51 protein-coding genes, 1 pseudogene and 1 riboswitch (2 of these 53 only partly in view) are annotated in these 56,998 nt (G+C 62.6%); of the genes and pseudogenes, 36 read left to right on the top strand and 16 right to left on the bottom strand.

Features of this window, described 5'->3' with window-relative positions; genetic code table 11:
• The 7 genes from AYK65_RS27305 to AYK65_RS27275 form a co-directional block, all read right to left on the bottom strand.
• Positions 1–1,227 carry the 5' portion of a dihydroxyacetone kinase subunit DhaK gene (locus tag AYK65_RS27305; RefSeq protein WP_081162363.1) on the bottom strand. The gene continues 408 nt to the left of window position 1, outside the view, so 1,227 of the gene's 1,635 nt are visible here — the first part of the coding sequence; its start codon is at positions 1,225–1,227; its stop codon lies beyond the left edge, outside the window.
• 134 nt (positions 1,228–1,361) lie between these two features.
• On the bottom strand, positions 1,362–2,369 hold the full coding sequence (locus tag AYK65_RS27300; protein ID WP_026615005.1) for an ABC transporter ATP-binding protein: 1,008 nt from the start codon (positions 2,367–2,369) through the stop codon (positions 1,362–1,364).
• A complete protein-coding gene (locus AYK65_RS27295) occupies positions 2,362–3,459 on the bottom strand; it encodes an ABC transporter ATP-binding protein (RefSeq protein WP_026615004.1) in 1,098 nt (365 codons plus the stop codon). The genes AYK65_RS27300 and AYK65_RS27295 overlap by 8 nt, the downstream gene beginning before the upstream one ends.
• A 3-nt stretch (positions 3,460–3,462) precedes the next feature.
• A complete protein-coding gene (locus tag AYK65_RS27290) occupies positions 3,463–3,675 on the bottom strand; it encodes a hypothetical protein (RefSeq protein ID WP_026615003.1) in 213 nt (70 codons plus the stop codon).
• Complete coding sequence (locus AYK65_RS27285; protein ID WP_026615002.1) at positions 3,672–4,628, bottom strand: carbohydrate ABC transporter permease; 957 nt, start codon at positions 4,626–4,628, stop codon at positions 3,672–3,674. Before AYK65_RS27285 ends, AYK65_RS27290 begins: the two co-directional genes overlap by 4 nt.
• Complete coding sequence (locus AYK65_RS27280; RefSeq protein WP_026615001.1) at positions 4,625–5,593, bottom strand: carbohydrate ABC transporter permease; 969 nt, start codon at positions 5,591–5,593, stop codon at positions 4,625–4,627. Before AYK65_RS27280 ends, AYK65_RS27285 begins: the two co-directional genes overlap by 4 nt.
• A gap of 83 nt (positions 5,594–5,676) precedes the next feature.
• Entirely contained in the window at positions 5,677–7,002 is a 1,326-nt protein-coding gene (locus tag AYK65_RS27275; protein ID WP_081162284.1) for an ABC transporter substrate-binding protein, read from the bottom strand.
• 390 nt (positions 7,003–7,392) lie between these two features.
• Positions 7,393–7,499: riboswitch (guanidine-I (ykkC/yxkD leader) on the top strand.
• 94 nt (positions 7,500–7,593) lie between these two features.
• On the opposite strand from AYK65_RS27275, the gene AYK65_RS27270 reads away from it, so the two are divergent.
• From AYK65_RS27270 to AYK65_RS27160, 23 genes are all read left to right on the top strand, one after another.
• The gene (locus tag AYK65_RS27270; protein WP_081162281.1) at positions 7,594–8,676 is read left to right on the top strand and encodes a putative urea ABC transporter substrate-binding protein; all 1,083 of its coding nucleotides are present in this window, start codon (positions 7,594–7,596) and stop codon (positions 8,674–8,676) included.
• A gap of 81 nt (positions 8,677–8,757) precedes the next feature.
• Entirely contained in the window at positions 8,758–9,582 is an 825-nt protein-coding gene (locus AYK65_RS27265) for an ABC transporter permease (protein WP_026614998.1), read from the top strand.
• On the top strand, positions 9,579–10,385 hold the full coding sequence (locus AYK65_RS27260; RefSeq protein ID WP_081162279.1) for an ABC transporter ATP-binding protein: 807 nt from the start codon (positions 9,579–9,581) through the stop codon (positions 10,383–10,385). The genes AYK65_RS27265 and AYK65_RS27260 overlap by 4 nt, the downstream gene beginning before the upstream one ends.
• Positions 10,378–11,583, top strand: a complete 1,206-nt coding sequence (locus AYK65_RS27255; RefSeq protein WP_026614996.1) for an agmatinase family protein — start codon at positions 10,378–10,380, stop codon at positions 11,581–11,583. The genes AYK65_RS27260 and AYK65_RS27255 overlap by 8 nt, the downstream gene beginning before the upstream one ends.
• Positions 11,584–11,593: 10 nt before the next feature.
• Positions 11,594–12,127, top strand: a complete 534-nt coding sequence (locus AYK65_RS27250; RefSeq protein ID WP_026614995.1) for a hypothetical protein — start codon at positions 11,594–11,596, stop codon at positions 12,125–12,127.
• 25 nt (positions 12,128–12,152) lie between these two features.
• Positions 12,153–12,740, top strand: a complete 588-nt coding sequence (locus tag AYK65_RS27245) for a HupE/UreJ family protein (RefSeq protein WP_026614994.1) — start codon at positions 12,153–12,155, stop codon at positions 12,738–12,740.
• 337 nt (positions 12,741–13,077) lie between these two features.
• Positions 13,078–13,347, top strand: coding sequence for an acylphosphatase (locus AYK65_RS27240; RefSeq protein ID WP_026614993.1), 270 nt, complete (start codon positions 13,078–13,080; stop codon positions 13,345–13,347).
• 258 nt (positions 13,348–13,605) lie between these two features.
• Positions 13,606–14,256: a Rieske 2Fe-2S domain-containing protein gene (locus AYK65_RS27235; RefSeq protein ID WP_026614992.1), complete on the top strand. Its 651-nt coding sequence runs from the start codon at positions 13,606–13,608 to the stop codon at positions 14,254–14,256.
• Positions 14,253–15,089 (top strand): aromatic ring-hydroxylating oxygenase subunit alpha, encoded by an 837-nt coding sequence (locus tag AYK65_RS27230; protein WP_081162276.1) that lies wholly within the window; start codon positions 14,253–14,255, stop codon positions 15,087–15,089. Before AYK65_RS27235 ends, AYK65_RS27230 begins: the two co-directional genes overlap by 4 nt.
• Entirely contained in the window at positions 15,086–15,745 is a 660-nt protein-coding gene (locus AYK65_RS27225; protein ID WP_081162274.1) for a glutathione S-transferase family protein, read from the top strand. Before AYK65_RS27230 ends, AYK65_RS27225 begins: the two co-directional genes overlap by 4 nt.
• A gap of 1 nt (position 15,746) precedes the next feature.
• A complete protein-coding gene (locus AYK65_RS27220) occupies positions 15,747–17,126 on the top strand; it encodes an amidohydrolase (RefSeq protein WP_026614989.1) in 1,380 nt (459 codons plus the stop codon).
• A gap of 25 nt (positions 17,127–17,151) precedes the next feature.
• Positions 17,152–18,249, top strand: a complete 1,098-nt coding sequence (locus AYK65_RS27215) for a BMP family ABC transporter substrate-binding protein (RefSeq protein ID WP_026614988.1) — start codon at positions 17,152–17,154, stop codon at positions 18,247–18,249.
• A gap of 3 nt (positions 18,250–18,252) precedes the next feature.
• Positions 18,253–19,779, top strand: coding sequence for an ABC transporter ATP-binding protein (locus AYK65_RS27210; protein ID WP_046119277.1), 1,527 nt, complete (start codon positions 18,253–18,255; stop codon positions 19,777–19,779).
• Entirely contained in the window at positions 19,776–20,876 is a 1,101-nt protein-coding gene (locus tag AYK65_RS27205) for an ABC transporter permease (RefSeq protein ID WP_046119276.1), read from the top strand. Before AYK65_RS27210 ends, AYK65_RS27205 begins: the two co-directional genes overlap by 4 nt.
• Positions 20,873–21,784, top strand: a complete 912-nt coding sequence (locus AYK65_RS27200) for an ABC transporter permease (RefSeq protein WP_026614985.1) — start codon at positions 20,873–20,875, stop codon at positions 21,782–21,784. The genes AYK65_RS27205 and AYK65_RS27200 overlap by 4 nt, the downstream gene beginning before the upstream one ends.
• 272 nt (positions 21,785–22,056) lie before the next feature.
• Positions 22,057–23,043, top strand: coding sequence for a BMP family protein (locus tag AYK65_RS27195; protein WP_026614984.1), 987 nt, complete (start codon positions 22,057–22,059; stop codon positions 23,041–23,043).
• 11 nt (positions 23,044–23,054) lie between these two features.
• Complete coding sequence (locus tag AYK65_RS27190; RefSeq protein ID WP_081162271.1) at positions 23,055–24,470, top strand: amidase; 1,416 nt, start codon at positions 23,055–23,057, stop codon at positions 24,468–24,470.
• Entirely contained in the window at positions 24,467–25,993 is a 1,527-nt protein-coding gene (locus tag AYK65_RS27185; protein ID WP_026614982.1) for an ABC transporter ATP-binding protein, read from the top strand. The genes AYK65_RS27190 and AYK65_RS27185 overlap by 4 nt, the downstream gene beginning before the upstream one ends.
• Positions 25,983–27,032 carry an ABC transporter permease gene (locus AYK65_RS27180; protein WP_046119275.1) on the top strand — a complete coding sequence of 350 codons (1,050 nt, stop codon included), beginning with the start codon at positions 25,983–25,985 and terminating at the stop codon, positions 27,030–27,032. The genes AYK65_RS27185 and AYK65_RS27180 overlap by 11 nt, the downstream gene beginning before the upstream one ends.
• On the top strand, positions 27,029–27,973 hold the full coding sequence (locus tag AYK65_RS27175) for an ABC transporter permease (RefSeq protein WP_026614980.1): 945 nt from the start codon (positions 27,029–27,031) through the stop codon (positions 27,971–27,973). The genes AYK65_RS27180 and AYK65_RS27175 overlap by 4 nt, the downstream gene beginning before the upstream one ends.
• Before the next feature lie 24 nt (positions 27,974–27,997).
• The gene (locus AYK65_RS27170) at positions 27,998–29,296 is read left to right on the top strand and encodes an amidohydrolase family protein (protein ID WP_046119274.1); all 1,299 of its coding nucleotides are present in this window, start codon (positions 27,998–28,000) and stop codon (positions 29,294–29,296) included.
• Between the two features lie 161 nt (positions 29,297–29,457).
• A complete protein-coding gene (amrS, locus tag AYK65_RS27165) occupies positions 29,458–30,570 on the top strand; it encodes an AmmeMemoRadiSam system radical SAM enzyme (RefSeq protein WP_081162269.1) in 1,113 nt (370 codons plus the stop codon).
• 165 nt (positions 30,571–30,735) lie between these two features.
• Entirely contained in the window at positions 30,736–31,677 is a 942-nt protein-coding gene (locus AYK65_RS27160; protein ID WP_081162266.1) for a Kelch repeat-containing protein, read from the top strand.
• A 58-nt stretch (positions 31,678–31,735) separates the two neighbouring features.
• Here the strand turns inward: AYK65_RS27160 and AYK65_RS27155 are convergent, their stop codons facing one another.
• Positions 31,736–32,626 carry an alpha/beta fold hydrolase gene (locus AYK65_RS27155; RefSeq protein WP_026614976.1) on the bottom strand — a complete coding sequence of 297 codons (891 nt, stop codon included), beginning with the start codon at positions 32,624–32,626 and terminating at the stop codon, positions 31,736–31,738.
• 126 nt (positions 32,627–32,752) lie between these two features.
• Here AYK65_RS27155 and AYK65_RS27150 point away from each other — a divergent pair, with 126 nt between their 5' ends.
• Complete coding sequence (locus AYK65_RS27150) at positions 32,753–33,325, top strand: CGNR zinc finger domain-containing protein (RefSeq protein WP_077068119.1); 573 nt, start codon at positions 32,753–32,755, stop codon at positions 33,323–33,325.
• A 175-nt stretch (positions 33,326–33,500) separates the two neighbouring features.
• Here AYK65_RS27150 and AYK65_RS27145 read toward each other — a convergent pair whose 3' ends face one another.
• The 4 genes from AYK65_RS27145 to AYK65_RS27130 form a co-directional block, all read right to left on the bottom strand.
• Positions 33,501–34,487 (bottom strand): glycosyltransferase family 2 protein, encoded by a 987-nt coding sequence (locus AYK65_RS27145; RefSeq protein ID WP_081162264.1) that lies wholly within the window; start codon positions 34,485–34,487, stop codon positions 33,501–33,503.
• A 117-nt stretch (positions 34,488–34,604) separates the two neighbouring features.
• Positions 34,605–35,375, bottom strand: a complete 771-nt coding sequence (locus AYK65_RS27140) for a Stf0 family sulfotransferase (protein ID WP_081162261.1) — start codon at positions 35,373–35,375, stop codon at positions 34,605–34,607.
• 91 nt (positions 35,376–35,466) lie between these two features.
• Complete coding sequence (locus tag AYK65_RS27135) at positions 35,467–36,660, bottom strand: CaiB/BaiF CoA transferase family protein (RefSeq protein WP_081162259.1); 1,194 nt, start codon at positions 36,658–36,660, stop codon at positions 35,467–35,469.
• A gap of 11 nt (positions 36,661–36,671) precedes the next feature.
• Positions 36,672–37,859, bottom strand: coding sequence for an acyl-CoA dehydrogenase (locus AYK65_RS27130; protein WP_081162256.1), 1,188 nt, complete (start codon positions 37,857–37,859; stop codon positions 36,672–36,674).
• 273 nt (positions 37,860–38,132) lie between these two features.
• Between AYK65_RS27130 and AYK65_RS27125 the strand changes: the two genes are divergently transcribed.
• A complete protein-coding gene (locus AYK65_RS27125; protein WP_081162253.1) occupies positions 38,133–39,089 on the top strand; it encodes a LysR family transcriptional regulator in 957 nt (318 codons plus the stop codon).
• A gap of 81 nt (positions 39,090–39,170) precedes the next feature.
• Positions 39,171–40,295 (top strand): annotated as a pseudogene (locus AYK65_RS27120) (NAD(P)/FAD-dependent oxidoreductase); the annotation flags it as partial.
• A gap of 44 nt (positions 40,296–40,339) precedes the next feature.
• Here the strand turns inward: AYK65_RS27120 and AYK65_RS27115 are convergent.
• Both AYK65_RS27115 and AYK65_RS27110 read right to left on the bottom strand, forming a co-directional pair.
• Entirely contained in the window at positions 40,340–42,541 is a 2,202-nt protein-coding gene (locus tag AYK65_RS27115) for a PBP1A family penicillin-binding protein (protein ID WP_081162248.1), read from the bottom strand.
• A gap of 418 nt (positions 42,542–42,959) precedes the next feature.
• A complete protein-coding gene (locus AYK65_RS27110; RefSeq protein ID WP_081162246.1) occupies positions 42,960–44,996 on the bottom strand; it encodes an NADH:flavin oxidoreductase in 2,037 nt (678 codons plus the stop codon).
• A 146-nt stretch (positions 44,997–45,142) separates the two neighbouring features.
• On the opposite strand from AYK65_RS27110, the gene AYK65_RS27105 reads away from it, so the two are divergent.
• The 8 genes from AYK65_RS27105 (at position 45,143) to phnN (ending at position 52,898) form a co-directional block, all read left to right on the top strand.
• Positions 45,143–45,769, top strand: a complete 627-nt coding sequence (locus AYK65_RS27105; RefSeq protein WP_026614968.1) for a TetR/AcrR family transcriptional regulator — start codon at positions 45,143–45,145, stop codon at positions 45,767–45,769.
• A gap of 152 nt (positions 45,770–45,921) precedes the next feature.
• Complete coding sequence (gene phnC / locus AYK65_RS27100; protein WP_046119266.1) at positions 45,922–46,761, top strand: phosphonate ABC transporter ATP-binding protein; 840 nt, start codon at positions 45,922–45,924, stop codon at positions 46,759–46,761.
• A gap of 86 nt (positions 46,762–46,847) precedes the next feature.
• Positions 46,848–47,753: a phosphonate ABC transporter substrate-binding protein gene (gene phnD, locus AYK65_RS27095; RefSeq protein ID WP_026614966.1), complete on the top strand. Its 906-nt coding sequence runs from the start codon at positions 46,848–46,850 to the stop codon at positions 47,751–47,753.
• A 103-nt stretch (positions 47,754–47,856) separates the two neighbouring features.
• A complete protein-coding gene (gene phnE / locus AYK65_RS27090; protein ID WP_026614965.1) occupies positions 47,857–48,819 on the top strand; it encodes a phosphonate ABC transporter, permease protein PhnE in 963 nt (320 codons plus the stop codon).
• A gap of 8 nt (positions 48,820–48,827) precedes the next feature.
• Positions 48,828–50,348, top strand: coding sequence for a phosphonate ABC transporter, permease protein PhnE (gene phnE / locus AYK65_RS27085; protein WP_046119264.1), 1,521 nt, complete (start codon positions 48,828–48,830; stop codon positions 50,346–50,348).
• Positions 50,349–50,464: 116 nt separating this feature from the next.
• Positions 50,465–51,172: a DUF1045 domain-containing protein gene (locus tag AYK65_RS27080; RefSeq protein WP_046119344.1), complete on the top strand. Its 708-nt coding sequence runs from the start codon at positions 50,465–50,467 to the stop codon at positions 51,170–51,172.
• 2 nt (positions 51,173–51,174) lie between these two features.
• Positions 51,175–52,314, top strand: coding sequence for an alpha-D-ribose 1-methylphosphonate 5-triphosphate diphosphatase (locus AYK65_RS27075; protein ID WP_026614962.1), 1,140 nt, complete (start codon positions 51,175–51,177; stop codon positions 52,312–52,314).
• Positions 52,311–52,898: a phosphonate metabolism protein/1,5-bisphosphokinase (PRPP-forming) PhnN gene (phnN, locus tag AYK65_RS27070; RefSeq protein WP_046119263.1), complete on the top strand. Its 588-nt coding sequence runs from the start codon at positions 52,311–52,313 to the stop codon at positions 52,896–52,898. Before AYK65_RS27075 ends, phnN begins: the two co-directional genes overlap by 4 nt.
• 162 nt (positions 52,899–53,060) lie before the next feature.
• Here the strand turns inward: phnN and AYK65_RS27065 are convergent, their stop codons facing one another.
• Positions 53,061–53,432, bottom strand: coding sequence for an ArsR/SmtB family transcription factor (locus AYK65_RS27065; protein WP_026614960.1), 372 nt, complete (start codon positions 53,430–53,432; stop codon positions 53,061–53,063).
• Between the two features lie 86 nt (positions 53,433–53,518).
• Between AYK65_RS27065 and AYK65_RS27060 the strand changes: the two genes are divergently transcribed.
• Positions 53,519–54,703 (top strand): MFS transporter, encoded by a 1,185-nt coding sequence (locus tag AYK65_RS27060; protein WP_026614959.1) that lies wholly within the window; start codon positions 53,519–53,521, stop codon positions 54,701–54,703.
• 215 nt (positions 54,704–54,918) lie between these two features.
• Here the strand turns inward: AYK65_RS27060 and AYK65_RS27055 are convergent, their stop codons facing one another.
• Positions 54,919–55,989 (bottom strand): nucleotidyltransferase family protein, encoded by a 1,071-nt coding sequence (locus AYK65_RS27055; RefSeq protein WP_081162360.1) that lies wholly within the window; start codon positions 55,987–55,989, stop codon positions 54,919–54,921.
• Between the two features lie 265 nt (positions 55,990–56,254).
• On the opposite strand from AYK65_RS27055, the gene hutI reads away from it, so the two are divergent.
• A protein-coding gene (gene hutI, locus AYK65_RS27050) for an imidazolonepropionase (protein ID WP_081162243.1) crosses the window boundary here: on the top strand, positions 56,255–56,998 show its 5' portion. 504 nt of this gene lie beyond the right edge of the window; the window shows 744 of its 1,248 coding nt (coding positions 1–744); it begins with the start codon at positions 56,255–56,257; its stop codon lies beyond the right edge, outside the window.

Genomic DNA, 56,998 nt, shown 5'->3' with positions numbered 1-56,998 from the left:
GATGTCCTTCAGCGGCAGCCTTTCGATCTGGGCAAGAACGCTGCGCGAACCCGTCGCCACGGTTGAGCCGGTATCGCCGTCGCCGGCTCGGGCGTCGAGATGGTTGAGTTCCGCTTCGAGCGAGAGCAGATGATCGCAGATCGCCGCGATCAGCCGATCGGCGGCCGGATCGTGACTGGCCGCGACGGACTGAGCGGCAGGCCGAACAATCGCCGGTGCAACGGCGACATCATGCCGCTCGACGGCGGGCATCCACGCATGTGGGCCGACGGGCGACTTCAATGCCGCCTCACGCTCGCCATCAAGCCGGATGAGCGACAGCGAAAAGCCGTTCATGTTGAGCGCCGTCATCATCGGCGCTGGGCCTATCGTCAGTTTCACACGCGTGGCGAGTGACGAGGAAAGGACCGTGTGGGCGATCAATCCCATCTCGATCGGCGGCACGGCGCCGAGATTGTTGATGAGAAGCGCATAGCTGCCGTCTCCCGGAAGCGCTCTGGAAAGCCGCTCGGACATGGTGGCAACAATGCTGCGCGCCTCCTGCAGGGCGATCCGTTCGGCGCCGGGTTCGCCGTGGATGCCGAGCCCCAGTTCCCCCTCGTCCGCCTCGAGCCGTTCCGCATGGGCCTGGCCGGGAATGGAGCAGGAAGAGAGCGACACGCCGAGCGAAACGATGTCGCGCGCGGCCGAGCGGGCGGCAGCGGCAACCGTCTCGAGATCCGCATCCTGCTCGGCCAAGTGCCCCGCAATCTTGTGGACGAAGAGCGTTCCGGCGACGCCGCGCGGCTGAGCGATATCCGGAAGCGCGATGTCGTCGGCAACGATTACCATCTCGACGCGAAAGCCTTCGACGCGCGCCTTTTCCGCCGCGAGCCCAAAATTGAGGCGATCGCCCGTGTAGTTCTTGACGATCAGCAGGCAGCCCTTCGGCCCGGTCACCGCGCGGATTGCGGTCAACACCGCATCGACACTCGGCGAGGCGAAAATCTCGCCGGAAACCGCCGCAGTCAACATGCCTTTCCCGACAAAGCCCGCATGCGACGGTTCATGGCCGGCCCCGCCGCCGGAAACGACCGCAACCTTCGCCTTGTCCCAGTCGCCGCGCAGGACGACCTTGACGTCGGGATAGCTGTCGAGACGCGCGAGGGTGCCGGCTGGCGCAGTCTGCAGCAAGCCATCCAGCGCTTCGGTGACGATGTTTTCCTTGCGGTTGAAAAAGTGCTTCATCGTGCTCATCCAATTACCTGTTGATTGATCGCGCGTCGCTTTCAGCAGACTCATGCGACGTGCTTTAGGTCTTCGTTTTTATGCATGTCGTTGTCCCAATAGCGCTGCACACTTTTGGGCGACATGCATTAGCATCAGCGCAGCCGCTCGCCGGCCGACCCGAAATAAAGGGGCTGTCTCAGCGAAAGGTTGATCCGGTCGCCCGGTTTGATGGAGAGATAGGGATCAGCAAGCGTCACGAGCTTGTGGCCCTTCACCCGGATGTGCAGGTGGTTCTGATCGCCGAGATGCTCGATCCAGTCGACTTCGGCATTGCCCTGAGCGTTGGTCGCGATCTCCAGATGTTCGGTGCGCGCGCCGATCGTCAGCGCGCCGAATGGTGGCGCGGCGCCGGGCAGAAGGTCTATGGGAAGCAGGTTGATGTGCGGCTGGCCGAGGCGCGCGGCGACGTGCAGATTGGCCGGTTCCGTGTAGATCTCCCGCGGCGTGCCGACCTGCACGAGCCTTCCCTCGGACAGAATGCCGATGCGATCCGCCATCGTCATTGCCTCGACCTGGTCGTGAGTGACGTAGAGAAGCGTCGAGCCCAGCTCCTTTTGGATCCGCTTCAGTTCCAGCCGAAGCTCCGCCCTGAGCTTCGCGTCGAGTGACGACAGCGGTTCGTCCATCAAATAGATCGCCGGACGGCGCACCAGCGCGCGGCCGATCGCGACGCGCTGCATCTCGCCGCCGGAAAGCCGCGTCGAGCGGTTTTGGAGCTTGTGCTCGATCCGAACCATGCGTGCGACCTCGCGCACGCGGCGGTCGATCTCCTCGGCGGCGAGCCGCCGTGCCGGCGAGCGCAGCGGAAAGGCGAGGTTGTCGTAGACGCTTAAGTGCGGATAGAGCGAATATTGCTGGAAGACAAAGGCCACGTCCCGCTCGGCCGGCGACTGCCGACCGACGTCGCGGCCGGCAATCGTCACCCGCCCGCAATCCGGTGTTTCGAGCCCTGCGATCAAACGCAGGGTCGTCGTCTTGCCGGCGCCCGTCGGCCCGAGGAGAACCACGAATTCCCCGTCCCGAACGGTCAGCGACAGATCGTCGACGGCGGCCGTATCGCCGAAAGTCTTGCCAATACCGTGAAGAACAACCTCAGCCATGGCGCGCCTCCGCATAGAGGGAGGATGCGATCGCCCTGCCCGAGGCGCAGTCGAAGACGGCGAGCTTTGTCGCATTGAACTCCAGCCCGACAGTCTCGCCGAGCCTGAAGCTGCGGTCGGCCGAAACGCGCGCCTTGACGATGCCGGCGGCGGTCTCCACGGCGACGACCTGGTTGGTGCCCAGATACTCGCTGCCATAGACAGCACCGCGGATGGGGGATCGATCGCTGAGGCGGATATGTTCCGGGCGGACACCGAGCGCCATTTCGCCCGGCGCCACGTCCTCCCCCACCTCCGGCACGGCGACTTCGACACCGTCGAGGAAGATCGATCGAGTCCCTCTCTTGAGCCCCGAATGGAAGCGCATGAAATTCATCGGCGGCGAGCCGATGAAATCGGCGACATACATCGAGGCCGGACGATTGTAGATTTCCTGCGGCGTGCCGAACTGCTCGATCACGCCGTGGTTCATCACCGCGATCTTGTCGGCCATCGCCATGGCTTCGTGCTGGTCATGGGTCACGTAGACCGTGGTCGCATGGATGCGATTGTGAAGCTCGCGCAACTCATGGACCATGACCTCGCGGAACTCCGCGTCGAGCGTGCCGAGCGGCTCGTCCATCAGGAAGCATTTGGGCCGCCGGATGATCGCGCGGCCGAGCGCAACGCGCTGTCGGTCTCCGCCGGCGAGCCCCGAAACCGACCGGTCGAGGATGTGGTCGATCCTCAGGAGCTTCGCGGTCTCCTCGACGCGGGCGCGGATTTCCGCCTTCGGCACGCCCTGCGACAGAAGCGGGAAACCGATGTTCCGGCGCACATTCATGTGCGGATAAAGCGCGAAGAGCTGGAAGACGAAGGCGATGTCGCGGGCGCTCGCCCGGTTGAAGGTAACGTCCTCGCCGTCGAGATAAATCTTGCCGCTGGTCGGCAGCTCGAGCCCGGCGATCATCCTGAGCGTCGTCGTCTTGCCGCAGCCTGACGGCCCGAGCAGCGCCAGAAACTCGCCGTCCTGGACCGTGAAACTCGAATCCTCGACAGCGACGAAATCACCGAACTGCTTGCGCAGGTTTACGACCTTGATTTCGGACATCGCTTACTCCGGAAATTTCGAGACGATGATGAACATGACGGTTCCAGTCAGCAGCATGGCCAGCGAATAGGTGTAAAGCGCCAACAGGAACGGCTGGAACAGCATCACGAAGCCCGCAGCGATCAGCACCGTCGCGATGTTTTCCATCGGTCCGCGCCGCAGGAACAAGGACCGCTTCTGCCGGGCCGTAGGGGTCGTTTTTTGCGGAGTCGTCATTTGCGTACCGCTCCGAAGGTGATGCCGCGCAGCAACTGCTTGCGCAGGATGATGGTGAAGACGAGAATCGGCACCAGGAAGATCGTCGTGCCGGCCGCGACCGCCGGCCAATCCTGCCCGCCTTCGCCGATGATCGTCGGGATGAACGGCGGCGCGGTCTGCGCCGAGCCCGAAGTCAGGAGCACCGCGAAGGCATATTCGTTCCAGGCGAAGATCAGGCAGAAGATCGCGGTCGCGGCAATGCCGGTCGTCGCCTGCGGCAGCACGACCTTCCAGAAGGCCTGCAAGCGGGTATAGCCATCGATCATCGCCGCCTCTTCGTATTCGCGGGGAATCTCGTCGATGAAGCCCTTGAGGAGCCAGACGGCGAGCGAGACGTTGACGGCGGTATAGAGCAGGATCATCCCGAGGGCCGTGTCGGAAAGTCCGAACTGGCGATACATGAGGTAGATCGGGATCGCGACCGCGATCGGCGGCATCATCCGGGTCGAAAGAATGAAGAACAGGAGATCGTCGGCGAGCGGAACGCGGAACCTGGAGAAACCGTAGGCCGCAAACGTTCCGAGAGAGACGGCAAGAAAGGTCGAGCCGAAAGCGATCACGAGCGAATTGCCGAAGCGCGGCCAATAGTTCGAGGGGCCGGCGATGACCATGTTGCGGCTGCGGGTGATCTCGTCGCAGGTGCTGGTCGGGGCGGGGAGCGACTGGATATAGTCCGGCGTCTGCCTTGTCCGCGTCGTGAAAAGATTGCAGAAGCCCTCGAGCGTCGGGGTGAAGACGACCTTCGGCGGATAACTGATCGAATCCGGCGGCGACTTGATGCTCGTCAGAAATATCCAGGCGAGCGGGATCATCGTCACCAGCGCATAGAGGATGACGATCGTGCCGGCGATGCGCTTCACGGTCGGCGTCGGCTCGACCACGGAATGGGCGGTGGTATTGACCGAACTCATCGCTGTTTCACCTTGTTGAGCGCTTTGACGTAGATGTTGGCGAGGCCGAACACCGCGACGAAAAGAATGATTGCGAAGGCCGAAGACCGTCCGGTGAGCCAGCTTTCGAAGGCCTCGCGCTTCAGCGTGATCGATGCGACCTCGGTGGTGGAACCAGGCCCTCCACCGGTCAAAAGCATGACCATGTCGAACATCTTGAAATTCTCGATGCCGCGGAAGAGCACGGCAAGCATGATGAAGGGCAAGGCCATCGGAACGGTGATCGACCAGAATTGCCGCCAGGCGGAGGCGCGGTCGACCTCGGCCGCCTCGTAGATGTAGTCCGGGATGGACCTGAGGCCGGCGAGGCAGATCAGCATGACATAGGGTGTCCACATCCAGGTATCGACGATGATGATCGCCCAGGGCGCCAGGCTCACCGAACCGAGCATCTCGAAGGATGACGGCGGAATGCCCGTGAAGAACGAGACGATATAATTGAAGAGGCCGATCTGCGGCTGGTAGAGAAACCGCCAGAAATTGCCGACGACCGCCGGCGACAGCATCATCGGAATGAGGATGACCGTCGTCCAGAAAGCGTGGCCGCGGAACTTGCGGTCGATCAGATAGGCAAGTGCGAAGCCGATGACCGTCTGTAGGAGGATCGTCCAGAAGACGAAATGCGCCGTCGTCTGCATGGCGATCCAGATGTCCGGATCGTTCAGCACCCGCTGGTAGTTGCGCAAGCCGACGCCATCGACTTCGGCGTTGGGGCGGTTCGCGCGGAAATTCGTGAAGGACAGATAGACCGCCCAGATCAGCGGGAAGATATTGATCGCAAGCAGCAAGGCGATCGTCGGCGTTATGAAGAGCCAGGCGATGGCGCGGTCCGAAAGGCCGCGCACCCGAACCGCGACGTTCGTCGGCGTAGCGCGGGCAAGCACGTCGGCGGATCGCTCCGCAATGGTAGAAGGGGCATCGGTCACTGACGTCACCTGAATTCAAGGAAGGATCGGGTTCGAGGCCGACGGCCCGGACCTTCGCAGCCGGGCCGTGTTGCTGAGGAAGCCTAGAGCTTGCCTTCGTCCTCGAAGATTTCCTTCCAGTCGTTGACGAGAGAGTCGAGTGCCTCTTGCGCCGTGCCCTGGTCGGCAACGACATAGTCGTGCAGGCGCTTCTGCATGGCCTGCAGCAGGATCGCGTAGGACGGCTCCTGCCAGAAGTCCTGCACCTGGTTCATCGCGACGAGGAAGTCGGCCGCGAAGGGCTGGCTGGCCTTGAAGGACGGATCATTCAGGACTGCGTTGTGCACGGCGTAGCCGCCGAGCGCCCACCATTTCTTCTGGACATCGGGCTGAGCGAACCACTTGATGTAGGCGAGCGCGCCGTCCATGTTGTCGGTATTGGCGACGACGGACATCCCCTGCCCGCCGAGCGTCGAGGCGGCGACCTTCTGCTTGGGATTGACGAAGAAGCCGATCTTGTCGCCGCCGACCTTCTCGTCCTTGTGGAGGCCCGGGAAAAAGGCGAACCAGTTCATCGCCATCGCCACCTGGCCGGATTTGAAGGCGTCGAGCCCCTCGCCCATGTAGCTGTCTGTATAGCCAGGCGGCTGACAGCATTTGTAGAGAGCCTTGTACGCTTCGAGGCCCGCCACTGCATCCGCGGAATTGACGGCGCCGTCCATGTCGTATTTGCCGCCGGTCTGCTCGTATTTGAAGCCATAGGGATAGAGCGCCGAGGTCGCGCCCATGGTGATGCCCTCGGAGGCACGCTCGGTGAAGATCGCGGCACCATAGACCTTCTGGCCGTCGATCTCGCGACCGGTGAAGAATTCGGCGACCTGCTTCAATTCATCCCAGGACCGCGGCGGGCCGAGGTCGCGGCCGTATTTCTCCTTGAACTCGGCCTGCAATTCCGGCTTGGCGAACCAATCCTTGCGATAGAACCAGCCGTTGGCGTCACCCATGGCCGGCAGAGCCCAATAGTTCGGTGTGCCTTTCGGCCAGGTGGAATAGGCATTGACCGCGGCTTCGGCGAAGTCGCTCATCTTGATGCCTTCCTTGTCGAAGAAATCGTTGAGCTTGACGTAGTAGCCGTTTTCCGCGGAACCGCCGATCCACTGGCTGTCGCCGATCAGGAGATCGCAGAGCTTGCCGCCCGAATTGAGCTCGTTGAGTATGCGGTCGGCGAAGTTCGGCCACGGCACGAACTCGAACTTCATCGTGGTGCCGGTCGCTGCGGTAAAATCCTTCGAGAGCTCGACCAGCGCATTCGCCGGGTCCCAGGCTGCCCAGCACAGCGTCAATTCATCGGCCTTCGCCATTCCCGGTATCGCCGTCGACAGCACGAGTGCCGACGACATGCCCATCAGGGCCTTCGTCATCTTCCGCATGTATTCCTCCCAGATACAGAGCCGACTGATGCCGGCCTCGGAAAATTCTCCCTTGCTCACATGCCCAAGCCATACTCCCTCATGTTAAGCAATATGTTTAGTGATATACGTTTTACTAAACACATCAAGTGAATTCGTCGCTGCGGCGCAGCATGCGCCGCGTGGAGAGCCAGAGGGGGAGCGTGCAGAGGCTCGAGCGGCCTTGGAACGTGATTCTGGTCGCAAACCATCAACACGTCTCAACGCGCGGAAGACCGTTACGATAAGGTCGCCTCAAGTGTGCCCTAATAATTATTGGTCTACTTGATTAATTTATAAGCATCAAACGCACAAATTATGAGCATAAATTTGAAAAGCTTCTGCTTTACTTTAGAGGACATCAGACTATACTGTCGATGTTTCTAGGGTTCCGATGCGATAAAGCATGACTGGACCGAGAGAAACCTCCGGTGGGGAGACATCCACCGGGTCCACGGCGGGATAAAAGCCCGGGAGGCTCATGCAGCGATGTCGTTGCTTTGGGAATCCCGACCCGTGATTTCCGAGAAATGAGCGCAGCTTGAGCCCCAAGTCGAACAAGGGGAACAGACGATGCGTTTCGGAAATGGCAGATTCGGTTTTCGCGCCCTCTCGGCCGCTCTCGGCATCTCTCTCGCGCTTCTCGCGGGCGGGACGCAGGCGGAACCGAAGAAGGAATTCAATATCGCCTGGACGATCTATGTCGGCTGGATGCCATGGCCCTATGCGGCGGATGCCGGGATCGTGAAGAAATGGGCCGACAAATACGGCATCACCATCAACGTCAAACAGATCAACGATTACGTCGAGTCCATCAACCAGTACACCGCCGGCGGCTTCGACGGCGTGACGGCGACGAACATGGATGGCCTCACCATTCCGGCCGCCGGCGGCGTCGACACCACGATCCTGATCATCGGCGATTTCTCCAACGGCAATGACGGCATCGTCTCCAAGATCGCGAAGACGCCCGCCGATCTCAAGGGTGATAGCATCAATCTCGTCGAACTGTCGGTCTCGCACTACCTGCTTGCGCGCGCTCTCGAAGCGGCGGGGCTTTCCGAAAGGGACGTGACGATCGTCAACACCTCCGATGCCGACATGGTCGCCGCCTTCAAGTCGCCGGAGACCTCGACGGTCGTCACCTGGAACCCGCTGCTCGCCGAGGTCAAGGCCGAACCAGGCTCCGCAGCGCTGTTCGATTCTACGCAGATCCCCGGCGAGATCATCGACACGTTGATGGTCAACACCAAGGTGCTCAAGGACAATCCCGACTTCGGCAAGGCGCTCGCCGGCATCTGGTACGAGACGATGTCGGTCCTGACGGACCCGGGCGAGAAGGGCAAGACCGCACGCGCCGCGATGGGCGCGATGTCCGGCACGGACCTTGCCGGCTTCGAGTCCCAACTTGCGGCGACCAAGCTGTTCGCGACACCTGAGGAGGCGGTCGCCTTCACCGAGAGCGAGGACCTCATCAAGACGATGGACCTCGTCAGAAGCTTCTCCTTCGACCATGGCCTGCTCGGCGACGGCGCTTCCGACAAGGACGCCGTCGGCATCGCGTTTCCGGGCGGGCAGGTTCTCGGCTCGACCGACAACGTGAAGCTGCGCTTCGACGTCGGCTACATGAAGCTCGCTGCCGAAGGCTCCCTCTGACGCCGCTGCAGGGCACAGACTGACGCTGGCCCTGCCCTGCCGGCTTCGGCCCGAGATGTTCTCCAGAAGATGGGAAGACTCATGCGACGTGCCGTCAATATCGTCCCGGGATCGGGAACGCGGGTCCTGCTTGCCCTCCTGCCCTTCCTGCTGATCGCCTGCCTCTATGTCGTCGTCTCGGCGGAACGGCGGGCCGCAAATCCGGGCGACAAGCTGCTGCCGCCGATCACGGAAATGGCGACGAGCATGGACCGGTTGGCGACCGAGCCCGACCGGCGGTCGGGAGACTTGACCCTCTGGTCTGATACCGTGGCGAGCCTCCAGCGACTGTTCATCGGCCTCGGTGCGGCCGCCGCCATCGGCCTGGTGCTCGGGCTGACGCTCGGGCTGCTTCCGGTAGCAAGCGCCGGGCTGTCGCCCCTCGTCGCCGTCGTTTCGATGATCCCGCCGATGGCGATCCTGCCGGTGCTGTTCATCGTCTTCGGCCTCGGCGAACTCTCCAAGGTCGTGCTGATCGTAATCGGCATCGCACCCTTCCTCGTTCGCGACCTCGCGATGACCGTCGCCGCCATCCCGAGCGAGCAGATCGTCAAGGCGCAGACGCTCGGCGCCTCCACCTGGCAACTGATGCTACGAGTTGCACTGCCGCAGGCGATGCCGCGGCTCATCGAAGCGCTCAGGCTATCACTCGGCCCGGCCTTCCTCTTCTTGATCTCGGCAGAAGCGATCGCCGCCGAGAGCGGCCTCGGCTATCGCATCTTCCTCGTCCGGCGCTATCTCGCCATGGACGTGATCCTGCCCTACGTAGCCTGGATCACCCTCATCGCCTATCTTCTCGACTGGCTGCTGGCGCGGCTCGCTCGGCGCGCTTTCCCCTGGGCCTATGTCCAGGAGGCGCGCCGATGAGCGAAATCCGCGTCCACAATGTCTGGATGGAATATGGCGACCAGGTCGTGCTCGAAAGCATCTCGCTCGACATCGCCTCCGGCGCCTTCGTCTCCGTCGTCGGCCCTTCAGGCTGCGGCAAATCCACCTTTCTCCGGATGATCCTCGGCCAGGAGCGGCCGACGCGCGGCATCATCACGCTCGATGGAGCGGCGCTGCCGGACGAGCCGGGTCCAGACCGCGGCGTGGTTTTCCAGCGCTATTCTGTTTTTCCCCACCTGAACGTTCTACAGAACGTCCTGATCGCCTTCGAATTCGCCGAGAGCTCGTTCACGGCCAAGCTGTTTGGAGCGAAGCGACAGGCGGCCAGCGAGAAGGCGGAAGCGCTTCTTGAGGCGGTTGGGCTCAGCGAACATATTCGGAAGTATCCGAGCGCGCTTTCGGGCGGGCAGCAGCAGCGGCTGGCGATCGCCCAGGCGCTCGCCAGGGAACCGAAGGTGCTGCTGCTCGACGAGCCTTTCGGCGCGCTCGACCCCGGCACGCGGGCGCAGATGCACGCGCTCATCAAGCCGCTCTGGCGCGATCGCGGCATGACCGTGATCATGGTGACCCACGATCTCAAGGAGGCCTTCGGTCTAGGGACGCGGCTGCTCGCCTTCGATAGGCCGCGCATCGATCCGCAAGCGCCTGAGCGCTATGGCGCCCGCATCATCTACGACCTCGATTTGAGCCGCGACGGGCCCGTCCCGGTACTCGGCTTTTCGCGGCCGATCGAGGCCAGCCCCACGTCGCAGGAAACGAAAAGGAGCATGCCCCATGCGTGAACCCCCAAGCCGCCAGTCTCGCCGCGCCGGCCCCATAGCGACGCCCGTTCGCGAGCGCCGACACCACCCGGACTTCAACATGCTGGACAGCCAGGGCTGGAAGGCGCTCGAGGCGGAGGGGAAGCTTTCCGGCAAGGGCTGGGGACGGGAAAAGAAATGGGCGCTCGAAATGGGCCTGCCGGGCTCGGAGAGTCTGACGGACAAGTCGATCCCCACCTTCGCGCGGGGCGAGCTGCCGCATTTCGCCGGCATCAACACGTTCCTGAAGGCGCCCTACGTCGAAAACGTCCGCGATGTCGGCAAATACGATGCGGCCGTGCTCGGTATCCCGTTCGACAGCGGGACGACCTATCGGCCGGGCACGCGCTTCGGACCGCAGGGTATCCGCCGCATCTCGGCGCTCTACACGCCTTATAACTATGAAATGGGCGTTGACCTGCGGGAACAGATGACGCTCTGCGATGCCGGCGATGTCTTTACCATCCCGGCCAATCTGGAAAAGAGCTTCGACCAGATCACCCGCGGCGTCGCCCATGTCTTTTCCTCCGGCGCGCTGCCGATCATGCTTGGCGGCGACCACTCGATCGGCTTTCCCTGCGTGCGCGGCATCGCCGAATGCACCTCGAAACGCATTGGCATCATCCATTTCGATCGCCACATCGATATCCAGGAAAAGGATCTCGACGAGCGCATGCACACGACGCCGTGGTTCTGGGCGACCAATCTGCCGAACGTCTCGCCGAAAAATCTCGTCCAGCTCGGTATCGGCGGCTGGCAGGTGCCGCGTGACGGCGTGAAGGTGGCGCGCGAGCGCGGCACCAACGTGCTGACGATCGACGACATTGAAAAGCTCGGTCCGGAGAAGACGGCGGAGATTGCGCTCGAGCTCGCCTGGAAGGACGCCGACGCCGTCTACATCTCTTTCGACGTCGACAGTATCGATTGCGGCTTCGTGCCGGGCACGGGCTGGCCGGAACCGGGCGGCTTCCTGCCGCGCGAAGCGCTGAAGATCCTCGGCTTGGTTGCGGCAGAAGGGCTCTGCGGTCTCGAGGTCGTCGAGGTCAGCCCGCCCTACGACACCTCCGACATCACGGCGCTTTTCGGCGTGCGGGTGGTGGTGGAGGCGCTCGGCTCGCTGGTGGCGCATGGCAAGCTCGGCTCCCACAAGCACCTGATCGACAAGCCGGTGAGCTTCTGAGGAGACGGCCATGCATGGGGGACACCATCACCACCACGGCGCGCAATCGCACCACCATGATCATGATCACGACCATCACCATCACGGCCACCAGCATGCGGGCCCCGGCCACAACCGGCAGCGTGACATCGTACAATGGCAGGTACCGCATCGCCCCGAAAGCAAGGACCTGTCGCCGCCGCACGAGCGTGATCTCGATCTCGTCGAGGCGAGTTTCGCCGAGAACTTCGCCCGGGCGAGTGATCCGACGAGTTTTCTCAGGCTTGCGGGCATTCCCTTCGTCGGCGTCGACGCTTCCGGGAACGTCCTGCATCTGCTTCGTGTCGAGACCGCGGACCGTACGGATATCGGCGCGGTCGTGCCGCTCCTCGGCGGCGGCGGCGTACGCTACGACGTGCTGCCCGCCCGCATGACCTCGCGCTGCCGCGACCTGGGGTTCCTCTATCACGACGGCAAAGCGGTCGTCCGGCTTTCGTTCGCCGAGGCACGCAAGCTCGAGGACCGGACCGACGCCTCGCACTTCAACATCGAATCGACCGAATGAATTCTTCCTTCAGAAAGGCAACGCCATGATTTTTCGGACCATCGCTGCGCTCGCCGCTGCCCTCCTAATCACTCTGCCCGGTCGGGCCCTGGCCCATATCGGCGACCATGTCCGCGGCATCGAAAACGGCTTCCTCCACCCCTTCTCAGGTCTTGATCACCTGCTCGCCATGGTCGCCGTCGGACTGATTGCCGCGCGGCTTGGCGGCCCGGCGCTCTGGCAATTGCCAGTCGCCTTCATCTCGGCCATGGTCGCGGGCGCAGCCGTAGCCGTGACCGGCATGACCGTGCCGCTCGTCGAAGCGGCGATTCTCGCCTCTATGATCATCTGCGGCGCAGCGCTGATCATAGACGCGAACGTGCCCGTCACTCTGGCCGTCACGGGCACCGCCGCCTTCGCCTTCTTTCATGGCTTGGCCCATGGAACCGAGGGGCCGGCTGCCGCCCCCCTCGGCTATATCCTCGGTTTTATCGGGGGCACGGCGATCCTGCACATGGCCGGCGTCGCCGCTTACCGTGGGGTTGCCCGATATGACGTGGCCGCAGCGGCGGCGCTTCGCATCGCCGGCACGGTGATCATGGGCGCCGGTGTCGGGCTCGCTTATGTTGCCTGACGCTTCGCGCGCGAGGAGATGAATATGCGTGCCATAGCCGATATGTTGATTTGCTGGCGACAGGTCATCTCCGCGGGTATGGCTTCCCGCTTTGCTGGTCTGCAGAGCCTGCATCCAGCCTCGCCCCGGCCTACAACCATCGTGCAGAGCGAGGCTGAAAAGGGCACTGCGCAAACGTGATAAAAAGGAAGTGTGAAGGTCGCGTTTGTCCAGGCGGGCCGCACCGCTGACCTCCTTGGCCGGTGCCTTCGCGACACCTCGCTCGTAGAACACGCTTCCGCAAGCGCGTCCAGGCGCTATGTTGTCGTAACTGGAGACTCCAACTACGAGGCCTTTCATGACGGAGCGACATCAGAGCCACCTCCGAGAACGGATGACGATCCGTGGCGATATTGATGCGGCCTCGTTCGTTCCCTGGATCCGGCGCCATGCCGCCAAGCTCGGGCTCTCGGAGGCCGTATCCCATGCCGGTTCAGATCGGATCGAGCTTGAGATCGCCGGACCGGCGGATCTGATCGACATGATGGAGATGGGGTGCTCGCTCGGGCCTATTGACGTCTGGGTCGAAACGATAGATCGCATACGGATCGACGGCGGAAGCGACTAACGCGCGTCGCATTAAATTCGAGCAACCCGCCTTCATGTTTTTATTGCCTATCGTTCAAAATACCGCAGCGGAGTCCTTTTGAGCGATATGCAGGGGCCACGAACCCCTTTTCGCCGCCCAATCATCCACTGCCTTTTATTTAATCAATATTGCCAATGCAGAATAATTATGCAAGCGTGATGACACTGAGCAGCAAGCCGTCCGCGTCCACTTCGGATTGCACCAGTAAAGCATTGGTATCATTCAGAAAGTTGAATTATGCTATCCGATACGGCGGGCTGGACGCCAGTCGCTCTTTCCGCGGATTTGCCAGCAGGAACCGTCATGCCGGCACGGACACCCGCCGGGCCGATTGCCCTCTGGCGAAGTCAGTCCGGGCATGCGGCGGCCTCGGCGGACCGCTGCCCGCATCGCGGCATGCGCCTGTCTCACGGCTTCGTGCGTGGCGAGGCTCTTTCCTGCATCTATCACGGCTGGAGCTATGCCCGGCCCGGAAACTGTCTGCGCATCCCGGCCCATCCAGGTCTTACGCCGCCGGAAACGATCCGCGTAGCAACGCATGAGGTCGAAGAGTCCGGCGGGGTCATATGGGTGGCGGTCGGAGAACCCACCATTCAACCGCCGCGACTTGAAGGCCTTGCTCCGTTGCGCTCGCTGACGGCGCATGCCGGCATCGCCGTGCTTGAGGCTGTGGTGGGCGCGAAGGCCGGTCCTGAGGGACTTGTCTGGCAGGCGCAAAATTCACAAGAGATCCGGCTGCTGCTTGTCCCGCAGGAGGACGACCATACACTGATCCATGTTCTGCTGGACGAGAAAAGCAGTGCGTCCCAGCGCGTCGCCGCCTCCCGTGCCATCGAGAGCTTGCGACGGACGGCCGAATATCTTCAGGCGAAAGGCATCGCGTCATGACTGAGGACGCCATGATCGATGAGTGGTATCCCGTCGGCCTCTTCGGCCAGATCGAGAACGGATGGAAGACGGCCCTGATGGGAGAGCCGATCGAAGTGGCATTCGACCCCGGGCGCGAGGTTAAGGTAACATCTGAAGATGGGCGGACGCTCCCCGTTTGCGTCCGCTACGGTCACGTTTGGTCGTCGCTCGGCAAACCGCGGAAGGACCTTTTTGCGATTCCCGAAGCTGACCAGCCCGGGCGACGATTTGTCGAAGTCGGCGTGGTTCGCGTCCGCTGCTCACCGCTTCGCGCAGTGGAGAACTTTCTCGACATCGCGCATTTCCCTTTCGTGCACACCGATATCCTTGGCGCCGAGCCGCATACGGAGGTTCACGACTACAAGGTCGAAATTCGCCAGGACGAGGTCTGGGCAACCCAGGTGAAATTCTATCAGCCGCAAGCTGCGAAATCGGCAGCCGGCGGCATCACAACCGAGTACATGTACCGTGTGCCAGCACCGACTTGTTCCGTCCTTTACAAGACGTGCCCGCCCCGGCCCGGCGAATGGGACGTCATCGCCCTCTTCGTCCAGCCGCTAGCCGAAGACTTGTGCGACGTTTGGCCCTGGATGGCTCTTTTCGACGATGTCACGCCGATGACCGACCTCATCCACTTTCAGCAGACCATCTTTCTGCAGGACCGGTCGATTCTCGAAAACCAGATCCCCCGGCTCCTGCCGCTCGACCCAGGGATGGAAATCCCCACGAGAGCCGACTTGACGTCCGTCGCCTACCGGCGCTGGCTGAAACGCCACAACTACAAATATGGCGCACAGCTGGTGGCACAATGAAGCTCTACGATTATGTCCTTTCGCCCAGCTGCTACAAGGTGCGCCTGATGGCAGCACTCACCGGCGTGAAGCTGGAAATCCGGCCGGTGGACTTCCATCCCGGCGCCGAGCATCGCAGCCCTGAACTCATGGCGCTCAATCCGGCGGGCTCCATCCCGATCCTCGAAGACGACGATCTTATCCTCACCGAATCCGCCGCCATGCTCGTCTACCTTGCCGCACAGGCGGGACCGGAGTGGCTCGGCAGCGGCACACCGGAGCAAACCGCGCGTGTCCAGCAGTGGCTTTCGTTCTCGCACCGGCTTACAGCGAGCCTCGGAGGCGCGCGGCTTCACGAAATGCTGCTACGTCCGGGGGACATCGCCAAACTTCAAGCGCAGGGCATCGCGGCGCTTCGCGAGCTCGAATCTGGCCTGGTCGAGCAGGGTCTGCGCGGCATGCGGTTCCTCGCGTCTGATCGGCCGACAGTTGCCGACATAGCCTGCTTTCCCTACGTCGCACTCGCGCCCGACGGCGGTGTTCCGCTCGACCCTTATCCCGGCATCAGGCTCTGGTCCCGCGCAATCCGCGGCCTCGAACACTTCATCGAGATGCCTGGGATTCACCGGCTGCATGAGCTCAAGTCTGAACCTGACGCCGAGCCGGGGGAGGCTTGACGTGGGCGGCCATCTGCTACGGAACTGTGCGGCGGTCATCGCGGATGAGGGCAACGGGCCGACCGTCTACCGCAACGTCGATTTGCTGACGGATGGTCCTGCGATAGTGGCAATCCGCGAAGGCCTTCAAAAGGAAGAATTGCCAGCCGGGACGATCACGCACGACGCCACCGGCTGGTTCGTATATCCCGGCCTCGTCAACACGCATCACCATTTCTTCCAGTGCTTCGTGCGCAACCGCGCGGATCTCGATTGGACGAAGCTGTCGGTCATCGAATGGCTCGACCGTATCTATCCGATCTTCTCGCGGCTGACCGAGGACTGCTTCTATCATGCCTCGCTGACAGCAATGGCCGAGTTGATCAAGCACGGCTGCACGACGGCGTTCGATCATCAGTATTGCTTCCCCCGACACGCCGGTAAACGGCTGATCGACCGGCAGTTCGAAGCTGCCGATATTCTCGGCATGCGGTTTCATGCAGGTCGCGGCGGCAACACGCTGCCGAAGTCCGAAGGCTCGACCATCCCGGACGCCATGCTGGAAACGACCGACGAATTCACCGCTGATTGCGCCCGCCTGATCGACACCTATCACGATGCCAGCCCCTTCAGCATGCGCCAGGTCGTGGTTGCGCCCTGCCAGCCGGTCAACTGCTACCGCGAGACCTTCGTGGAGTCGGCGGCGCTGGCGCGCGATCGCGGCGTGCAGTTGCACACGCATGTGGGCGAAGGCGAGAGCCCGGTTATCGAGGCGCGACACGGCATGCGGACGGTGGACTACTGCGCCGAGCTCGGTTTTGCCGGCCCCGATACCTTCTATGCCCATTGCTGGGAACTGACCCACCACGAACTTCAAACGATGGCAGCAAGTGGCACCGGTGTTTCTCACTGCCCCGAACCGGTCTACCTTGTCGGCGCCGAGGTGACCGATATTCCTGCCATGTCGGCCCTCGGTCTCCGAGTGGGTCTCGGCTGCGACGGAACTGCCTCGAACGACAATTCAAACCTGATGCATTGCGTGCACTCCGCCTACATGCTGCAGTGCCTGACGGCATCGACCCGCGCGCATCCCGTTCCGCCCCCGGTCGATTTCCTCGGCTATGCCACGACCGGCGGTGCCGCCCTCCTCGGCCGCCGCGACGTCGGCCGGCTTGCCCCCGGCATGGCCGCCGACCTTTTCGCGATCGACACACGGCGAATGGACTACGTCGGCACACGGCACGATCCGCTGAGCCTGATCGCCAAAGTAGGCGTCGGCATGCCGACCGACATGACCATGATCAACGGCCGCATCGTCTGGACGAAGGGCGAGTTCATCGGACTCGATGAGGCGCGGCTCTTCGCCGAGGCCGAGGCTGCTCTCGCGGCAGTGGAATTCTAAGACACAAAACAGGGGAACTGACATGCTGACAAATCTCACCCGCAGGACATTGATGAAGGGAATCGCCGCAACCGGCCTCGCCGGCGCGTTCGGTAGCCGAGCCGCCTTTGCCACCGACGAACCGCTCGGAATTACCCTTGTGATCCCTTCGCCGATCGGCGACGTCGGCTGGGGCCGCGCGCTTGCCGCGGGCCTCGAGCCGGTCAAGGCCGCCTATGGAGACAAGGTGAAGGTGACCGTCATCGAGAACATCGCCGAAGGGCCGGACGCCGACCGCATCATGAACAAGACAGTTGCAGACGGAAACAAGTTCCTGATCGCCGGCTCCTTCGGGTATCAGAACGGCGCACTGCAGATCGCCCGTCGCGATCCGAGCGTGACCGTGCTGCATGCGTCCGGCTTCCAGGTGGCGCCGAACTTCTCGCCCTTCGCGGCGAAATACTTCCAGGGGACATACCTGCTCGGTATGGCGGCCGCGACCCTCTCCAAAACCGGCAAGCTTGGCTCGGTCTCCGCCTTTGCGATTCCGGAGCTGATCACCTCCATCAACGCCTTCACGCTCGGCGCGCAAGCCGTGAGACCCGATATCGAGGTCTCGGTCGTCTGGGTGAACTCGTGGTTCGATCCGGCCAAGGAGCAGGAGGCCGCAAAGGCTCTGATGGCCCAGAAATGCGACGTGATCTTTTCCAACGCGCAGGACACGCCTTCCGTCATCTCGGCCTGCGAGGAGGCCGGCATCTACGCGTTTAATCTCAACTCGTCGATGAAGAGCTACGCTCCAAAGACCTATCTCGGCTGTGTCGCGACGGACTGGTCGCCGTTCTTCAAGGCCTCGGTTGACGCCCACGTTGCGGGCACCTTCGAAGGTGCGAATGCCTTCCTCGGCGTCACCGATAAAGTCGTAAAGGTCGTTGATTGGAGCCCGGACGTACCCGCTGAGGTCATGACGAAGATAAAGGAGATCGAAGCGAAGATCGCCGACGGCAGCTTCTCGCCCTTCGCCGGGCCGATCGCCAAGGCCGACGGCAGCGAAGGCGTCGCCTCCGGTGCAACGCTCAGCGATGGGGAGATCGTCGCGATGGACTGGCACGTGAAAGGTGTCACCACGCCTCTGCCGAAGTGAGCCATGACCGCCCCGCTCCTGTCGCTTCGCGGCATTTCCAAGAGCTACGGCCAGATCCATGCCAATCAGGGCATCGACTTGGACGTAGCTCCAGAGTCGATTCATGCGGTGCTCGGTGAAAACGGGGCGGGCAAATCGACGCTGATGAAGCTGATCTACGGCGTCGAGCAGCCAGACGAGGGAACTATCGTCTGGGACGGAGAGCCCTTGAATCTTGCCTCGCCCGCGGAGGCGAGGCGCAAGGGCATCGGCATGGTCTTCCAGCACTTCTCGCTCTTCGAAACGCTGACGGTCGTGGAGAATATTCGACTGGTGGTACCCGGCAGGAAAGCCGATCTCACGGAACGCATCCGGACGCTTGGGCGTGACTTCGGCCTCGAAGTCGATCCGCTCGCCCCTGTACACGCGCTTTCGGTGGGCGAGCGGCAGCGGGTGGAGATCATTCGATGCCTGATGACCAAGCCGAGGCTCTTGATCCTCGACGAACCGACCTCAGTCCTGCCGCCGCAGTCGGTTGACAAGCTCTTCGACACCTTGCGGCGCCTGCGCGACGGCGGCGTTTCCATCCTGTTCATTTCCCACAAGCTGGAGGAAATTCGGGCCATCTGTGATAAGGCGACCATCCTGCGCGCCGGTCGCGTCACGGGCCACGTGGACCCACGCGAACACGATGCCCATGACCTTGCCCGCCTGATGATCGGCCGCGACATGCCGGAGCCGATGCCGGCCGTATCCCAGTCTGGCGGGGAAAAGCGGCTGGAGATCATCGGCCTCGACCATCGGCCGGAGGACCCTTTTGCCGTGGCGCTCTCCGGGATCAGCCTCACGGTGCGTGCCGGCGAGATCCTCGGAATAGCGGGGATTTCGGGTAACGGACAAAGCGAGCTTGCCGCGCTGATATCCGGCGAAACGGTGCTGCCGCGGGAACAGCGCGACCGGATCTACATGATGGGAAAGGACGTCGGCACGCTCGGTGCCGCCGCCCGCCGGCAGCTTGGATTTGCCTTCGTGCCCGAGGACCGACTTGGACGGGGCGCCGTGCCCGAAATGTCGCTCGTCCTCAACAGCCTGCTTACGGCGCATCCGCTCGGCCTTCTCAGGCACGGTCTCGTCGAAAAGGCGAGGGCTAAGGCGTTTACCAGCGAGTGCATTCGTCAATACGATGTCCGCACGCCCGGCCCCGACGTGGAAGCGGGCGCGCTTTCCGGCGGCAATCTGCAGAAATTCATCGTCGGCCGCGAGATCATGCTCTCTCCGAAACTGCTCTTCGTGGCGCAGCCGACCTGGGGCGTCGACGTCGGTGCCGCGTCCGCCATCCGCAGGCGGCTTGTCGCGCTGCGCAATGAGGGCATGGCCATCCTCGTCATTTCGGAAGAACTCGAGGAGCTTTTCGAACTTTGCGACGTGATCCAGGTGCTGCACCACGGCACGCTAAGCCCGCGGCTCGAGACACGCGACACGCGACCCGAGGATATAGGACAATACATGATCGGCGCACATACTCCTGCAGCCCCCAAGGTCCTGGCATGAGCGCTTTCTCCGCGCCCTTCCTCCCCACTCTCGTCCGCCGGGAGCGCGCCTCGCTTGCCGCGACGCTGCTTGCGCCTCCCGTCGCCCTGGCCGTGGCGACCGTTCTCAATCTCGGGCTCTACCTCCTGATAGGCCGCGATCCCGTCGCCGTCGTCTATGCCATGCTTTTCGAGCCGTTCCTGTCCTGGGCGTCCTTCTCGGAGGTGCTGCTGAAGACGGGCCCCCTTCTCCTCATCGCACAGGGGCTCGCGATCGGCTTTCGCGCGAAGGTCTTCAACATCGGCGCCGAGGGCCAGTTCATCCTGGGCGCGATTTTCGCCTCGGCCATTCCCATCTGGTTTCCGCAGGCGACAGGCCAGTGGATCTGGCCGATGATGCTGTTGCTGGGTGTCCTCGGCGGCGCCCTTTGGGCGTCTATCACGGCCTTCTGGCGCGTCAGGCTCAATGCAAACGAAATCCTCGTATCCCTGATGCTGAGCCTCGTTGCCGCGCAGCTCCTCAACTACTTGCTCCTCGGCCCCTGGAAGGATCCCAACGGCTTCAATTTCCCCCAGTCTGTGATGTTCCAGTATGATGCAATGGTGCCGGTTCTGATCGCAGGCACCCGTGTCAACGTCTCGCTTCTCCTGACGCTCGCCCTGTCGATTGCGGCATGGCTCGTCATGCAGAAGAGCTTCCTCGGCTATAAGCTCCAGGTTGGCGGCCTTGCGCCGCGTGCCGCCGGCTACGCCGGATTCAACGAAGGCTGGGCAATCTGGCTTTCCCTTCTCATCGGCGGCGGTGCCGCTGGCCTCGCTGGTGCAGCCGAGGTTGCCGGTCCCATCGGCCAGTTGCAGCGCTCGATCTCGACTGGTTATGGTTATGCAGCCATCATCGTTGCCTATCTCGGCGGCCTGCATCCGATCGGGATCATTGCTTCCGCGCTGTTCATGGCCGCCCTCTACATTGGGGGGGATAATGCCATGGTGTCGGCAAACCTGCCGATCGCCGCGGTCCGCGTCTTTCAGGGCAGCCTGCTGCTCGCCTATCTCATCGCAATCGCCTTCGTGCGATACCGTCTCGAATGGCACCGTCCCATCTACCGGAGCAAGCCATGAACGCCCTCGAGTTCATTCTCGCTGGAATGCTCGCGGCTGCGACACCGTTTCTGCTTGCGGCTCTCGGAGAGCTGGTCGTCGAGCGAGCCGGGGTTCTCAACCTCGGCGTGGAGGGCTTGATGGCGTTCGGCGCAGTGCTCGCCTTCATTGTCGTCTATCATGGCGGGGGGCACCTCCTGAGTTTCGTCGCCGCAGGTCTCGGCAGTGCCGTCCTCTCTCTCGTTTTCGCTCTCGTCGCGCTCGGATTTCGCGCGAACCAGGTGGCGACAGGCCTCGCCATAGGTATCCTCGGCCAGGGTCTCTCGGCGCTGTTCGGCAAGACCTATGAAAGCCTTACGGTCAAGGGGCTTCCCAAGCTTGCATTGCCATGGCTTTCGGAAATCCCGCTGGCCGGCCGCCTGTTCACTCAGGACATCGTCGTCTGGCTGTCCCTTGCCGCGACCCTCGCCATCTGGGTGATGTTTGCCTATACGAAGGTCGGCCTCGTCGTCCGCGCGACCGGCGAGAACCCGAAAGCGGCTCACGCCATCGGCTATTCGGTCACTGCCATACGCTTCGCCGCCGTTGCCTTTGGCGGAACGATGGCGGGCTTTGCCGGAGCCTATGCGGCCGTTGTCTACACGCCTCTTTGGGCCGACGGGATGATTGCCGGGCGCGGCTGGATCGCAATTGCACTCGTCGTCTTCGGGACATGGCTCACCGGCCGGATCTTCCTGGGGGCATGCCTCTTCGGGGCCGTATCGCTCATGGGCCTCGCAGCCCAGGCGACCGGACTCGATGTTCCGTCACAAGTGCTTGCGAGCCTGCCCTATCTCGTCACGATCATCGTACTCGGCATCATTTCGGCAGACCGGCGCCTACTGAAGCTGAACGGCATCGCATCGCTCGGCGAACCGTTCGAACGCTAGCGGTGACGTTAGGCGAGCTCTGATCGCCTCCGAGAAGCAGGCGTCCACCGGCAATGACGGAAGTGGCTCCTCAAATGACATTTCCGTCTCGCTCACTTACAATATCCTCAAGCCGGCGCTGACGACCGAAGAGGCAAGAGTATCGACATCGCAATTCCGCCAGATGCAGAGACACGTCGCTCGTTGCCGCATTTTTACTCAGTCGCGCCGCTTGACAAAACTTTAGACACAATAAAAATTCTACCAATTGGTAAAAAAGGGGAACAGCATCCATGACGAGAGATCTGATGATGAGCCGGCGCAATGTGCTTGCGTCGGGCCTGGCGCTTGGCGTGAGCGCTTTCGCGCCGGCCGTCCGCGCCAGCGCGCCGATAAAGGTCGCCGGTATCCACGCCTCCCCGGTCGAGAACGCCTGGAACTCAGTCTTGCACAAGGCGCTGCAGGATGCGGCCGCCGAAGGCGTGATCGAATATGTCTTCTCCGAAGGCGTTTCGGGGACCGACTATCCCCGCGCGATGCGCGAATACGCCGAACAGGGCGCAAAACTCATCATCGGTGAAGCCTATGCCGTCGAGAAACAGGCCCGCGAAGTGGCCGTCGACTATCCGGAGACCGCCTTCGTCCTCGGTTCGAGCGGCAAGGAATCCGGCGACAACTTCGGCGTTTTCGGTACCTGGAACCATGACGGCGCCTATCTGGCGGGCATGCTCGCCGGCAAGATGACGAAGTCGAACGTCGTCGGCTCCGTCGGCGCCATGCCCATCCCAGAAGTCAACATGCTGATCAATGCCTTCGCCGCAGGCGTGAAGGCCGTCAACCCGGACGCCAAGCACCTCGTCACGTTCATCGGCACCTTCTTCGACCCCCCGAAGGCGCGCGAAGCGGGACTCGCCCAGATTGACGCCGGCGCCGACATCCTCTTCGGCGAGCGCATCGGCACGGCTGACGCGGCCAAGGAACGCAACATCAAGTCCGTGGGCTCGCTGATCGACTACACGCCGCGCTATCCCGATACGGTCTTTGCCAATGCCCTGTGGGGCTTCCGCCCAATCCTCAGCGCCGCGATCGCTGACGTGGCCGCCGGCAAGCCGGTCGGCAAGGACTACACCGCCTTCGGCCTGCTCAAGGAAGGCGGCAGTGACGTGGCCTATGTGAAGGGCGTAGCCCCGGCGGAGGCCGAAACGGCCATGGAAGCCAAGCGTGCCGAGATCAAGTCCGGCGCCTTCGAGGTTCCGCGCATCACGGACGAGCCGAAGTAACCGGCTTGACGATGGCCGGCGATGCAACCTCTCTGGCAGAGGCGATCCGAGAGGGCCGCCTCACCGCTTGCGAAGCCATGGAAGCGTCCCTGGCTGCGGCCGGCCGGTGGACAGAAATAGGCGCGATCGTCCATCTCGACCCAACGCTCGGACGGGCGGCGGCGGAAGATGCCGACATCCGCCTGCGCCGGGCGCCTAACGGCAGGCAAATCGCGCCGTTTCTCGGTGTTCCGAGCCTCGCCAAGGACCTCGGCGGTCCCTTCGCCGGGCTTCCGGTTGCCGCCGGCTCGAACCTGCTCGATCGCAGTCCTAACGTGGCGGATGAAAGCGAACTGGCGGCCCGGTTTCGTGTCGCCGGTCTTTCCTTCTTCGGGCTGACCACGGTTCCGGAAATGGGCTTGGCGCTGGCAAGCGAGCCAGCGATAGGCCCCGTCTGCCGCAATCCCCTTGATGCCGCCCGGACGCCTGGCGGTTCCTCCGGCGGGGCCGCGGCCGCCGTTGCGGCTGGCATCGTGGCGATCGCCCATGCGACCGATGCCGGCGGATCGATCCGCGTGCCCGCGGCCTGCTGCGGCCTCTTCGGTCTCAAGGCCACTCGCGGCGCCATACCGGCGGGGCCGTTCTTCGGCAATCATCTCGGCGGCATTGCCAGCGAACTAGCGCTATGCCGCTCCGCCCGTGATCTTGCAGAAATCTTCGATGCAGCGGCCGGGCACGCCCGGGGACCGTTTGCCGATCCATCGCTTTCGCCCGCCCTGCCCGGCCCCCTGCGCATCGGCCTTCTCGCCGAGACCGGCGAGGGCTACCCGACCGACCCGGCACGCAGCGAGGCCGTCGAAGCGGCTGCCTGCGCGCTCGAGGCTGAAGGCCACAGCATCGTCACGATGCATTGGGGCGCCTTTGCCGCAGCCGTCGGCGCGAGCGGCCAGACGCTGCGCGACATCATCGCCGTCAATCTCGCCAATTTCTTCGGCTCCGCTGGTCTCGATGCCGGGCGTGCCGAACGGCTGACGCAAGCTTTTTTCAGCCATGGATCGCAGCTCGAGGCGACCGCCCTTTGGGCCACGCTCGAGGCCGCCGTCCATGCAAGCCATGCGATCTGGTGCCTCTTCGACCAGGTGGACTGCATCTTGACTCCGATGCTTGCGTCGGCACCCCTGCCGATCGGCGCCTTCCCCTTCGATCACGACGACATCGACCTCCAGATTCGGCGCATGACGGCCTTTGCGCCGCTCGCCGCGCTCGCCAACGTCACCGGTTTTCCGGCGCTCACGCTTCCCTTCGGCGTGGATCGCGATGGATTGCCGCTGCCGGTGCAGATCATGGCGCCGATGGGGAATGATCGCCTCCTCCTCTGCCTTGCGGCACGTCTCGAAAGGCAAGGCCGCTGGCAGCATCGCTTTGCCGTCGCGGGACTTACGCAATGACCAACGCCGTTCTCGACATCTCAGGCGTCAGCAAGCGCTTCGGTGACAATCTGGCCAATGACAACATCTCGCTGAGCCTTGGAAGGGGTGAGATCGTCGCCCTCCTCGGGGAAAACGGCGCCGGCAAAACCACACTGATGAGCATCCTGTTCGGCCATTACGTGCCGGACAGTGGCAAAGTGCTGATCGATGGACAGGAATTGCCACCCGGCAAGCCGCGCTCGGCGATCCGCGCTGGCATCGGCATGGTTCACCAGCACTTCTCGCTCGCCGCCAACCTGACGGTACTGGAAAACGTCATGGCCGGTACAGAGAGCCTTTGGCGGCTTCGATCCGATACGGATGCGGCGCGACAGAAGCTTGAGGACATCAGCACGCGGTTCGGCCTGATCGTGGACCCGGATGCGCGCCTTGGCGACCTCTCGGTTGGCGAACAGCAACGCGTCGAGATCCTGAAGGCACTCTACAATGATGCGCGCATCCTGGTGCTCGACGAGCCGACGGCGGTGCTGACCAATCTGGAGGCCGAGCGGCTTTTCCGCACGCTGAAGGACATGGCGCGCGAGGGCCTTTCGTTGATCTTCATCTCGCACAAGCTCGACGAGGTCATGGCCGCCGCCGACAGGATCATCGTGTTGCGCGGCGGCCGCAAGGTCGCCGAGCGTCCGGCGAAGGAGACGAACAAGGCCGAGCTTGCCGAACTGATGATCGGCCGCAAGGTCGCCCGGCCGGTGCGCGAGCCGTCGACGCCCGGGGAAGTCGCGCTAAAGGTCACCGGCGTCAGCGTCAGTATCGACGGAGTGGAGCGGTTGAAATCGATCGATCTCAGCCTCCGCGCCGGCGAGATCCTCGGCATCATTGGCGTATCCGGCAACGGCCAGGCGACGCTGGCGCATCTGCTGTCAGGTACGGTCCGGCGCGACAAGGGCGACATCGTATTGTTCGGCGAGCCTGTCGGCGACCTGTCGGTGGAAGGCGCAGTCCAGGCAGGGATCGGCCGCATTCCGGAAGACCGCAACAACGAAGGCGCGATCGGCGAAATGGCCATATGGGAGAACGCGGTTCTCGAGCGCCTTCCACGATTTTCGCGCCATGGTCTCGTCGACCGGTCGGCAGGCCAGGCATTCGCCCGCAAGATCATCGATGCCTTCGACGTGCGCGGAGGCAGGCCTGCGACGCGCACCCGCCTGCTTTCGGGCGGCAACATGCAGAAACTCATCCTCGGCCGCAATTTGATCGACCGCCCGCGCATCCTGCTCGCGGCGCAGCCGGCGCGGGGTCTCGACGAGGGAGCGGTCGCCGCGGTGCACGAGCGCCTGCTCCAAGCGAGACGCGACGGGACCGCGGTGCTCTTGGTCTCCGAGGACCTCGAGGAAGTCATGGCGCTCGCCGACCGCATTCAGGCCATCGTCAACGGCCGGCTTTCGCCTGCAGTCGCGGCGGACAAGGTCAACGCCACGAAACTCGGCCTGATGATGGCCGGCGAATGGAACGAGGAGCACGAGATTTCCCATGCGCTTTGAACGACGCGAACATCGTTCGGTCGCACTGGTTATCGCGACGCCCGTCCTTGCGGTTCTCTGTGCGCTGGCGCTGGCGGGCGTCCTCATCGCCGTTGCCGGCGCGCCCGTCATGGAAGCCTATTGGCGCATTCTCGTCGGAGCTTTCGGGTCACGGCTTTCGGCGACCGAGACCCTGACGCGCGCGAGCCCGCTCATTTTGACCGGCCTCGCCGCGGCCGTCGCGTTCCGGGCGCGGCTTTGGAACATCGGCGGTGAGGGTCAGTTCTATCTCGGTGCGATCGCGGTCGCCGCCGCCAGCTCGCATCTCCTCGGCGGCCTTGCCCCGGCCGTGCAGATTCCGTTGCTCTTAATCGTGGGTGCGGCGGCTGGCATTGTGTTGCTGCTCGTGCCGCTGTGGCTGCGGCTGCGTTTTTCCGTCGACGAAGTGGTGACCACGCTTCTCCTCAATTTCGTCGCCGTGCTCTTCGTCTCCATGCTGATCGACGGCGCGCTGAAGGACCCGATGGCCTTCGGCTGGCCGCAATCCCAACCGGTCGCCGACGCCGCCGTCCTGCCGAAGCTTCTCGCCCGATCCCGCCTGCATATCGGCCTGGTGATCGCGCTCGTACTCGCCGCCGCCGTCCACCTCCTGCAGTCGCGCACTGTGTTCGGCATGCAGTCGCGTGCAGCCGGCCTCAATGCCACCGGGGCGGTCTTCGCGGGCGTACCGCTCAGCCGGACCCTCGTGAAGGTGGCCTGCATTTCGGGTGGGCTCGCCGGGCTTGCCGGGGCTCTCGAGGTCATGGGCGTACAAGGCTACGTGACCAAGGACCTTTCGCCGGGCTACGGCTACTCCGGCATCGTTGTCGCCATGCTCGCCAATCTTCATCCGCTGGGCGTGGTGCTGGCCGCCCTATTCACGGCGACCATGTTCGTGGGGGCCGACGGGATGAGCCGCAGCATGGGTATTCCCTCCTATATAGCCGATGTCACGGTGGCGCTGTCGCTTATCAGCATGCTGGTCGGTGTCTTCTTCACCCAGTACAGGATTCGCCGATGAACGCCGTGATCGACATCTTCGCTTCCGCAGGCCTCTGGGCGGCCGTCCTGCGCATCGCCACGCCGCTGATCCTCGGCACGCTCGGCGCGCTCTTGTGTGAGCGCTCGGGCGTCCTCAATCTCGGCATAGAGGGCATCATGACCTTCGGCGCGATGATCGGCTGGCTCGCCGTCTATAATGGTGCCGATCTGTGGGCCGGCCTGCTGGTCGCGGCCCTCTCCGGCGGAGTGTTCGGCCTGCTGCATGCGGCGCTGACAGTCACACTCGGTCTGTCTCAGCATGTTTCCGGCCTCGGCGTCACGCTTTTCGCTTCGAGCTTCAGCTATTACGTCTTCCGGCTGTTGGTGCCGGTGGCAGGCACGCCGCCCACGATCGAGCCGTTCCAGCCGATTGTCGTGCCGGCGCTTTCCTCCATCTCCTTCATCGGTCCGGCGCTCTTCACGCAGACGCCGCCGACCTATGTGGCAATCATGCTGGCGCTGGTACTCGGCTACGTGCTCTTCCGCACCCCGCTTGGGCTGGCAATCCGTATGGCCGGGGAAAATCCGCATGCCGCCGAGTCACAGGGGATCAACCCGATGATGATGCGCTACGGCGCCGTCATCGTCGGCAGCGCGCTGATGGGAGTCGCCGGCGCCTTCCTGACGCTCTCGGCCTTCAACAGCTTCTTCCCGACGATGGTGCAGGGACGCGGCTGGATCTGCATCGCGCTCGTCGTTTTCGCCTCCTGGCGGCCGGGACGCGCTCTGATCGGCGCGTTGCTGTTCGCGTTGTTCGACGGCTTTCAACTTCGCCTGCAGACGGTGCTGAACGGAGTTGTCCCCTACCAGATCTTCCTCATGATCCCCTATCTATTATCGATCGCGGCGCTGGCACTGATGGCCCGGCGCGCCCGCGTCCCGCAGGCCCTGATGCAACCCTACCGGCGCGGCGAGCGCTGAGCGAAAACCCGGAGAGCCTCACCCATGTTCGACCTGATCATCCGCAATGCGAATCTTCCGGACGGCCGCGAGGGCTTCGATATCGGCATTGCCGGCGGCAAGATCGCAGCAATCGAGAAATCCATCGCCGCGACCGCCGGCGAGACGGTCGACGCGACCGGCCGGCTCGTCAGCCCGCCCTTCTGCGATCCGCATTTCCATATGGACGCAACGCTATCGCTCGGTATGCCGCGGATGAACGTCTCCGGGACGCTGCTTGAGGGTATCGCGCTCTGGGGCGAGTTGCGCCCGCTCTTGACGAAGGAAGCCCTCATCGAACGGGCCCTGCGCTATTGCGACCTCGCCGTCACCCAGGGGCTTCTCTACATTCGCAGCCATGTGGACACCTCCGATCCGCAGCTGGTGACGGCCGAAGCGCTGCTCGAGGTCAAGGAAAAGGTCGCTCCCTACATCGAGTTGCAGCTCGTCGCCTTCCCCCAGGACGGCTATTACCGCGCACCCGACGGCGTCGCCTCGCTCGAGCGCGCGCTCGACATGGGCGTCGGCATCGTCGGCGGTATTCCGCATTTCGAGCGGACGATGGAAGACGGCGCCCGCTCAGTCGAGGCGCTGTGCCGGATCGCCGCCGACCGTGGCCTGCCGGTCGACATGCACTGTGACGAAACCGACGATCCGATGTCGCGCCACATCGAAACACTGGCGGCCCAGACGGTACGTTTCGGCCTCAAGGGACGCGTGGCAGGTTCGCATCTCACCTCTATGCATTCCATGGATAATTACTACGTCTCGAAGCTCATCCCGCTGATGGCTGAGGCGGAGATCAACGTGATCCCCAATCCGCTGATCAACATCATGCTGCAGGGCCGGCATGACACCTATCCGAAGCGGCGCGGCATGACGCGGGTTCGGGAGCTCATGGCGGCCGGCCTCAACGTCTCCTTCGGGCATGACTGCGTCATGGACCCCTGGTACTCGATGGGCTCGGGTGACATGCTGGAGGTCGCCCATATGGCAATCCATGTCGCGCAGATGGCCGGCATCGAGGACAAGCGCAAGATCTTCGACGCGATCACCGTCAATTCAGCGAAGACCATGGGGCTCGAAGGCTACGGTCTTGGCATTGGCTGCAAGGCAGATCTGGTCGTGCTGCAGGCGGCCGACGTCACCGAGGCGTTGAGGCTGAAGCCGAATCGCCTGTTCGTCATAAAGGCGGGCAAGGTCATTGCCAGGACTGCGCCGCGCGTCGGGGAGCTCTTCCTCGCCGGGCGCCCTGCCTCGGTCGAGATGGCGCGCGATTATGTCCCCCAGGTGCAGCAGCGCTGACCGGAACCGATCCAGGTAGGAGAAACAATATCGAAGACCTGCACGCCGCCGGGCGATCGCCGATGGGGACGTGGTCCCCGGGAGCAGTTCATCACCATTGAACGATACCAAGACAGGTCTATCATATAAGTATGTCCCCAGTCCCCAACGACGCAACCGCTATGCGCCCGGAATTGCAACCGCAGGACGCGTCGATTGTGCCGGGCCGCTATTGGCATGCGCTCGCCGACGGGCGCATCCAGTGCGACCTCTGTCCGCGATTTTGCAAATTGCATGAGGGGCAACAGGGACTCTGCTTCGTGCGTGCCCGCCAGGGCGACCGGATGGTGCTGACGACCTACGGGCGCTCCAGCGGCTTCTGCGTGGATCCGATCGAGAAAAAGCCGCTCAACCATTTTCTGCCGGGCACCGCAGTCCTGTCTTTCGGCACGGCGGGCTGCAATCTTGCCTGCCGCTTCTGCCAGAATTGGGATATCAGCAAGTCACGCGCGATCGACACGCTTGCCGATGCCGCTTCGCCGGCGGCGATTGCCAAGGCGGCGGTGGATCTCGGCTGCCGCAGCGTTGCCTTCACCTACAACGACCCCGTCATTTTCCACGAATACGCCATCGACGTGGCTGATGCCTGCCGGGAACAGGAGATCAAAAGCGTCGCGGTCACGGCCGGCTATGTCTGCCCCGAGCCACGTACCGAATTCTATCGCCACATGGATGCGGCCAATGTCGATCTCAAGGCATTCACCGAGCGCTTTTACCAGCGCGTTTGCAGCGGCCATCTCCAGCCGGTGCTGGACACGCTTGTTTATCTCAAGCGCGAAACCTCCGTCTGGTTCGAGATCACGACATTGCTCATTCCCGGCGAAAACGATTCCGACGCGGAGATTGAGGCGCTCACGCAGTGGATCATGGAAGAACTCGGACCGGATGTGCCGCTTCACTTCACGGCCTTCCATCCCGACTGGAAGATGATGAACAAGCCGCCCACCGCGCCCGCTACGCTGACACGGGCGCGTCGGATCGGCCTCCAAAACGGGCTGCGTTACGTCTACTGCGGTAACGTGCACGATGACGTCGGCGGCAGCACCTGGTGCCACGCCTGCGGCGCATGCCTGATCGCCCGCGACTGGTACCGCTTGCTATCCTGGGCGCTCGACGCCGAAGGCCGCTGCCGCAGCTGCGGCACGCCTTGCCCGGGAGTGTTCGAGCCGAACCTGGGTAACTGGGGCGCCTATCGCCGGCCGGTGCGTATCGAGCCGATGACGGCGCCGGTTTGACCAGCCGGCTGTGCGAGAACGGCTGAGAGCTGCGTCAAAGGAGATAACGGCGGTTTCCAGCCAGGATTTCTAAACTCACGGTCTGTGGTCGCCGTAACCTTTCAGGTATTCTTTGCCGGATGGTTCTCCGTAAGCCGCCTTTTGGCTCCGGCGAGGAGGGTCAATATGCCAATATCGCAAACATATCCGTTCTTCACGCTCGTGCTTGTTTGGCTGCTGCTGAGCAACGCAACGGCGGCCCAGCCGGGCGCCGGGCAGTGGCATAGCGCCGCGCCGATGCCCTCTGAGCGGTCCGAGGTCGCCGTCGCCGAGCTGGACGGCAAGATCTATGTGGTCGGGGGTTTCTCCAAGGCCAATGACCTGGAGATCTACGATCCGCGCGCCGACCGCTGGAGCCGCGGCGCGCCACCCCCGCAGCCGCTGCATCATGCAGGGACGGTCGGCCTGAACGGCAAACTCTATGTTATCGGCGGTTATTCGGGTGGCTGGGCGCCGGTAGCCTCGCTCTACGAATATGATCCGGCGCGCAATCGCTGGCGCGGCATGGCACCTATGCCCACCGCGCGAGGTGCACTTGCCGTAGCGGTGCTCGACGGCAAGATCCACGTCGTCGGCGGCGCCGGAAACGATCGACGCAATACGCCTGCGCATGAGGTGTACGATCCCGGCAGCAACACTTGGTCGAACCGTGCGGCTCTACCAACCCCGCGCGACCATCTCGCGGCCGCCGCGGTTGGCGGGCGACTTTATGCCATCGGCGGCCGCACCGACGGCAGCTATGCCAGCAACTTGGCCGCCAACGAGGTCTATGATCCGGCGAGCGACCGCTGGGAACGCCGCTCCGACTTGCCGACGCCGCGCAGCGGGATCGCTGCGGCCGTCATCGACGGACGCATCGTCGTGGTCGGCGGCGAAGCGCCCGAGGGTACCTTCGACACGGTCGAGGCTTACGACCCGGCGAGCGACGACTGGCAGCGTCTTGCAGCGATGCCGACGGCGCGGCACGGCTTGGGGGCGGCCGTGGTCGATGGCCGGATATTCGTCGTCGGCGGCGGACCGACGCCGGGCGGCTCGGCTTCCCCCGCCAACGAGGTCTTTACTCCCTAGACGCGCCGGATTCACGCCGTGCCCTGAAAGGCCCGGTGATAGGTTCGCAGGCATTCTCTTAGGGGAGTTGCGCGAGTCTCTCTTGTGTTCGCTTGATGAAATCCATCATGAGGTTGAGCGCCGGTTCCGCATGCGTCTCAAGCAGGAAATGCCCACCGTCTAAGATGTGCACTTCCATGCGTGGGAGGTCCTGCATCCAGGAGAGCGTTTCGGCGATGTCGAAGAAGGCGTCGTGGCGGCCCCAGACCATCAGCGCCGGCGGCTGCCGCTGCTTGAAATAAGCGCCGATTGCATCGAACTGGGCGACGTAATTGCCGTAGTCGGCAAGAAGGGTGCGCTGCATCTCCATGCGGCCGGGGAGGTTCAAAACCCTCCAGTCTTCGACCCAGGGCTCGCCCTTGACTTTGGCGACGACCTCTGCCGGCACGTCCCGCGTGTACTGGTCGCGCGTTCCTTCGAAGGTGAGAAAGGTGGTCGCCCTGGCCTTATTTTCCGGGGTCGGATCGGACCAGTACGCGAACGTCGCCTCCCACTGCGGCGCAAAGCCGCTGCGATGCGCATTGGCGTTCTGAATGATGAGGCCCGATACCAGCTCCGGCGATTGCATGGCGATCCGCAATCCGACCGGCGCACCCCAATCGTGCAGATAGATGAAACGTTGCCCGATCTCGAGATGGCGCAACAGCTCGGTGATGGCGTTGCTGAGCGCTGCAAACGAAGGCGCGGGAAGAGGGTCGGATTCTCCGTATCCGGGCAGGTCGGGCGCGACCACGTAGGCGACACGCGACAGCGCGGGGATCACGTCACGGAACGTGCTCGATGAACTCGCGTAACCGTGCAGCAGCAATAGCCCAGGGTTCGATGTATCACCCGCTGTGACGTAGGCGAGCTCGGTTCCACCGGAGAGACGCATTCGGCGCCGGGCGGTTTTATCATGATGGGTTTGCATACTTGACTCCTGGATTTGTCGTCAGCGATGAAACCTGCTAATTAGGCTTATCCGGTTACAACTCGTTGTAACCGGATAACGCGATTAAAAAGGTTACGTTCCCTGTCGAGCGATCACACGGCCTGGGTGCCGGAGCACTTCATAGGCGGTCATCCCGCCCTGGACCTTTCGAACGCTGTGTATGACCGGCGAGCCCCACCGCCGGACAATGAGCTTTTTAAGTCCGCCCGGGACGTCGGGACGTGGCTCCTCGCTGCAGGGTTGGCAGACGAACGTGGAGCAGGAGCGGTCGCCGAGATACGGGATCGGCACTTTCTCAACGGAGTTCGCGAGATACGGGAATTGTCATACAAGGTTTTCGATGCGATCGCCTCAGATGTGGAGATACCGTCGCAACCGCTTGGTCTTCTATTTTCACGCGCAGCACGCGGGTTGGAAGCCCAGCCAGTCGGGTGGAATGCGGCGAGACTCGATCTCACGTCCAATCAATGGCGAGACCCAACCCTTGTGACCGCATTCCTCGCCCACTTATCGATCGAGGCATTCTTTACGCTGCCTCGCACAAGGCTGCATGCGTGCCCACGATGTGGGTGGCTGTTCATAGACACGTCGCGAGGCGGGAAGCGCCGCTGGTGCAACATGCGGATTTGCGGGAATCGCGAAAAGATATCCCGCCATAGGGGCCATATGGGAACTTAATCGGCAGCGCCGTGTCAAAACGAACCCGCGGAAATGGTTTTAGCCGCGATAGAGCCAGAGCAAGTCAGCGGACGTGTCTTCCCGTCCTTAATTCCCGCACTGACTTACGCCGTTTTCCTTTTGGGCTGCTCCATTTTAGTTTTGGCGCATTAGCTTAGCCTCAACAATGTGGCGGCTAGCAGCGGGCCTCGGATGCGAAAGCAATGGGTGCGATGAAGCCCAGTTGCAGCAACTGTCCCGACCCTGAAAATCGGATGGAATGCTCGTTGGAAAAATCGAATTCGCCGGTTTTCTGGAGATCTTCAAGCATTCTGCGATAGGCCTCGGCCCCGTTGAAATATTGCCCGTCGGCGACCGCGAGTTCGATCTTTTCCTTGTAATCCGAGAAGAACTTGAAGTGCAGCAACGCTCCAGAAACAGGGAGGAAATTGCGCTCGCAAGGCAATGGCTGGTGAATGCTCACGCTGAGACTGCAGTCCTTGTCCCAAAAGATCACCGGATATTTGATGAGTTCCAATACATGCGCGAACTTGCGCTTCCGCGGCCCGCCCGTAATGCTTACTGCGCGTTTCGTATACGTGATCTCGTATCCGCAACCGTCGAAGTGATCGGCAATTTCCCACGGCATGCGATGCTCATAGCTGCTCAATACGGCCGAACCGAGCGGTCCGATCGGATACATGTCGAGCATCGGAGCGGCCAGCCGCTTTTCGCCCTTCTTCTCGAGAGCCTGAATAAGCTCTCCGAGCGGCCGATCTTCGCAATCCTGATAGATCAGAAACTCGTCCGAATCGACATTGAGGTACCAGCGGTCGGTGCCGTGACGCTCGAACAGCGCTTCCCGCCACTCGCGGCCCCGTCGGGCATCGCGGTATCGCAATGGCGAAGTCCACAGATCGACATCCGGTTGATCGAGGAGGTACTCGCGCGTGCCGTCAGTCGATACGTCATCGACGCAAATGAAGCGCGTTACACCAAGTTTCCTGTAATGCACCAGAAACGACGGCAGGAGCTTTCGGTCGTTGTGCGTATTGAACACAAGGGAGATGTCTTCCCGGCCGAGCGTTCGTCCACCGCCTTCAGTCAGGCATGACAGTTCGATCGCGCGCCTCCTTTTGCGGACGCGCGCCTGCAGCTTATAGGTTTCGTATCGTGTCAGCAGTCAAAATCCGCTCCAAGGGACCGTCGCGACAGGTGCGTTTATCGATATCATCGCAAGAATTCAACTCTGGAAAGACAGCGCTTCGGATATCGTATACTCGCCCATCTCCGCCCTATTCTAAAAAGCAAACGGATATCGCGGCTGGAGGCTTCGGGTCGCGAGTTTGAAAAAGTTCTTGATCTTTCCCGGTATATGTTCGCGACGATCGTAGGCCTCCAGCAGATCCGCCGATCTGCGGTCCTCGTTGAAACGGGCGATCCATTTTTCTGTCAATTCGTCACGCTGAACGGCCATCGACGTCTGCAGTTTTGCGGGCGGGCTTACCTGCAGATGTTCTGCTATGTGCCTGACGAAAGGCGACGGGTCTGCAACGAGGTCCTCATAGACGAATTCGGTGAACTTCACGTCGGTGAGTTCCAAATAACTCCGCCAAAAGATATAGCTGTCGCGAATGTAGAAGAAACATCGAGCAATCTCTTCGAAATCGTAGGTCGGCTCCGCCTTGCATTCGATATGGGCAGCAAAGCTGCGTGTCTGTCTCGCCCGCGCGTAGGAGACCGCTTGCCTCAGCGTATCGCTGCGTCGCAGGAAGACGAGCGCGACGTCATGTACGGAGAGACAGTGCTGGATAAAGTCGACGCCGTAGATTTCACGCGTCCGGAAGAGTTGGTTTGGAAATATCTTCGAGCCAAAGTTGCCGTTTGGAGTGGAGCTCTTCTTGATGATTTCCGCGAAGAATGCGTTCCACGACAGCGTGTTGGTATCGAGGCGATGAACCTTGGAGGACAGCCACTCACTCGATTGGCCCATAGTTCCCGCATCATTGACAAGCGAACCCAACCAGTTAGACCCGCTTCTCGCTTCGGTCAGAAGTAAATAGCCGCGCATAGATTCTCCGCTCGATCTGCCCTTGCCCAGCCGAACGGTTCGTTAGATTTGAATGTAGGCCTTTTTTAGCACAACGAGATAGACCGGTCGCCTACCTCTCCTCCTTGGTCGCAGGAGCTGTCATGCCGATTTCCGCCAGCACTTCCGCGGTGTGTTCGCCTAGCCGCGGAACGCCGCGTTCGAGCGCCAGAGAAGCTCCGGAGAATCGGATCGGTGTCCTCACGCCGGGCGACGTGCCGTTTGCTGCGCCGGTATGGGGCGTATTCACCCGCATCTGCCGATGCATGATCTGCGGGTCGGCGAAGACGTCGGCGACGGTGTTGATCGGCCCGGCCGGCACGCCGGCCGCCTCGAGTTTCGCGAGCAGCGCATTCCGCTCGAACTTCGCCGTTTCGGCGGCGAGTTCCGGGGTCAATTTGTCGCGGTACTGAACGCGGCCGGCATTTGTCCGGTAGCGCTCGTCGGCGGAAAGGTCGGGCCGTCCGAGGACGTCACAGAATTTGACGAACTGCCGGTCATTGCCGACGGCGACAATCAGGTGGCCATCGGAACTCGGAAACACCTGGTAGGGCGCGATATTCGGATGGGCATTGCCGAGCCGGCGCGGCGCCTTGCCCGAGACGAGAAAGTTCAGCGCCTGGTTGGCGAGGACGCCGGTCATGCAATCGAAGAGCGCCATGTCGATCTGCTGTCCCGCACCGGTGCGTTCCCGCTGCGCCAACGCGGCCTGGACGGCGATCACGCCATAGAGCCCGGTGAAGATATCGGCAAAGGCAACGCCAATCTTCTGTGGCTCGCCATCCGGCTCACCCGTCAGGTCCATGATGCCGCTCATGCCCTGGATGATGTAATCGTAGCCTGGGCGGTGGGCATATGGCCCGTTCTGGCCGAAGCCGGTCACCGAGCAATAGATCAGCCGTGGATTGATCTTCTTCAGGCTCTCGTAGTCGAGCCCGTATTTGGCGAGACCGCCGACCTTGAAGTTTTCGAGCAGCACGTCGGATTGCGCCGCAAGCCGCCGCACGGCCTCTTGCCCCTCCGCCGTCGTGAAGTCGAGAACGACCGAGCGTTTGCCGCGATTGCAGGCGTGAAAATAGGCGGCATCGAGCTTCTCGCCGCCCTCGCCTTCCAAGAAGGGCGGCCCCCAGCTGCGGGTGTCGTCGCCGGCCGCGCTCTCGACCTTGATGATGTCGGCGCCGAGATCGGCGAGCGTCTGGCCGATCCAGGGACCGGCGAGAATGCGTGCGAGTTCGAGGACGCGGATACCCTTGAGCGGCGCTTCCATGACTGTGCCGCTCAGAAGAAGGCCTGCAGCCCGGTCTGGGCGCGGCCGAGGATCAGTGCATGGACGTCATGCGTGCCCTCATAGGTGTTGACGGTCTCCAGGTTCAGCATATGGCGCATGACCTGGTACTCCTCCGAAATGCCGTTGCCGCCGTGCATGTCGCGAGCCATGCGGGCGATGTCGAGTGCTTTGCCGCAATTGTTGCGCTTGACGATCGAGATCATCTCCGGCGCCATGCGACCCTCGTCCATCAGCCGCCCGACACGCAGCGAACCCTGCAGCCCGAGCGCGATCTCGGTCTGCATGTCGGCGAGCTTCTTCTGAAAGAGCTGGGTCTGGGCGAGCGGGCGATTGAACTGCTTGCGGTCGAGGCCGTATTGGCGGGCCGCATGCCAGCAGAATTCCGCCGCGCCGATCGCGCCCCAGGAGATGCCGTAGCGCGCACGGTTGAGGCAGCCGAAGGGTCCCTTCAGCCCCTCGGCGTTCGGCAATAGGGCCTCTTCGCCGACCTCGACATTGTCGAGAACGATCTCGCCGGTGATCGAGGCGCGGAGCGAAAGCTTGCCGGCGATCTTCGGGGCTGTAAGCCCTTTCATGCCCTTTTCCAGCACGAACCCGCGGATTGCATTGTCATGCGCCTCCGACTTCGCCCAGACGACGAAGACATCGGCAAGTGGCGCGTTGGAGATCCACATCTTCGAGCCGATCAGCCGGTAGCCCGACTCGGTCTTTATAGCCCGCGTCTTCATGCCCGCCGGGTCGGAGCCCGCATCCGGTTCGGTGAGCCCGAAGCAGCCGATCCATTCGCCGCTGATAAGCCTCGGCAGGTATTTCTGCTTCTGCTCCTCGGAGCCGTAGGCGAAGATCGGATAGATGACGAGCGAGGATTGCACGCTCATCATCGAGCGATAGCCGGAATCGACGCGCTCGATCTCGCGGGCAACGAGGCCATAGGCGACGTAGGAGGCACCGACGCCACCATAGGAGTCGGGAACGGTGACGCCGAGGAGACCGAGATCGCCCATCTCACGGAAAATCGCCGGATCGGTCTTCTCCTCGCGGTAGGCTTCGATTACGCGCGGCTGCAATTTTTCCTGGGCGTAGGCGCGCGCCGTGTCGCGGATCATCCGCTCGTCTTCGCTCAACTGATCTTCGAGCAAAAACGGATCATCCCATTGAAACTGCGTCCTTGCCGACATGTCTCTCTCCCGTCGCACTGTTTGCGTTTCGTGTTATGGCAAGCGAGGTCCATGGTTTCAAACGAATTTGAGGCACTGGCTCATGCGCTTGCGGAATGGAGCTTGTGTCGGCAGCCGTTCTGCGGATTATTCGCGGAGCATGCTAGCGCGGGATGAGGAAAATGTCCGTGGTTTCCGCCCGCATCCGGCGCTAACTTATTAGAATCGATCACGTTCATGATCTTAGATCGATCCGACCTAAAATCCTCGTCATCCATCGCCACCTCCGACGCCATGACCAACAATCGCCTCGAACGCTTCGCCCATAACCTCGATTGGAACCTGCTGCGTACCTTCGTGGTGGTCGTGGAAGAAGGCAGCATCACGGCCGCCGCCAATCGGCTGCTCCTGCAGCAGCCGGCGGTCAGCATGGCGCTGAAGCGGCTTGAGCAGACCGTCGGACAGAAATTGATCGATCGCCGGCCGGGACGCTTCGACCTCACCGAAGCGGGCGAGAAACTGCACGGCCAATGCCGCGACATCTTCGCGGCGGTGATCCGCCTGCCGCACGTGCTCGAGACCGCGGGCGAGGAAGTCACGGGCCATCTCACTATTCACACCGTCAGTCATGCCCACAATCCCGCCTGGGACAGAAAGCTCGATAGCTTCTTTCGCATGCATCCGAAGGTGACGATCTCCGTCACCGTCGCAACGACCGTCGACGTGCTCAGCGCCGTCAAACGCAACATCGCGACGGTGGGCCTCTGCGACGGCATCATACCGGAGGGGCTCAGCAAGAGCTTTCACATCCGCGAGCGCTATGCGCTCTATTGCGGCCGCGGCCATCCGCTTTTCGGCGTGGAGGGCGTCAATTTCAATGATCTGCGCGGCGATCCATTCATCGCCTTCATCGCCGACGTGCTCGGCGGCCAGCACATGAACTCCGTGACGGCGGTGCGCGCGATCGGCTCCTTCGGTCAGCAGGTCAGAGGCGTCTCCTGCAATGTCGAGGAAGTCATGCGTTTGATTTCCGCCAATGTCGGCATCGGTATGCTGCCCGATCATCTCGCCCGCCCGGCGGTCAAGGCGGGTGAACTCTGGCAACTGCCCCCCTATCGCGACCTGCCGACGACCGACGTCTTCCGCATCTCCAATCCGAATTCGATCCTCAATCCGGCGGAAGAGGCCTTTCTCGCGCATGTCGCCGACATGGAGCCGCTGGATCATTGCCTGGGTCATCATCAGGATTGATAACGACATTAACCGCTATAAATTTGAACGCCATTGTCGCTCTTTCTATGGTCCGCCCCAGAAATCACAGGAGCGGACCATATGCGCAACTACGACGTGGCGATCATAGGCGGCGGTATCGCCGGATTGTCGCTTGCCTATTTCCTCAGTCCGCACCGTTCCGTCGCCGTTATCGAGCGGGAAGACGCGCTCGGCTATCACAGTACCGGGCGCTCGGCCGCCGAGTTCGTGCTGAGATACAATGCCCCGGAGGTCTGCAAGCTCGCTGCGATCTCGAAGGTCTTCTTCGATCGGCCGCCGGAAGGCTTCACGGAGGTCCCACTCCTGAAACGGCGCGGCGGCGTAATGATCGCCAATGCGGAGAAGGTCGAGCGATTTGAAAAGGTTCTTGCCGAAGAGCGCGAGTTCACGCCGGAAATCGAGCGGCTGACGATCGAGGAGGCGCTTGCCCGTGTGCCGATCCTGAAAGCCGATTACGCCGCGGCCGCCTTCCATGATCCGAATTTCTGGGACATCGAAGTCGAGTGCCTGCTCCAGGGTTACGCCAAAGGCGCACGGCGCAACGGTTGCGACATCCTTGAGCGCCATGAACTCCTTGATGCACGACACGACGGGGCTGCCTGGGTCGTCGGAACGGCAGCGGGTGAAATCCGGGCGAGGGTCGTCGTAGATGCCGCCGGCGCCTGGGCTGACCCGATCGCCACCCTCTTCGGCCTGCGGCCCCTCGGCATCGTTCCGCATCGCCGCACCGCCATCACGGTCGATCTGCCGGAGGGGGTCGACACGACAACCCTGCCGGAAATCAACGAGATCGACGAGGACTTTTACATGAAGCCCGAGGGCGGACGGCTGCTCGCGTCGCCGGCCGATGCGACACCGTGTGAGCCTTCAGATGTGCAACCTGAGGAGATCGACATCGCCTGGGCGGCACATTACGTCGAGGAAGCCACAACGATTGAGGTAAGAAGAGTTGTCAAAAGCTGGGCGGGCCTGCGCAGCTTCTCCGCCGACCGGTTGCCCGTCGTCGGCTTTGCTCCCGGCCGTCCGGATTTCTTCTGGCTCGCCGGCCAGGGCGGCTACGGCATCCTCGCCTCGCCGGCGCTCGGAGCACTTGCCGCAAGCTTGCTGGCGGAGACGGCGCCGCCCGAAGCTTTCCGGAGCGAAGGCCTCGATTTCAAGCTCTTCGATCCGGGCCGCTTCCGAAATAGCGACGGCAGGCCAACGCTACCCAGACCCACTTCTCGCCAAGCCTACTTCTCGCAAAGTCTGCGCGGGCCGTCATAGGGCTGGAACGTGCAATCGTCGGGCCGGAACGAGCGATAGGCGCGTGCGCAGGCTCGAAAGTTGCAAGCGGGTGCCGAGCCGGCCACTCTGGCTTCGCTTTCTTCCGCACCGGCGGCCAATGCGGCGGTCATGAAGTTGCGCCAAATCTGCGCCGGCAGCTTTCCGCCTGTAACATCCTTCATCGGTGTCTCGTCGTCATTGCCGACCCAGACACCGACGACCAGCGGTTCGGTGAAGCCGATGAACCAGGCGTCGCGGTGATTTTGGCTCGTGCCGGTCTTGCCGGCGGCAAGTGTTCCGATATCGGCCTCCCGCCCCGTTCCGCGCTCGACGACGAGCCTCAACAGGCCGACAAGGTCCGGCCGGTATTGACTGATGTCTGTGGTGGGCTGTTCCGAAGCGCCGACGCGGAAGGCTTGCGGCTGGGCTTCGGCCTGCAGGGACACGATGCCCCATGGTTCGATCGGGGCCTTCCCCGCCCGCACCGAAGCATAAGCTCCGGTCAGATCGAGCAGGTTGACCTCCGACGAACCGAGAGCGAGGCTTGGCGTTTCGGAGAGCTGGGCGTCGATCCCGAGTTCCCGAGCCGATGCGATGACCTTGTCGATCCCAACCTCCATCGCCAAGGCGACCGTCGCCGCGTTCAGCGACCGCGCGAAAGCCTCCGCGATGCTGACAGGGCCGCTATAGCCGCCACCGAAGTTTTCCGGAGACCAGCCGTTGATGTCGAGCGGTGCGTCCTCGACCGGGTCGAAGGGCGTCAGGCCCGCCTTCAACGCCGCATAATAGACGAACAGTTTGAACGCGGAGCCGGGCTGGCGCATCGCGGAAACGGCGCGATTGAACGTGCTCTTTGAATAGTCGCGACCGCCGACCATGGCGACCACGGCGCCTTCCGGCGTCATCGCCACCAGGGCCGCCTGCGACGCCCCGGTTCTTTTGCCGTTCTGCCTAAGCGCCTCGGCGACGACCTTTTCGGCGATCGCTTGCAGTCGCGGCACCATAGTCGTCCTGATCCTGATGGTGCCGCGATAGGGGCCCGCCAGTTCGCGGGCGTCCTGCATGACCCAGTCGGCGAACCAGCTACCCGACCGGATCGCGGGTTTGGATGGCTGGAGATTGAGGAATTCCGCGCTCGCTACTTTGGCTTGGTCGGGCGTGATCCTGCCGCTCTCGACCATGGCATCGATAACCAGTTCCGCCTGCTGGCGCGCGCCCTCGGGATTGCTCAACGGATTGAGCTGCGACGGGGCGCGAATGATCCCCGCGAGCATTGCCGACTCGCCGATATTGAGGTCGCCAACGTTCTTGTCGAAATAGATGCGCGCGGCGGCCGGCACGCCGGTGGCACCGGCGCCGAGATAGATGTTGTTCAAATAACGGGTAAGGATCTCGTCCTTGCCGAGCTTGCCTTCCAGCCAGAACGCGATCACCGCTTCTTGGATCTTCCGCTTCCAGGTACGCTCGCGCTCGAGGTAGAGGATCTTGATCAATTGCTGCGTGATCGTGCTGCCGCCCTGCACGACTTCGCCCGCCCCGACATTCCTGTAGATTGCGCGGGCAATACCCTTCAAGTCGATGCCGAAGTGCTCGTAGAAGCGCCGGTCCTCCCTTGCGAGCACCGCGTCGATCAGGTGTGGCGGAAAGTCCTCTCGCTTCGCATAGGGGCCCTGGATCGGCCCCTGGCTGACCAGCGGTTTGCCGTCGGCCGTTTCGAGCACCACCACCGGCTTCAGCGAGGCATCCGCGATTTCGTCCCATGGCACATCGCTCAGCGCCCAAGCAGACACGCCCACCAGGAAGACAAGAGATGCTGCGACCGAGACCGCAGCACCTCGCAGCAGAATTGCTCGTTCGGGGAGCCGGCTCTTTGGGGTGGAGCGATTTTCTGTTGCGCGCGCCACCCTCGCCCGCGGCTTCTTCCCTCTTCGCTCCAGTACGCCGACGGCAAATGCGCCGAGCTTTTGCGTCGCCTCACCCATCGCAACAGGCACTTCCTCGCGGAGTGCCTGCCCAAGTCTTCCTAGGGCGCGGCGCAATATGGCAAGAGCCTTCAAGGTTTTGGCAAATGCGGCTCGCTGCGAATTGCCGTGCCGGTCACGGCCGCGCTCGTGGGTGCGCCCGTGGCTCACCCCCTCACTATCCGACGCAGCATCGTTTTCCGCCATCCAAGCTCTCGATCAGTAACTGCCGTCAGAGCGCATACCAAGAAGATGCGCTTCCATCCTGCAACAGTGAGCGGGAAGCAACAAGCGTGCCGATCGCGCCGACCAGTTGTAAGGTGAATGGGTGCGCAATGGCCCAGGTGGATCAGTACTCACAACAATAAGCTTAAGCCCCCTCGCCCGTCCTTGCACGTGATCTCTTCTTTCCCGTGCATAATGAATTTGCGGGCGAGTGATTGCCAGAAAGATGTCCAAAACATGATCGTGGACCACCCGACTGCGACAGCCGGTTGACATGCTCGTGAAGGCGTCACCGCAACGGAAGAGCCGGTTTTATTCCTGGCGCTCCGCGTTGCTCGTTGCAGCGGCGCACAAGATCACGACATCAACTGCCGGCGGATCCATCTGGCTCGCCTTGCGGTCAGATGTCCTTGAGAAGGCGAAGCGCGTCGTAGATCGCCGCATGCGTGTTGCGCGCCGCGACCGCATCGCCGATGCGGAAGAGCTGGAATCTGCCGTCAGGGTTGCGAACGATTGATTGTGGGTCGCCGGCGATCAGTTGGTCGTGCGATATCTCGCCGAGATTGGTCGAAGCCGGTTTCAGTTCGAAATACAGCTCATCGAGCGGAATGGTTCCGTGGTTTATGACCACCTGGTCTACTATGCGCTGCTTGGCAACGCCGCCATAGTCGCTGCCGACATGGGCGATCAGTTGGTTGTCGTGCCGCTCAACCGCATCGAGCCTGAAGGTGACCGTGAAGATCGCGTCCAGTTTCTGCAGCGAGCGCATGTAGGGGACGAGATTCATCGCCATGACCTCCGGTGCGAAGGACCGGTCAGGCGTCATGATTTCGACCTTGGCTCCGGCATTGGCGAGAAACTCGGCCGCCTGGAGACCCGCGTGATCGCCGGCGTCATCGAAGATCAGAACGTTGGTGCCCGGCTTGACGTCGCCGGAGATGATATCCCAGGCGGAAACGACGAGTTCGTTGCCCCTCGACAAGACATCAGTATGTGGCAGTCCGCCCGTGGCGACGATGACGACGTCCGGATTTTCCGCCTGAACGGTCTCGGCTTCAGCCCATGTATTGAAATTAAAGGTGACGCCAAGCTTCTCGCACTGGCTCATGCGCCAGTCGATGATGCTGATCATCTCCCGGCGGCGCGGGCTCTGCGCAGTGAGGCGGACCTGTCCGCCCGGATCGCTCGCCGCTTCGAATACGACGACTTCATGACCACGCTCGCCCGCCACACGGGCCGCTTCGAGGCCGGCAGGACCGGCCCCGACGATCACCACCTTCCTGCGCCGGTCAGCCTTCGCAATCGTGTGCGGCATCGTCAGCTCACGTCCCGTCGCGGCGTTGTGGATACAGTAGGCGGCGCCACCCTGATAAATGCGGTCAAGACAGTAGTTCGCGCCGACGCAGGGGCGAATGTCTTCTTCACGCTTTTCGATGATCTTCCGGACGATATGCGGGTCCGTCATGTGGGCGCGGGTCATCCCCACCATATCGACCTTGCCGGCGGAGATCGCGTGGCGGGCCGTCGCGACGTCCGGGATCTTCGCGGCATGGAAGGTCGGAAAATTGGTGGCGGCACGAATTTCGCCGGCAAAATCGAGGTGCGGCGAATTTGCCATGCCCTGGATCGGGATCACATCCGTCAGCCCGGCATCGGTGTCGATATGGCCCCTGATCACGTTCAGGAAGTCGACGAGCCCGCTTTCCTTGAGGCGCTTCGAAATCTCGAAGCCTTCTTCTTTCGCCGTACCGCCGGGGAGACATTCGTCGGCGGTGTATCGTATGCCGACGAGGAAATCGGAGCCAACCCGCGCGCGGATCGCTTTCAGGACATCGAGACAGAACCGCATGCGGTTGTCCAACGAGCCGCCATAAGGGGAGTCGAGTTCGTTCGTGAGCGGAGAGATGAACTGGTCGATGAGATGTCCGTAGGCTTCCAGCTCGATCCCGTCCATGCCGCCCGCCTTCATGCGCTCGGCCGCGTCTGCAAAGTCCTTGATGATCCTCTCGATATCCCAATCTTCCAGCTTCTTGGGAAAGGCGCGGTGCGCCGCCTCCCTATGGTGCGACGGAGCGACGACCGGAAGCCAGTCGCCCTTGTCCCAGCGTGTCCTGCGGCCGAGATGGGTGAGCTGGATCATGATTGCCGCACCCTGTTCGTGCACGGCGTCCGTCAGATCCCTTATCCACGGCACCACCTCGTCCTTGTAGACGAGCAGATTGTTGAACACCGGAGGGCTGTCCTTCGAGACGGCAGCGGAGCCTGCCGTCATGGTCATGGCAACGCCGCCCCTCGCCCTTTCAACGTGATAGGCACGATAACGCTCCTTCGGCATGCCGTCTTCCGGATAGGCGGGCTCGTGGGCGGTCACGATGATGCGGTTGCGCAGCGTCAGTTGCTTGAGCTGATAGGGTTGAAGGAGGGGATCGTTCGACATCTGCCAGGCTCCGATCTTAGACATGCTCCCGGAGCGTAATTGGAAATGTACATAAGTGTCAATTGCACGATCACATGCGTCATGTCGGATGACATCGATGTACAGTTTTTCTTGCGTGACTCCTCGCGTTTTGCTAGAAAACGACAATGGAGCAGACCATGAATGATAGCGGTTGGCGCGGTTCCCCGGATGTTTGGTTGGGGGCGGCCTACGAGTCCCTGCTCGAGGCCGGCGTCGATGCGGTGAAGATTCAGCCGCTTGCGAAGAAACTCAATTTATCACGGACGAGCTTCTATTGGTTTTTCAAGGACCGCGAGGAACTGCTCAATGCGCTGGTCTCGCGCTGGCGCGAGAAGAACACGGGCAATCTCGTCAAACGGGCCGAGGCATATGCCGAGACGGTTGCCGAGGCGATGCTGAACGTCTTTGACTGCTGGTTGGACAGCAGGCTTTTCGACGCGCAATTCGAGTTCGCGGTGAGGAGCTGGGCCCTCCAGTCACCCGAAATTCTGGCGGAGGTCCAGAGCGCCGATCAGCAGCGCCTCGATGCCCTGTCGCGCATGTTCCTGCGCTTTGGGCACGACGACACACACGCCGACGTTCGGGCACGCACGATCTATCTGGTGCAGATCGGATACATTTCCATGCAGACGAAGGAAGACATCGCCGTCCGCATGAAGCGCATCCCGGAATACGTGGAAATTTTTACCGGACAGGTGCCGGAGCAGCGGGAGCTCGATCGCTTCTTCGCGCGGCACGGCTATTCCGGATAGCGGGTGAACGGCGCGCCTGCGTGCCGCCCCGGCGCTGTGCGCCTGTGGACTGTAACAGAAGCTACAAAAAACTGACATTTCGCCTTCACGAGGCGCGGATATGGCAGGGGTCATGCCGATGACCGGTCTCCCCGAAAGAGGAACTGCCACCAATGTTTCAGTTGAAGAACGTAACCCGCCAGTTCGGCAAGAAGACCGCTGTGAGCTCGGTTACCTTCGACATCCCTCAAGGGCAGATGGTCGGCATCATCGGCCGCTCCGGTGCCGGCAAGTCGACGCTCCTGCGCATGATAAACCGCCTCGTTGACCTCTCCTCGGGCTCGATCGAGTTCGGCGGCGTCGAGGTCTCTTCGCTAAGGGGTGCCGCGCTACGCAACTGGCAGCGCGACTGCGCGATGATCTTCCAGCAGTTCAACCTAGTGCCGCGCCTTGACGTCCTCACCAACGTCTTGCTCGGGCGGCTGAACCATCGTTCGACGATATCGAGCATTCTCAACATGTTTAGTCGCGAAGAGCGGATCATGGCGATCGGCGCGCTCGAGCGGCTCGGCATCGAGCAGACGGCCCTGCAGCCGGCCGGCACGCTTTCCGGCGGCCAGCAGCAGCGCGTCGCGATCGCCCGTGCGCTGATGCAGCAGCCGAAAGTATTGCTTGCGGACGAGCCGATCGCGTCGCTCGACCCGCTCAACGCCAAGATCGTCATGGATGCGCTGCGCGACATCAACGAGCGCGACGGCATCACCGTCATCACCAATCTTCACACACTCGACACCGCCCGGAATTATTGCGAGCGCATCATCGGCATGGCGCATGGCCGCGTCGTCTTCGACGGGCAGCCGAAGGACCTGACCGCCGCGGCCGTCGCCGAGATTTACGGCGCCGAGACGCCGATCGAGGAAGCGATGACCTCGACAAGCATAAACATTCCCGCGGCAGTGCCGCAGGAAACCGCATCGGCCGGCTTGAAGCCGCTGGCACTGGCGGGCCTTTAAGGCCCGCCAGGATCGAATGCCCGCGTCAAGGGCATCTTTAACCGCAATCCATCCGGAATAACCGGAAAAACGGGAGAACGAACCTCATGCTGAAGAAAGCTCTTCTGGGCGCCGTCGCGCTCATCGCCCTCGTCGGTCAGGCTCAGGCCGAAGACCTCAAGGAATTCCGCATCGGCATCATGGGCGGGGAGAACGAAGCCGACCGCCTGCGCAACTATCAGTGCCTGGTGGACAAGCTCCCGGCCGCCATCGGCGTCGAAAAGGTCTCGCTGTTCCCGGCCGCCGATTATGACGGCGTGATCCAGGGCCTCCTCGGCGGCACGCTCGACTATGCCGAACTCGGCGCCTCCGGCTATGCCAAGATCTATCTCGCCAAGGCGGACGCCGTCGAGCCGATCCTGACGACGGTTCAGACAGATGGCGCGACCGGCTACCACTCGATCATGGTCGCCCGTAAGGACTCCGGCATCACCAAGCTCGAGGATCTCAAGGGCAAGAAGCTCGGCTTTGCCGATCCGGACTCCACTTCCGGCTACCTCGTTCCCCTCGTGACGCTGCCGGAATCGATCGGCGCGCCGGTCAAGGAATTTTTCGGTGAGACCGGCTTCGGCGGCGGCCACGAGAACCTCGTCCTCGAAGTGCTGAAGGGCACCTTCGATGCCGGTACGACCTTCGGCTCGGGCGTCGGCGAGTTCAAGGACGGCTACACCTCCGGCAACCTCCGCAAGATGGTCGACAAGGGGATCCTCGACATGAACGACCTCGTCGAACTCTGGAAGTCGCCGCTGATCCCGAACGGCCCGATCGTCGTTCGCACCTCGATGAATGACGACATGAAAGCGAAGTTCAAGCAGTTCATGATGGATCTGCCGAAGACGGATGCGGCCTGCTTCTCGGCCATCCAGGGCGGCGAGTTCAGCGGCTACACCGAGGTCAACAGCGACTTCTACAAGCCGATCATCGACGCCCGCAAGGCGACGATCGGCGGCTGATCGCCTCCCTACCTAGCTGCGCCGGCTGCAGTTCGCAGCCGGCGCCTGTCTGTTAGGCGCCTCCGGCGTCCATCTCCAGAGGCCGGCTTCCGCCGGAAACCCCATGGCCACTTCCGTGCTGTCGCGGCACCTAAGCGAGAGCGGCGCTCTCATCGAGAGTCATTGGCGCGAGCTCAATAGTCGCCGGCGTTTTTACACCTGGCTTGGGCTTGCCCTTTTGGCATTGGCGCTCTTCGCCTCGCTCCGCTTTGCCAACGACACGAATGCCGGCAAATTTATCGATCGTCTGCCGCATCTCTTCGACTTCGCCGGCGATCTGATGCCGCGCGATGCGATGGAAGTGATCCGCGCAATGTTCGATCTGCCATCGCCCTATGACGACGGCAGCTTCAAATACAATTACCCTGACGGACGGCTTTACCTTACCGACAGCCTCTACGTCCCGGAATATGTGCACAAGATTCTAGAGACGGTGAATATCGCGATCTTCTCAACCGTGATCGGCGCCTTCTTCGGCTTCATTCTGTGTTTCCTTGCGGCGCGCAATCTCATGCCTAATCCCTGGATTCGGGGGGCCGTGCGCCGGCTGATGGAAATCCTGCGCGCCTTTCCGGAAGTCGTCATCGCCGGTTTCTTCCTGGCGATCCTTTCGCTTGGGCCCATTCCCGCGATCGCTGCTGTTTCGATTCACACGATCGGCGCGCTCGGCAAACTTTTCTTCGAGGTGGTCGAAAACGCCGATATGAAGCCGGAAGAGGGTTTGCGGGCCGTCGGTGCGAGCTGGATCGAGCGCGTCTGGTTCGGCATCGTTCCGCAGGTACTGCCGAATTTCACGAGCTATTTCCTGCTGCGGCTCGAAATCAACGTGCGCGCTTCGACGATCATCGGCGCCGTCGGCGGCGGCGGCATCGGCGAACTCCTGCGCCTGTCGATCGGACAGAACCATCAAGCGAAGACGCTGGCGATCGTCATCCTGCTCTTTGCGACGATCTGCGCCGTGGATCAATTTTCCGCCTGGCTTCGTCGCCGCCTCGTCGGCGATCAGGCTTTCCAGCTCGCCCAGTAGGACTCGTCATGATTGCCTCGACCAAGCCCAGCGCGCTCGAAATGGAAGCCATCGCGGCGCGCCACCCTCATCTCCTGCAGTCGTCCACCAAGACACGGCGCAGGATTTTCCAGGTGGGCCTCGGCCTCGCGGTCTACATGGTCTTCTGCTGGTGGTTCTTCTCGATCGGTCACGTGCTTGCCAATGCCAATTGGGGCATAGCCGGCACCTATCTTGCCGACTGGGTGTCCTACGAGGTCCGCCCCGAGATCGAGATTGCGCCCGACGGGGCAATGAGCGTCTCCTACCAGCGCAATTCGCCCCTCGGTAAGAGCCCGAACCCGGAATGGGTGGCCCTGGAAAAGCAGACGGTGACGCGTACTGTCGAGACGCCGGCAGCCGCGGCGCCGTCGCCGAAGCCGAAGGCGAGTTCCTCTTTCAATTTCATGGCGCCGAACGCGGCGCTCGGCGGAGGCCAGGGGGCCACGACTGAGCAGAAGACGGCCGCGACTCGCACGGAGGAGGTCGTAACGCGCGCAGTCGTGAGCTTCGACCGGTCGACACGCATCGAAGCGGCGGACAGGCTGGTGAAGGCGACTCATGCCGGCGAAACCTTGATGATGAAGGTCGACGGCGCCGAGACGGTGACGCCCGAAGGTCCCCTGCCCCATTGGGCGACGCAGAAGCGGCCGGGCGAGAAAATCACCCTCTCCTTCGGCGCGACCGGTTGGGCCGAAGTCGAAGGCGACGGCGTTTCGATCCGCAATCGCTTCTTCGGCTGGGCGAACTTCCTCTTCGACACCAACTCGCCGTTCTTCGGCAAATCTTACGGCGAAGTGGCCTCTTTGATCTGGTCGGGAGACCGCCTCGACCCGACGCGCTCGAACCTGGCGCTCGCCTGGGACAACATCCTCTTCAATGCGGAATGGCAGCATCTCGACGTCTGGACGAAGCTCCTGCAGACGGTCGTCATGGCCTTCGTCGGTACGCTCTTTGCGTCCTTCGTCGCCTTTCCGCTCTGCTTCCTGGCGGCGCGCAACATCACGCCGAACCGCATCACCAATCAGATCGTCAAGCGCTTCTTGGACTTCCAGCGGTCGGTGGACATGTTCATCTGGGCGCTCTTCTTCACCCGCGCCTTCGGGCCCGGGCCGCTCGCCGGCATCTCCGCGATTTTCTTCACCGACACGGGGACGCTCGGCAAGCTCTACTCCGAAGCGCTGGAGAACATCGACGACAAGCAGCGCGAGGGCGTGAAATCCGTTGGCGCCGCGCCGATCGCCGTGCAGCGCTTCGGCGTGCTGCCGCAAGTACTGCCGGTCTTTGCCAGCCAGGCGCTTTATTTCTGGGAATCGAATACGCGCTCGGCAACGATCATCGGGGCCGTCGGTGCCGGCGGCATCGGACTGAAGCTCTGGGAGGCAATGCGCACGAACTCGGATTGGGAAAACGTCGCCTACATGGTGCTTTTGATCTTGATGGTCGTCTTCGTTTTCGACAGCATCTCGAATATGTGCCGTTCGCGCCTGATGGGGCGAAAGGCGCATTGATCCGATTTGCGCGGCCGCCATCATGATGTTGTCACGTGAATCGGATAGCTGCGCATCTCACCCGCGAATGGCGGCCCCCAAAACGGGGCCTGCCGATGAAGAAAGTGAACGACCCCGTGCGCTACACAATCTATTTCGCGCCGCCGGCCGATGACCGGCTGTCGCAGACCGCGGCCCGTTGGCTCGGGCGGGACGCCTTCAATAGTGGCGCCCTGGCATGGACGGAGACCCCTGCGCTCGACGGCGAGCAGCAGATGGCGCTGACAGCCGAGCCGCGCCGCTACGGCTTCCACGGAACGTTGAAGGCGCCGTTCGAGCTTGCGGCCGGGCGAAGCGAGGCCGAGTTGATCGCAGCTTTCGACGAATTCGCGGCGGAGATCGAGCCCTTCGAAGTGCCGGAGATCACGCTGACTGAGATCGGGCCCTTCTTCGCGCTCGTGCCGACCCGGCATTGCGTGCCCTTGCAGAACCTGGCGGAGCAGGCGGTTCGCCGCTTCGAGCCCTTTCGGGCGCCACTCTCGGAGGCCGATATCGCGCGCCGCAATCCCGAAAAGCTCACCCAGCGTCAGCGGGAATACCTCACGGCATGGGGCTACCCTTATGTGTTCGAAGAGTTCCAGTTCCATCTGACCCTTACCGGACCCGTGCCGGATGACATGCGCGGCGTCATGCAGGAGACGCTCGAAGCCGCTTTTGACGAATTCATCGGCAAGCCGCTTGCCATCTCGACGCTCGCGCTTTTCGTCGAGCCGCATCGCGGCGCGCCCTTCACCGTTCATTCCCTGCTGCCGCTCGGCGGCGCAACCACGCGAAAGATTGCATGAATATGAGCAGCGAAAAGGTTTTGACCAACGCCCGTATCGTTCTCGAAGACTGTATCGTCGACGGCTCGGTGCTGATCCGCGACGGCAGGATCGCCGACATTTCGGAAGGCGTGAGCCGCGGCGGTGAGGATTTCGAAGGCGACTACCTGCTGCCCGGCCTGGTTGAGCTGCACACAGATCATCTCGAAGCACACTACTCGCCGCGGCCCGGCGTTCGCTGGCTGAAGATCGCCGCCATCCAGGCCCATGACGCCCAGGTCGTCACCTCCGGCATCACCACCGTCTTCGACTGTCTGCGTCTGGGATCGGACGAGGACGGCGGCTTTCAGAAGGGGGAAATGCGCAGCATGGCCGACGCCCTCGCCCAGGCCAAGGAAGAAGGACGCCTGCGCGCCGATCACCTCATACATCTGCGTTGCGAGGTTTCGACCGCCGACGTGCTGGAACACTATGAAGACTTTCGTGACGACCCGCAGGTTCGTCTCGTCTCGCTGATGGATCATGCCCCCGGCCAGCGGCAGTTCCAGACGATGGATCAGTACACGCTCTACTACAAGACGAAGCGCGGCCTGTCGGACGAAGCCTTCGCCGCTTTCATCGAGCGCCAGCAGGCGCTCTCGGCGCGCTATGCGACGCCGCATCGCACGGCCCTTGCGGAGGCCTGCGCCGAGCGCGGCATCACCATCGCCAGCCACGATGACGCAACAATCGAACATGTCGAGGAATCGATCGGCTACGGCATCCGCCTTGCGGAATTCCCGACGAGCTTCGAGGCAGCGGAAGCCTCGCATCGCGCCGGCTTGAGCGTGCTGATGGGCGCGCCGAACGTCGTACGTGGCAAGTCGCACTCCGGCAACATCGCCGCGCGGGATCTCGCCGAGCGTGGCGTGCTCGATGTGCTTTCTTCGGATTATGTCCCCTTCAGCCTCATCCACGCGCCTTTCATTCTGGCCGACGAGGTCGAGGCGATCGATCTACCCAAGGCGATCGCCATGGTCACGGCAACGCCTGCGCGCACCGTGGGGCTCGACGATCGCGGCCGGATCGCAGTCGGCCTTCGTGCCGATATCGCGCGCGTCCATCGACTCGAGGGCATTCCGGTCGTCCGCTCAGTTTGGCGCGAAGGCAGGCGTGTCGCATGACGGCGGCCGAACAGGAACGTGGAACGCTCGTCGTCGTTGTCGGGCCGAGCGGCGCCGGCAAGGACAGCGTCATGGGCTTTGCCGCCCGCCATTTCGCCCACCGGCCAGATATCCTTTTTGTTCGGCGAGTGATCACGCGTCCGTCGGACGCAGGCGGCGAGGTGCATGAGAGCGTGTCGGCCGCGGAGTTCGAGGAAATGCGCCAAAGCGGCGCCTTTGCCGTTTCGTGGCAGGCCCATGGCTTGAGCTACGGCATTCCGGTGGAGATCGCCGACAAGGTCGAAAGCGGCATGACGGCGATCGTCAACGGCAGCCGCGCCGCCCTCCCCGCCATCCGCGCGGCCTTCGGCACGATCGCCGTCGCCGTCATCACCGCCGACCCGCCAGTGCTGGCGAAGCGCCTCGCCGAACGGGGGCGCGAGAACGAGGAGGACGTGCTCCGACGGCTGACGCGGCAGGCGCCGGACATTGTTGCAGGCCCCGACGTGACGGTGATCGACAACAGCGGCAGGCTCGACATTGCCGGTCGGCGCTTCGTCACCCTTGTCGAGCAGCACTCCGCGAAGAGCCACCACCCCGCCTGACACGGGAGCGGCACTTCTCCCGGCAAGCCGGGACCGAACAGTGCGGGCTCTTGCTCCGTTTGCTGGCCGAAGGAACCGCGGGTAAGCTGCTCGCATGGATCCGCGTCATGGCATTGTCGCGACAGGAGACCGAGTGAAGGAAGAACGAACGCTCGAAACGAGCTATTGCGGCTCCCCTTGTACCGACGCCTCCTCCGCTGCTTCCTCGATCTTCTTCACCATGGGCAGGTCCACCGCCGAAGCGATGATAGAATCGAGGAGGCCGGGAAAGCGGGTGTCGAGGTCGTCGCGCCGCAGCGTAATCAGCCGGCTGGTGCCGGAGACCTCGGTGCGCGTAATGCCCGACTCGCGCAGCTTGGCCAAGTGATAGCTGATATTGGTCTTGGAACCGAAATCCGTAAACTTCAGGCACATCGTCGGCCGCCCCTCGCGGCGGGCAAGATAGCCCACGATCGCCAGCCGCGTCGGATCTCCGAGGGCGGCGAGAACGTTGGACAAGGTGATCTGGTCGGTGGCGGGATGCGGTAGGGTCATGGGTTCAAAGATTGCTGCCTCGGCATATTGACATGAAGAGCCATCAAGTTCAATAGTTCAATATCTTTTGAACAAATGGCCTTCCCATGGACAAGCGCCTTATTTGGCTCGCCGTCGGCTCCTTCACCATGAGCACGGTCGGTTTCGTCTTTTCGAGCCTTCTGCCGTCGATCGCGGCGGACACGCATACGACCATTCCGCAAGCGGGGCACCTGATCACTGTGTTCTCGCTTTCTTACGCCATCGGCGCACCACTGCTTTCGGCATTGGCTGGCGCGGCGGACAGGCGTCGAGTGCTTGTCGCTGCGATGCTGGCCTTCGTGGTCGGCAACTGCATAGCGGCGACGAGCGTGTCCTTCATTATGCTGATGGCTGCCCAGATCCTGATGGGGATGGCGAGCGGATTGTTTGCTGCCACTGCGCAGGCGACAGCCGTTTCGCTCGCCGGGCCGGAGCACCGTGCGCTGGCGATCTCGATTGTGGTGGGCGGCACCACATTCGCCGTGGCGCTGGGCGCACCTCTCGGGGCGCTGATCGCCGCCCTCTGGGGTTGGCGCGGCACGTTCGGGGCGGTGGCTCTGCTCGGGCTCACCTGCGCCGCCGTGCTCTGGCTGCGTCTGCCGCAGGGCCTGAGCGGAACGAAGCTGACACTTTCGGAGCGCTTCGGCGCCATTGGCCGTCCGGGCGTTGCCTCGTCGCTGATGGTGACGTTTCTCTATCTCACTGGCGCCTTCGTCATCATCTCCTATCTCGCGCCGCTGGCGATCGATGGCGCCGGGCTTTCGCAAATGGCGCTGCCCGGTCTGCTACTCGCCTTTGGCGTGGGTGCAGTGATCGGCAATCTGTCCAGCGGCTATTTGGCAGACCGGATCGGCGCGGCGCGCATGGTGGCGCTGTCGCTGATGTCGGCGCTCGTGGTCTCGCTGACGATCGGCTTTGGCCTGCACCTCCTCCCACGTGACCTTGCCGGCTTGCTGCTGATCGGCATCATGGTGCCATGGGGCATCATAGGTTGGGCTTTCCCGCCGGCGCAGGCGAGCCGCATCGTCGGCTTCGCGCCGGAGATCGCGCATTTGACCCTGTCGCTCAACGCCTCGGCGATCTATCTCGGCATCGCCACCGGCACAGCAATCGGCGGACGAGTGCTGGAGAATGCGGCGGCAGCCGACCTCGGCTTCATCGCGGCGCTGTTTCCGGTGGCGTCGCTCGCTGTGCTCTATGCGGGCCTGCGCTCCTATCGGCGGCACTTGGCGACTGTGGCGGCGGAATAGATTTGAACTTTCATACTCGCCGTATGATCGGCGAGCGGCTGCGATTGGACGGAAGTTCTCCCGAAAGCCCCGGACTCCGTTTTCTCCGGCTAGCCTATCCGACTTCGCCTTTCAGGATATGCTGCCCGATTTCAGGATGATCTCGGACGGCTTGCCGCAACGCTGGCAGGGGCCGTCGGGATCGTCGTATGGGCTGAGAATCTGGCTTTCCTTCGTCATGCCCTTACCTCCTTGAAGAATTCCGACCCCAATGCATCCGCCAGTGCCGCTTCTCCCTTTTTCGGCATCATCGCGACCCCTTCGCGGAGCGCCTGCTGCCATGATGGCCCGCGATCCCACGCCTCTTGGAAGGCATCGCCCAGAATCTCGCCCTGCCGGGTTTCAACCAGCGCCTCACAGAGCAACGCAGCTTGGAATAGGTCCTTGTCGCGCTTCGCGCGTCCGAGCGCGTCAGTGAGCCGCCTCGAGGCCACGATGAGCTTGTGGACGGCATACCGTTCGGGCGCTGGCACATTGACGCTCACACCCGCTTTGTGAAGCAATACCGTCCGCACGGGCTCGTAGATCAGGAAATCCAGAAACCTCAACGGCTCGGCCGACGCGCCGCCAAGGGCAGGCATGGGCGAGGGCTTGCCGATATAGTCATCACTCCCCCTATTCCCCGTCAGGAATTCCACGCGGTAATCACTGGCATTGACGAACGCCACCACCCTCGCCTTGTCGCGCTGATGGGGGACCGCTCGGAAGGTCGGATCGACCGTTTGCAGGAGTTCCAAGATCGGCGGCAGGCTGTCGTCCACCTCGCCGGAGATCGCGAAATCCTGCGCGTAGTCCGCATCGCCCGTTTGCATCGCGCTATTCGGGAGCCGGATCCCGAGGATTCCCGAATAGCACTGGAAAGCCACGGTCCCGACGAGAACCGCCCGCAGGCGGAACAGACCGCCATTGGCGAGAGCTTCGGTAACGTCGCCCGCGAAGCGATCCGGGCCAGCCATGCCGCCGCTGCGAAGCAACGTGGAGACCATCCTCCGGCGCTCTTTCAGGCTGTCCTTGATCTGGCGAAAGGCCAGCACCCGCTTCGTGACTTCCTGATCGGCCTCGGGCCCGACATAGCGCCGCTTGTCGCCGTCGGGACTAGGGAGATCGAAATACCAATAGTTCTTCCCTTTGACGGGAACGGTGACAAACCGTCCCTCGAACGGGAAGTCCGCCTGGAACTGGGCATCGAGCGAGCGCTGTAACAACTCGGCAAACATCGTTCTATAGACGAGATCGATTTCCTTCATTGCCGCCTCGTTATAATGTTTCCGCAAATACATTATAACTCTCTGCCGTCTACCTGGTTATAATGTTTCTCCAAAACCATTATAACCTCCCTGCCATCTGTCAAGGTATCCAGCGGGCCGCGGCAAAGCGGATAAAAAGCCCCGGGGCTTTTTGCTGCGCTTCTGGCCGACAGCGCCCACCGCGTTACCTCACGGAGGCATAGTTTTTCCACTTGCCACCGCGAACATTATGTATATACATTATCCGTGGAGAAGGGCGGAGCTCATGGACAGAAACGAAATGACACCGTCTGGCAGAACGAGCCTCTGGCGCAATGCTCGCCTTGCGACGCTTCGCGAAGACCTCGGACCGCTCGGCATCATCGAGAAAGGCGCCGTCGGCGTCCGCGGCGGCCGGATCGTTTATGCCGGAGCCGAGAGCGAACTGCCTGTGGGCTTTGCCGAGGCGGACCAGGTGGTCGATTGCGAACGTCGCTGGATCACGCCGGCGCTGATCGATTGCCACACCCATATTGTCCACGGCGGCAACCGCGCCCGCGAATTCGAGCTTAGGCTCGAAGGCGCGACCTACGAGGAGATCGCCCGTGCCGGCGGTGGGATCATCTCCACCGTCAAGGCGACCAATGCCTTGTCGGTCGAGGCCCTGGTCGAGACGGCACTGCCCCGGCTCGAAGCGCTGCTCTCCGAGGGCGTGTCCACGGTCGAGATCAAATCGGGTTATGGCCTCAACATCGAGGCCGAGCTGAAGATGCTGCGCGCTGCGCGCCAATTGGAGCGCGTGCGCCCCGTGCGTGTTGTGACCAGCTATCTCGCCGCCCACGCCACGCCGCCGGAATACAAAGGCCGAAATGGCGACTACATCTCGGACGTCGTCCTGCCCGGTCTCGTCAAGGCGCATGCCGAGGGGCTCGTCGATGCGGTCGACGGCTTCTGCGAAGACATCGCCTTCTCGCCGGCCGAGATCGCACTCGTCTTCGACAAGGCCAAGTCGCTCGGCCTGCCGGTCAAG

This window comes from Ensifer aridi (assembly GCF_002078505.1).
Classification (GTDB): Bacteria; Pseudomonadota; Alphaproteobacteria; order Rhizobiales; family Rhizobiaceae; genus Sinorhizobium; species Sinorhizobium aridi.
Note: the sequence above shows the minus strand (reverse complement) of the source record. Positions and strands in the feature narration are given on the sequence as shown.

What these genes read in the sequence shown, in the direction of transcription:
- AYK65_RS27300 (WP_026615005.1), bottom strand. Translation starts at nt 2,369, where the DNA reads ATGGCTGAGGTTGTTCTTCACGGTATTGGCAAGACTTTCGGCGATACG.
- AYK65_RS27295 (WP_026615004.1), bottom strand. Translation starts at nt 3,459, where the DNA reads ATGTCCGAAATCAAGGTCGTAAACCTGCGCAAGCAGTTCGGTGATTTC.
- AYK65_RS27290 (WP_026615003.1), bottom strand. Translation starts at nt 3,675, where the DNA reads ATGACGACTCCGCAAAAAACGACCCCTACGGCCCGGCAGAAGCGGTCC.
- AYK65_RS27285 (WP_026615002.1), bottom strand. Translation starts at nt 4,628, where the DNA reads ATGAGTTCGGTCAATACCACCGCCCATTCCGTGGTCGAGCCGACGCCG.
- AYK65_RS27275 (WP_081162284.1), bottom strand. Translation starts at nt 7,002, where the DNA reads ATGCGGAAGATGACGAAGGCCCTGATGGGCATGTCGTCGGCACTCGTG.
- AYK65_RS27270 (WP_081162281.1), top strand. Translation starts at nt 7,594, where the DNA reads ATGCGTTTCGGAAATGGCAGATTCGGTTTTCGCGCCCTCTCGGCCGCT.
- AYK65_RS27265 (WP_026614998.1), top strand. Translation starts at nt 8,758, where the DNA reads ATGCGACGTGCCGTCAATATCGTCCCGGGATCGGGAACGCGGGTCCTG.
- AYK65_RS27260 (WP_081162279.1), top strand. Translation starts at nt 9,579, where the DNA reads ATGAGCGAAATCCGCGTCCACAATGTCTGGATGGAATATGGCGACCAG.
- AYK65_RS27255 (WP_026614996.1), top strand. Translation starts at nt 10,378, where the DNA reads ATGCGTGAACCCCCAAGCCGCCAGTCTCGCCGCGCCGGCCCCATAGCG.
- AYK65_RS27250 (WP_026614995.1), top strand. Translation starts at nt 11,594, where the DNA reads ATGCATGGGGGACACCATCACCACCACGGCGCGCAATCGCACCACCAT.
- AYK65_RS27245 (WP_026614994.1), top strand. Translation starts at nt 12,153, where the DNA reads ATGATTTTTCGGACCATCGCTGCGCTCGCCGCTGCCCTCCTAATCACT.
- AYK65_RS27240 (WP_026614993.1), top strand. Translation starts at nt 13,078, where the DNA reads ATGACGGAGCGACATCAGAGCCACCTCCGAGAACGGATGACGATCCGT.
- AYK65_RS27235 (WP_026614992.1), top strand. Translation starts at nt 13,606, where the DNA reads ATGCTATCCGATACGGCGGGCTGGACGCCAGTCGCTCTTTCCGCGGAT.
- AYK65_RS27230 (WP_081162276.1), top strand. Translation starts at nt 14,253, where the DNA reads ATGACTGAGGACGCCATGATCGATGAGTGGTATCCCGTCGGCCTCTTC.
- AYK65_RS27225 (WP_081162274.1), top strand. Translation starts at nt 15,086, where the DNA reads ATGAAGCTCTACGATTATGTCCTTTCGCCCAGCTGCTACAAGGTGCGC.
- AYK65_RS27210 (WP_046119277.1), top strand. Translation starts at nt 18,253, where the DNA reads ATGACCGCCCCGCTCCTGTCGCTTCGCGGCATTTCCAAGAGCTACGGC.
- AYK65_RS27205 (WP_046119276.1), top strand. Translation starts at nt 19,776, where the DNA reads ATGAGCGCTTTCTCCGCGCCCTTCCTCCCCACTCTCGTCCGCCGGGAG.
- AYK65_RS27200 (WP_026614985.1), top strand. Translation starts at nt 20,873, where the DNA reads ATGAACGCCCTCGAGTTCATTCTCGCTGGAATGCTCGCGGCTGCGACA.
- AYK65_RS27195 (WP_026614984.1), top strand. Translation starts at nt 22,057, where the DNA reads ATGACGAGAGATCTGATGATGAGCCGGCGCAATGTGCTTGCGTCGGGC.
- AYK65_RS27190 (WP_081162271.1), top strand. Translation starts at nt 23,055, where the DNA reads ATGGCCGGCGATGCAACCTCTCTGGCAGAGGCGATCCGAGAGGGCCGC.
- AYK65_RS27185 (WP_026614982.1), top strand. Translation starts at nt 24,467, where the DNA reads ATGACCAACGCCGTTCTCGACATCTCAGGCGTCAGCAAGCGCTTCGGT.
- AYK65_RS27180 (WP_046119275.1), top strand. Translation starts at nt 25,983, where the DNA reads ATGCGCTTTGAACGACGCGAACATCGTTCGGTCGCACTGGTTATCGCG.
- AYK65_RS27175 (WP_026614980.1), top strand. Translation starts at nt 27,029, where the DNA reads ATGAACGCCGTGATCGACATCTTCGCTTCCGCAGGCCTCTGGGCGGCC.
- AYK65_RS27170 (WP_046119274.1), top strand. Translation starts at nt 27,998, where the DNA reads ATGTTCGACCTGATCATCCGCAATGCGAATCTTCCGGACGGCCGCGAG.
- amrS (WP_081162269.1), top strand. Translation starts at nt 29,458, where the DNA reads ATGCGCCCGGAATTGCAACCGCAGGACGCGTCGATTGTGCCGGGCCGC.
- AYK65_RS27160 (WP_081162266.1), top strand. Translation starts at nt 30,736, where the DNA reads ATGCCAATATCGCAAACATATCCGTTCTTCACGCTCGTGCTTGTTTGG.
- AYK65_RS27155 (WP_026614976.1), bottom strand. Translation starts at nt 32,626, where the DNA reads ATGCAAACCCATCATGATAAAACCGCCCGGCGCCGAATGCGTCTCTCC.
- AYK65_RS27140 (WP_081162261.1), bottom strand. Translation starts at nt 35,375, where the DNA reads ATGCGCGGCTATTTACTTCTGACCGAAGCGAGAAGCGGGTCTAACTGG.
- AYK65_RS27135 (WP_081162259.1), bottom strand. Translation starts at nt 36,660, where the DNA reads ATGGAAGCGCCGCTCAAGGGTATCCGCGTCCTCGAACTCGCACGCATT.
- AYK65_RS27130 (WP_081162256.1), bottom strand. Translation starts at nt 37,859, where the DNA reads ATGTCGGCAAGGACGCAGTTTCAATGGGATGATCCGTTTTTGCTCGAA.
- AYK65_RS27125 (WP_081162253.1), top strand. Translation starts at nt 38,133, where the DNA reads ATGACCAACAATCGCCTCGAACGCTTCGCCCATAACCTCGATTGGAAC.
- AYK65_RS27115 (WP_081162248.1), bottom strand. Translation starts at nt 42,541, where the DNA reads ATGGCGGAAAACGATGCTGCGTCGGATAGTGAGGGGGTGAGCCACGGG.
- AYK65_RS27110 (WP_081162246.1), bottom strand. Translation starts at nt 44,996, where the DNA reads ATGTCGAACGATCCCCTCCTTCAACCCTATCAGCTCAAGCAACTGACG.
- AYK65_RS27105 (WP_026614968.1), top strand. Translation starts at nt 45,143, where the DNA reads ATGGAGCAGACCATGAATGATAGCGGTTGGCGCGGTTCCCCGGATGTT.
- phnC (WP_046119266.1), top strand. Translation starts at nt 45,922, where the DNA reads ATGTTTCAGTTGAAGAACGTAACCCGCCAGTTCGGCAAGAAGACCGCT.
- phnD (WP_026614966.1), top strand. Translation starts at nt 46,848, where the DNA reads ATGCTGAAGAAAGCTCTTCTGGGCGCCGTCGCGCTCATCGCCCTCGTC.
- phnE (WP_026614965.1), top strand. Translation starts at nt 47,857, where the DNA reads ATGGCCACTTCCGTGCTGTCGCGGCACCTAAGCGAGAGCGGCGCTCTC.
- phnE (WP_046119264.1), top strand. Translation starts at nt 48,828, where the DNA reads ATGATTGCCTCGACCAAGCCCAGCGCGCTCGAAATGGAAGCCATCGCG.
- AYK65_RS27075 (WP_026614962.1), top strand. Translation starts at nt 51,175, where the DNA reads ATGAGCAGCGAAAAGGTTTTGACCAACGCCCGTATCGTTCTCGAAGAC.
- phnN (WP_046119263.1), top strand. Translation starts at nt 52,311, where the DNA reads ATGACGGCGGCCGAACAGGAACGTGGAACGCTCGTCGTCGTTGTCGGG.
- AYK65_RS27065 (WP_026614960.1), bottom strand. Translation starts at nt 53,432, where the DNA reads ATGACCCTACCGCATCCCGCCACCGACCAGATCACCTTGTCCAACGTT.
- AYK65_RS27060 (WP_026614959.1), top strand. Translation starts at nt 53,519, where the DNA reads ATGGACAAGCGCCTTATTTGGCTCGCCGTCGGCTCCTTCACCATGAGC.
- AYK65_RS27055 (WP_081162360.1), bottom strand. Translation starts at nt 55,989, where the DNA reads ATGAAGGAAATCGATCTCGTCTATAGAACGATGTTTGCCGAGTTGTTA.